General features: G+C 67.9%; 38 protein-coding genes, 1 tRNA gene and 3 pseudogenes. 21 read left to right on the top strand and 21 right to left on the bottom strand.

The features are described 5' to 3' along the window. Nucleotides 1-819 precede the first annotated feature (819 nt). Together EV644_RS32125 and EV644_RS32120 are read right to left on the bottom strand one after the other, a co-directional pair. Nucleotides 820-2205: an FAD-binding oxidoreductase gene (locus tag EV644_RS32125; RefSeq protein ID WP_132193027.1), complete on the bottom strand. Its 1386-nt coding sequence runs from the start codon at nucleotides 2203-2205 to the stop codon at nucleotides 820-822. Between the two features lie 92 nt (nucleotides 2206-2297). Next, complete coding sequence (locus tag EV644_RS32120; RefSeq protein ID WP_132193025.1) at nucleotides 2298-3662, bottom strand: FAD-binding oxidoreductase; 1365 nt, start codon at nucleotides 3660-3662, stop codon at nucleotides 2298-2300. Between the two features lie 184 nt (nucleotides 3663-3846). On the opposite strand from EV644_RS32120, the gene EV644_RS32115 reads away from it, so the two are divergent. The 4 genes from EV644_RS32115 to EV644_RS32100 all read left to right on the top strand — a co-directional run bounded on the left by EV644_RS32115 (nucleotide 3847) and on the right by EV644_RS32100 (nucleotide 7946). Further along, nucleotides 3847-4521 carry a TetR/AcrR family transcriptional regulator gene (locus EV644_RS32115; protein ID WP_158292979.1) on the top strand — a complete coding sequence of 225 codons (675 nt, stop codon included), beginning with the start codon at nucleotides 3847-3849 and terminating at the stop codon, nucleotides 4519-4521. A 71-nt stretch (nucleotides 4522-4592) separates the two neighbouring features. Then, nucleotides 4593-5195 (top strand): class I SAM-dependent methyltransferase, encoded by a 603-nt coding sequence (locus EV644_RS32110; RefSeq protein WP_132193021.1) that lies wholly within the window; start codon nucleotides 4593-4595, stop codon nucleotides 5193-5195. Between the two features lie 10 nt (nucleotides 5196-5205). Further along, nucleotides 5206-6456, top strand: a complete 1251-nt coding sequence (locus EV644_RS32105; RefSeq protein ID WP_132193019.1) for a lactate racemase domain-containing protein — start codon at nucleotides 5206-5208, stop codon at nucleotides 6454-6456. Between the two features lie 32 nt (nucleotides 6457-6488). Then, entirely contained in the window at nucleotides 6489-7946 is a 1458-nt protein-coding gene (locus EV644_RS32100) for a flavin-containing monooxygenase (RefSeq protein WP_132193017.1), read from the top strand. Between the two features lie 601 nt (nucleotides 7947-8547). Here EV644_RS32100 and EV644_RS32095 read toward each other — a convergent pair. Beyond that, nucleotides 8548-9708: a helix-turn-helix domain-containing protein gene (locus EV644_RS32095; protein WP_132193015.1), complete on the bottom strand. Its 1161-nt coding sequence runs from the start codon at nucleotides 9706-9708 to the stop codon at nucleotides 8548-8550. 115 nt (nucleotides 9709-9823) lie between these two features. Next, nucleotides 9824-11197, bottom strand: a complete 1374-nt coding sequence (locus EV644_RS32090; RefSeq protein ID WP_241999059.1) for a cystathionine beta-synthase — start codon at nucleotides 11195-11197, stop codon at nucleotides 9824-9826. 143 nt (nucleotides 11198-11340) lie between these two features. Here EV644_RS32090 and EV644_RS32085 point away from each other — a divergent pair, with 143 nt between their 5' ends. Next, nucleotides 11341-12369, top strand: coding sequence for an SGNH/GDSL hydrolase family protein (locus tag EV644_RS32085; protein ID WP_132193011.1), 1029 nt, complete (start codon nucleotides 11341-11343; stop codon nucleotides 12367-12369). 103 nt (nucleotides 12370-12472) lie between these two features. Further along, nucleotides 12473-12703, top strand: a complete 231-nt coding sequence (locus EV644_RS32080; protein WP_132193009.1) for a DUF4287 domain-containing protein — start codon at nucleotides 12473-12475, stop codon at nucleotides 12701-12703. Nucleotides 12704-12823: 120 nt separating this feature from the next. On the opposite strand, the gene EV644_RS32075 is transcribed toward EV644_RS32080, so the two are convergent. The 3 genes from EV644_RS32075 to EV644_RS32065 all read right to left on the bottom strand — a co-directional run bounded on the left by EV644_RS32075 (nucleotide 12824) and on the right by EV644_RS32065 (nucleotide 15327). Continuing rightward, entirely contained in the window at nucleotides 12824-13261 is a 438-nt protein-coding gene (locus EV644_RS32075; RefSeq protein ID WP_132193007.1) for a VOC family protein, read from the bottom strand. A 141-nt stretch (nucleotides 13262-13402) separates the two neighbouring features. Beyond that, on the bottom strand, nucleotides 13403-14242 hold the full coding sequence (locus EV644_RS32070; RefSeq protein WP_132193005.1) for a Bax inhibitor-1/YccA family protein: 840 nt from the start codon (nucleotides 14240-14242) through the stop codon (nucleotides 13403-13405). 317 nt (nucleotides 14243-14559) lie between these two features. Beyond that, nucleotides 14560-15327 (bottom strand): DUF4118 domain-containing protein, encoded by a 768-nt coding sequence (locus EV644_RS32065; RefSeq protein ID WP_241999058.1) that lies wholly within the window; start codon nucleotides 15325-15327, stop codon nucleotides 14560-14562. Nucleotides 15328-15695: 368 nt separating this feature from the next. Between EV644_RS32065 and EV644_RS32060 the strand changes: the two genes are divergently transcribed. Together EV644_RS32060 and EV644_RS32055 are read left to right on the top strand one after the other, a co-directional pair. Beyond that, nucleotides 15696-16211, top strand: a complete 516-nt coding sequence (locus tag EV644_RS32060; protein WP_132193003.1) for a DinB family protein — start codon at nucleotides 15696-15698, stop codon at nucleotides 16209-16211. A gap of 153 nt (nucleotides 16212-16364) precedes the next feature. Further along, on the top strand, nucleotides 16365-16823 hold the full coding sequence (locus EV644_RS32055) for a hypothetical protein (protein WP_132193001.1): 459 nt from the start codon (nucleotides 16365-16367) through the stop codon (nucleotides 16821-16823). Nucleotides 16824-16950: 127 nt separating this feature from the next. Here EV644_RS32055 and EV644_RS48205 read toward each other — a convergent pair. The 3 genes and pseudogenes from EV644_RS48205 to EV644_RS32035 form a co-directional block, all read right to left on the bottom strand. Beyond that, a pseudogene (locus EV644_RS48205) lies at nucleotides 16951-17469 on the bottom strand (hypothetical protein); the annotation flags it as partial. A gap of 104 nt (nucleotides 17470-17573) precedes the next feature. Then, the gene (locus tag EV644_RS32040; RefSeq protein ID WP_199240106.1) at nucleotides 17574-18164 is read right to left on the bottom strand and encodes a DUF2867 domain-containing protein; all 591 of its coding nucleotides are present in this window, start codon (nucleotides 18162-18164) and stop codon (nucleotides 17574-17576) included. 14 nt (nucleotides 18165-18178) lie between these two features. Further along, nucleotides 18179-18859: a molybdopterin-dependent oxidoreductase gene (locus EV644_RS32035; protein ID WP_132192997.1), complete on the bottom strand. Its 681-nt coding sequence runs from the start codon at nucleotides 18857-18859 to the stop codon at nucleotides 18179-18181. 65 nt (nucleotides 18860-18924) lie between these two features. Here EV644_RS32035 and EV644_RS32030 point away from each other — a divergent pair, with 65 nt between their 5' ends. From EV644_RS32030 to EV644_RS45610, 3 genes and pseudogenes are all read left to right on the top strand, one after another. Then, nucleotides 18925-19527 (top strand): TetR/AcrR family transcriptional regulator, encoded by a 603-nt coding sequence (locus EV644_RS32030; RefSeq protein ID WP_132192995.1) that lies wholly within the window; start codon nucleotides 18925-18927, stop codon nucleotides 19525-19527. Nucleotides 19528-19758: 231 nt separating this feature from the next. After that, nucleotides 19759-19938 (top strand): annotated as a pseudogene (locus tag EV644_RS46715) (hypothetical protein); the annotation flags it as partial. Further along, nucleotides 19920-20078 carry a hypothetical protein gene (locus EV644_RS45610; protein ID WP_199240115.1) on the top strand — a complete coding sequence of 53 codons (159 nt, stop codon included), beginning with the start codon at nucleotides 19920-19922 and terminating at the stop codon, nucleotides 20076-20078. The pseudogene EV644_RS46715 and the gene EV644_RS45610, both read left to right, overlap by 19 nt. A gap of 71 nt (nucleotides 20079-20149) precedes the next feature. Here the strand turns inward: EV644_RS45610 and EV644_RS32020 are convergent, their stop codons facing one another. Together EV644_RS32020 and EV644_RS32015 are read right to left on the bottom strand one after the other, a co-directional pair. Then, nucleotides 20150-20836 carry a hypothetical protein gene (locus tag EV644_RS32020; RefSeq protein WP_132192993.1) on the bottom strand — a complete coding sequence of 229 codons (687 nt, stop codon included), beginning with the start codon at nucleotides 20834-20836 and terminating at the stop codon, nucleotides 20150-20152. A 124-nt stretch (nucleotides 20837-20960) separates the two neighbouring features. After that, nucleotides 20961-23687, bottom strand: a complete 2727-nt coding sequence (locus tag EV644_RS32015; protein ID WP_132192991.1) for a winged helix-turn-helix domain-containing protein — start codon at nucleotides 23685-23687, stop codon at nucleotides 20961-20963. Between the two features lie 262 nt (nucleotides 23688-23949). On the opposite strand from EV644_RS32015, the gene EV644_RS32010 reads away from it, so the two are divergent. Further along, nucleotides 23950-24723 carry a dienelactone hydrolase family protein gene (locus EV644_RS32010; RefSeq protein WP_132192989.1) on the top strand — a complete coding sequence of 258 codons (774 nt, stop codon included), beginning with the start codon at nucleotides 23950-23952 and terminating at the stop codon, nucleotides 24721-24723. A 167-nt stretch (nucleotides 24724-24890) separates the two neighbouring features. On the opposite strand, the gene EV644_RS32005 is transcribed toward EV644_RS32010, so the two are convergent. Both EV644_RS32005 and EV644_RS32000 read right to left on the bottom strand, forming a co-directional pair. Then, nucleotides 24891-25748 (bottom strand): alpha/beta hydrolase, encoded by an 858-nt coding sequence (locus EV644_RS32005; RefSeq protein WP_132192987.1) that lies wholly within the window; start codon nucleotides 25746-25748, stop codon nucleotides 24891-24893. 128 nt (nucleotides 25749-25876) lie between these two features. Next, nucleotides 25877-26614 (bottom strand): VOC family protein, encoded by a 738-nt coding sequence (locus tag EV644_RS32000; protein ID WP_132193059.1) that lies wholly within the window; start codon nucleotides 26612-26614, stop codon nucleotides 25877-25879. 54 nt (nucleotides 26615-26668) lie between these two features. On the opposite strand from EV644_RS32000, the gene EV644_RS31995 reads away from it, so the two are divergent. Then, complete coding sequence (locus EV644_RS31995; protein WP_132192985.1) at nucleotides 26669-27019, top strand: hypothetical protein; 351 nt, start codon at nucleotides 26669-26671, stop codon at nucleotides 27017-27019. A 90-nt stretch (nucleotides 27020-27109) separates the two neighbouring features. Here the strand turns inward: EV644_RS31995 and EV644_RS31990 are convergent, their stop codons facing one another. Beyond that, nucleotides 27110-28162, bottom strand: coding sequence for a methyltransferase (locus EV644_RS31990; RefSeq protein ID WP_132192983.1), 1053 nt, complete (start codon nucleotides 28160-28162; stop codon nucleotides 27110-27112). 307 nt (nucleotides 28163-28469) lie between these two features. On the opposite strand from EV644_RS31990, the gene EV644_RS31985 reads away from it, so the two are divergent. The 3 genes from EV644_RS31985 to EV644_RS31980 all read left to right on the top strand — a co-directional run bounded on the left by EV644_RS31985 (nucleotide 28470) and on the right by EV644_RS31980 (nucleotide 29209). Beyond that, nucleotides 28470-28766 (top strand): hypothetical protein, encoded by a 297-nt coding sequence (locus EV644_RS31985; RefSeq protein WP_241999056.1) that lies wholly within the window; start codon nucleotides 28470-28472, stop codon nucleotides 28764-28766. Next, nucleotides 28729-28827 (top strand): helix-turn-helix transcriptional regulator, encoded by a 99-nt coding sequence (locus EV644_RS47925; RefSeq protein ID WP_369410563.1) that lies wholly within the window; start codon nucleotides 28729-28731, stop codon nucleotides 28825-28827. Before EV644_RS31985 ends, EV644_RS47925 begins: the two co-directional genes overlap by 38 nt. Nucleotides 28828-29011: 184 nt before the next feature. Next, nucleotides 29012-29209: a hypothetical protein gene (locus tag EV644_RS31980; RefSeq protein ID WP_132192981.1), complete on the top strand. Its 198-nt coding sequence runs from the start codon at nucleotides 29012-29014 to the stop codon at nucleotides 29207-29209. Nucleotides 29210-29568: 359 nt separating this feature from the next. Here EV644_RS31980 and EV644_RS31975 read toward each other — a convergent pair whose 3' ends face one another. Continuing rightward, the gene (locus tag EV644_RS31975) at nucleotides 29569-30207 is read right to left on the bottom strand and encodes a ribonuclease FAU-1 family protein (RefSeq protein ID WP_132192979.1); all 639 of its coding nucleotides are present in this window, start codon (nucleotides 30205-30207) and stop codon (nucleotides 29569-29571) included. A gap of 477 nt (nucleotides 30208-30684) precedes the next feature. Between EV644_RS31975 and EV644_RS31970 the strand changes: the two genes are divergently transcribed. After that, nucleotides 30685-31722: a DUF8094 domain-containing protein gene (locus EV644_RS31970; RefSeq protein WP_132192977.1), complete on the top strand. Its 1038-nt coding sequence runs from the start codon at nucleotides 30685-30687 to the stop codon at nucleotides 31720-31722. A 681-nt stretch (nucleotides 31723-32403) separates the two neighbouring features. Here EV644_RS31970 and EV644_RS31965 read toward each other — a convergent pair. Next, a complete protein-coding gene (locus tag EV644_RS31965) occupies nucleotides 32404-33159 on the bottom strand; it encodes a hypothetical protein (RefSeq protein ID WP_132192975.1) in 756 nt (251 codons plus the stop codon). Between the two features lie 488 nt (nucleotides 33160-33647). Between EV644_RS31965 and EV644_RS48290 the strand changes: the two genes are divergently transcribed. From EV644_RS48290 to EV644_RS45605, 3 genes and pseudogenes are all read left to right on the top strand, one after another. Next, entirely contained in the window at nucleotides 33648-33884 is a 237-nt protein-coding gene (locus EV644_RS48290; protein WP_132192973.1) for an ASCH domain-containing protein, read from the top strand. A 320-nt stretch (nucleotides 33885-34204) separates the two neighbouring features. Beyond that, nucleotides 34205-35179, top strand: a complete 975-nt coding sequence (locus EV644_RS31955; protein ID WP_199240104.1) for a DUF4268 domain-containing protein — start codon at nucleotides 34205-34207, stop codon at nucleotides 35177-35179. A 150-nt stretch (nucleotides 35180-35329) separates the two neighbouring features. Next, nucleotides 35330-35605 (top strand): annotated as a pseudogene (locus EV644_RS45605) (tyrosine-type recombinase/integrase); the annotation flags it as partial. Between the two features lie 99 nt (nucleotides 35606-35704). On the opposite strand, the gene EV644_RS31945 reads toward EV644_RS45605, so the two are convergent. The 3 genes from EV644_RS31945 to EV644_RS31935 all read right to left on the bottom strand — a co-directional run bounded on the left by EV644_RS31945 (nucleotide 35705) and on the right by EV644_RS31935 (nucleotide 37070). Continuing rightward, nucleotides 35705-35785, bottom strand: a tRNA-Leu gene (locus EV644_RS31945). A gap of 215 nt (nucleotides 35786-36000) precedes the next feature. Further along, on the bottom strand, nucleotides 36001-36567 hold the full coding sequence (locus EV644_RS31940; RefSeq protein ID WP_241999055.1) for a peptide deformylase: 567 nt from the start codon (nucleotides 36565-36567) through the stop codon (nucleotides 36001-36003). After that, entirely contained in the window at nucleotides 36564-37070 is a 507-nt protein-coding gene (locus EV644_RS31935) for a glycine cleavage system transcriptional repressor (RefSeq protein ID WP_132192971.1), read from the bottom strand. The genes EV644_RS31940 and EV644_RS31935 overlap by 4 nt, the downstream gene beginning before the upstream one ends. On the opposite strand from EV644_RS31935, the gene EV644_RS31930 reads away from it, so the two are divergent. Continuing rightward, nucleotides 37069-37908 carry a glycoside hydrolase domain-containing protein gene (locus EV644_RS31930; protein WP_132192969.1) on the top strand — a complete coding sequence of 280 codons (840 nt, stop codon included), beginning with the start codon at nucleotides 37069-37071 and terminating at the stop codon, nucleotides 37906-37908. The genes EV644_RS31935 and EV644_RS31930 overlap by 2 nt on opposite strands. On the opposite strand, the gene EV644_RS31925 is transcribed toward EV644_RS31930, so the two are convergent. Continuing rightward, nucleotides 37905-39212 (bottom strand): NAD(P)/FAD-dependent oxidoreductase, encoded by a 1308-nt coding sequence (locus EV644_RS31925; protein ID WP_132192967.1) that lies wholly within the window; start codon nucleotides 39210-39212, stop codon nucleotides 37905-37907. The two genes, EV644_RS31930 and EV644_RS31925, sit on opposite strands and share 4 nt — an antisense overlap. Nucleotides 39213-40407: the final 1195 nt, after the last annotated feature.

Below are 40407 nucleotides of genomic sequence, written 5' to 3'. Positions count from 1 at the left end.
CCCAGGGTGCAGGCCCCGGCCCCAGGGCCCCAACACCCACAGCCCCACCAACACCCCTGACCTCCGCCAGCCAAAACCATTCCCCAACAGGCTCTGTAAGGCGCCACCGGCCGAACAGCCCGCCATCGGGAGGCCGACCACAGGCCCGGGCCCGACGGCTTGCGGTGCTGGGGACCGCGGACACCAAATGGGCCGCGACAGCCGGTGGCGGTGCGGTTGTGGGGACCTCGGACACCAAGTGGGGACCTGGGACAGGCCGTGTCGTGTCCGAGGCCCCGACTAGGTGCCCCAAGCCCCACCTTGTGCACCAGTTGAGCGTCCGGAGCGCCGAGATCTGCTCAAGCGGTGCACAAGGTGCTGGTTTCAGAGAGGCACCACTGCCCCCTCCGGCAAAAGAGATCCCCGAAGGTCCAGGCAAGCCAACTCCCCGAACGCCTCAGCAGAAGCTCCCTGGCCCTTGTCGCCACACCCCCCAGCGGCTCCGGGATAGCTGCGTCCTTCCCCTGGTCGGGCTGGTGTGGGTCAAGAGTCGGAACTTGTTCCGATCCCGAAGGGACGCCGAAGGCGCTCTTGACGCACACCAGCACGACTAGCACCATCACGCAGCCCGGTGACGCACCCCCTCCGCCTATGCCGGACGCGACCACATCACCCCAGCCGGTGGAAACCACATCAGCCGAAGTCGGCGGAACCACCTCAACCCAAGCCGGGCGCAACCACCCGCCGCATGCGCCGACGATTGCCAAGCACAACGAATCGACGTACTTCGTCGAGCACCAACCTGGCAATCGCCCGACCCGGCTGAAGATCCCCGATTCCCTAGGCGGGCTTGATGTTCTGGTTCAGGTGGAAGACGTTGCCCGGATCGAACTCGGCCTTGACCCTGGCCAGCCTGTCGTAGTGATCGCCGAACGCCGCCTTGACCCGCTCGGGTCCTTCGTCGCCGATGAAGTTGAGGTAGACGGAGCCCGTCGAGTACGGCTTGAGGTCAGCGCAGACGTTCCGCGCCCAGGCGATACCTCTCGCATCCTCGGCCGGATCAGCCCAGACGCCGTACGACTGGACCACCCACGGCGCTCGGCGGTGCGGCAGCGGCCACCGGTCGGCGTACCGGGCGACTGCCCCGCCCCAGGGGCACACCAACTGCTGGGAGGTCTCGGGTGACGGCATCTCGGGCGCCCGAGCGCTGAAGACGTCCACTGCCTCATCCGGCCAGGACTCGAGGTGCTCAGCCGACCAGTAGTTGCGCAGTCCGGGCGGGTCGTCGAGCGCTGACTGGATCTCGGCATACGACAGCTCGGCCAGCATCATGCCCTCCGGCGCGAGGTCGATCACCGGCGCCAGGGCCGACCGGAGTTGGGCCTCCGACCCGGTGTACGTCGCTGTCACCCCGACCGCGGGTCGTCCTTGCAGCCCGGGTGGGACGTAATCCCGGATCGGTGCGGCCGAGTAGAAGACGCTCCCGCCGAGTTCCTCGGGCGCTCCGCCCTCGAAGAGATCCCTGTAAGCCCGCATCACCGCCGGCCCGGCGTCGGCCGGCCAGAACAACCTCCCGAGCGCAGTACCGGGCAGCGGCCGCACCCTGAGGGTCAGGGCGGTCGCGACGCCGAAGTTGCCTCCGCCGCCGTGCAGCGCCCAGAACAGCTCCCGGTTCCTGGTGTCGTCGGCGATCACCAACTCACCGGTGGCAGTCACGAGCTCCACCGACACCAGGCTGTCGCAGGCCAGGCCGAACTTCCGCTCCAGCCAGCCGGAGCCACCGCCCAGCGTGAGACCGGCGACCCCCGTGGTCGAGACCCGGCCGCCGGTGGTCGCCAGCGCGTAAGGCCAACAGGCGCCGTCGAGATCGCCCCAGGTCGCACCACCACCGACCCGGACGATCCGGGCGTCCGGATCGAGCTGCACACTCCGCATCTTGCGCAGATCGATGACCAGCCCGCCGTCGCTCACCCCGGTCCCGGCGACGCTGTGGCCGGCCCCGCGGACCGCGATCTCGAGCCCTTCGGCCACCCCGAACCGGACCGCGGCGGCAACATCCGCCGCGGACTCGCACTGCGCGATCACCGCCGGCCGCTTGTCGATCATGGCGTTGAAGACGACCCGCGCCGCCTCGTACGCCGGATCGCCCGGCCACAGCACCACTCCCCCGAAGCCCTCCGGTCGCGCCCCGTGCGCCCGCAAGGGTCGCCAAACCGTGTCGGACATGGAACTTCCCCCTCGTGCCGCCGCTCCCCCAGTGACAGGCCGCATGCTGCCCTGCAACCCCTGCCCGGTCAACGCTTCGGGGGAAGTTCCGCTCAGGCCGGACGGATGTTCTGGTTCAGGTGGTACACGTTCCCCGGGTCGAACTCACTCTTGACCTGTGCCATCCGGTCGTAGTTCTCCTTGCCGAACCCGGCCACCACCCGATCGTGCCCCTCGTCGCCGATGAAGTTCAGGTAGACGGCACCCGTTGCCCACGGCTTCATGTCCGTGCACAGGTCGCGAGCCCAACGGATGCCGGCGGCATCGTCTGCCGCATCGCTCCACAACCCGAACGGATGGATCACCCAGTCGGCCTGGCGGTGCGGCAGCGGCCACTTGTCGGCGTCGCGCGCCACCGCGCCGCCCCAGGGCGCCACCAGTTGCTGGGACGGGGACGGATGCCGCATGTCCGCCGCGCGGTCGCAGAAGGCCTTCACCGCTTCGTCCGGGAACTCGCTCAGGTGCTCAGCGGACCAGTAGTTGCGGAACCCTGGTGGATCGTCGAGGGCCGACTGCGCGGCGGCGTACGGCATCTCGGCGACCATCTCTCCTTCCGGCGCGAGGGCGAACATCGGCGCGAATGCCTCGCGTGTCTCCGCCTCAGTTCCCGCGTAGAAGGCCGCCGCCCCTACCAGTCGCTCGCCCTGCAGGTGTTGCGGCACGAACTCCTCGGGCGGACCGGTCAGGTAGATCACCCCGCCGCCCAACTCTTCCGGCGCACCGGCGTCCATCAGGTCGCGGTACGCACGGATGACCTCGGGTCCGGACGCGGCCGGCCAGAACAGAATCGCGAGCGTCACCGCCGGCAACGGCCGCAGCCTGAACGTGAGCGCGGTCGCCACCCCGAAGTTGCCGCCGCCACCGTGCAGCGCCCAGAACAATTCGGTGTTCTGGTTCTCGTCCGCGATCACTGTCTCGCCCGCGGCGGTGACCAGTTCCACCGACACCAGGCTGTCGCAGGCCAGTCCGAACTTCCGTTCCAGCCAGCCCGAACCGCCACCGAGCGTGAGGCCGGCGACACCCGTGGTCGACACGCGACCGCCCGTGGTGGCCAGGTTGTACGGCTGACAGGCGCCGTCGAGATCTGCCCAGGTGGCCCCGCCTTCGACCCGGGCGATCCTGGCGTCCGGATCGACCTGGGCCTTCCTCAGCTTGCGCAGGTCGACGACGATGCCGCCGTCCGTCACCCCAGCGCCGGCGACGCTGTGGCCGCCGCCGCGGACGGCGATCTCCAACCCCTCCGCGACCCCGTAGCGCACCGCCGCCGCGACGTCGGCCGCGGATTCGCACTGCGCGATCATCCCGGGCCGTTTGTCGATCATCGAGTTGAACACGGTCCTGGCCTCGTCGTACGACGGATCGCCCGGACGCAGTACTCCCCCTGTGAACTCGGCAGGCCTTTGCATCGTGTCGGACATCGGGAACTCCCCCTTGAATAGACGTTCCCCAGTGGACAAGCCCGATGCTGCCCCTGATCCGGCGGACCGGTCAATGCTTTCCGCTTACCGCACGATCACGCGAATCCCTTGCCTACCAAGGGTTTTCACCCGATCACCGTTCGTCCGCCCTGACTTCTCGTCGCCGCCCTCTAGACTGCCCGACATGACAGGGTCGGCCCCGGAACGCCCGCTGACACCCTCGACCGATCGCCGCCGGTACGACGGCACCCGTCGGCAGGAGGGGGCCCGGCAGACCCGGCTGCGGATTCTCAGCGCGGCCGAGGACCTCTTCACCACCTCCGGCTACGCCGCCACCACCATCACCGAGATCGCCGCCGCCGCCACCGTCGCACCGCAGACCGTGTACTCCGCGTTCGGCACGAAGCGGGCGATCCTCAAGGAACTGGTCGACACCAGGATCGCCGGCAACGACGAGCCGGTCCCGGTGATCGAACAGCCTTTCGTACAACGGATCCAGGCCACACCGGACGTGCTGGAGAAGTTCAGGATCTTCGCCGAACACCTGCGCGAGGTCCACGAACGCACGGTCGACGTGCTCTCGGCCCTGCGCGCCGCGGCGGGCTCCGACCCGGACATCGCCGACCTCTGGCGGACCATGCTCGAGCAGCGCCGCTTCGGCCAGGGCCAGTTCGCACAACACCTCTTCGAGACGGGCCACCTCCGCACCGACCTCGACGTACCGGCGGTCGCGGACATCATCTCGACGCTGATGGACCACGAGCTCTACCGGATGCTGGTCCGCGACCACGGCTGGTCGCCGGCCGCCTGGGAAGCCTGGTTCGCCGACCTGCTCAGCCGCGACCTGCTGAAGCCTTGACCTGCTGAGGCCTTGACGACCGGCGCAATTTAGGAGGAGTCTCACTCTATCGAATGTAGGGGGACTCGCTCATGAACATGTGGAAGGTGCTCTACCTGGTCGGATTCACCCCATGGGAGCAGACCGGGGAACTCGGCGCGGCGCAGATCGGGCGGCTGCTGGCCCGCGAGGACGACAGCGGCGGCCCGGCGAAGAAGGCGCTCGATATCGGGTGCGGCCGGGGTGGTCACTCGATCGAACTGGCCCGGCGCGGCTGGCAGGTGACGGGGATCGACTTCGTGCCGCGAGCGATCAAGCAGGCACGCAAGCGGGCCGAGGCCGCCGGAGTCGACATCCGGTTCGAGGTCGGCGACGCGACCGAGCTGTCCGCGGTGGCGGGGACCGGCTACGGGCTCCTGATGGATCTCGGCTGCTTCCACAGCCTCACCCCGGACCAGCAGGCCGCCTACGCGCGACAGTCCGCTGTGGTCGCGGAGCCCGATGCGGCACTGCTGATGTTCACCTTCACCGGCGAGACCGGACGCGGCATGCCCAACGGCATCGATCCGGACAAGGTGGAACGGCTCTTCGCGGACTGGAAGCTCACCGAAACCGAACCGGCCGTCCTGCCGGACCGGCTTTCCAAGGTCACCGGCCAGTGGATGCGATTCCAGCGGCAACCGCTTGCCAGCTAGGGTTCGCGGTATGAGTGGCGTAGAGGTGCGGCCGGTCGCGGTACTCGGTGGCCCCGGGCAGGTGCTCGGCGAGGACGAGGTCACCGGGTTCATCCACGAGTCGCTGGCGGAGGCCGGGCTCGACGGGAAGAGCGTCTGCGTGATCGTGCCCGACGCGACCCGGAGTTGCCCGTTGCCGCTGCTGCTGACAGCGGTGCACGGTGCTCTGACCGGACGGGTCAGCCGGCTCACCATACTCGTTGCCCTGGGCACCCATGCGGAGATGACGCCGGCCCAGCTGACGGCCCACCTCGGCGGTTCGTACGGCGGGGTCACGGTGCTCAACCACGAATGGTGGAAGGAAGACACCTTCGTGGACCTCGGCACGATCAGCGCGGACCGGGTCGGCGAGATCTCCGGCGGCCTGCTGCACGAGGCGGTCGCCGTGAGGCTCAACCGCGCCGTGGTCGAGCACGACGTCGCCCTCGTCGTCGGCCCGGTATTCCCGCACGAGGTGGTCGGTTTCTCCGGCGGCAACAAGTACTTCTTCCCCGGAGTCGCCGGCCAGCAGGTCATCGACCTGTCCCACTGGCTCGGCGCCCTGATCACCAGCGCGGGCATCATCGGCACGCCGGGCAACACCCCCGTGCGCACGTTGATCGATGAGGCCGCTGCACTGATCCCGGCGGAGAAACTCGCGCTCAGCGTCGTCGCCCAGAGCGGCACGAACGCCCTGCACGCGGTGGCCTTCGGCGACACCATCTCCTCCTGGCAGGCGGCTTCCGCGGTCTCCGCCGAGACCCACATCCGTTACCTCGACCAACCGGTACGCCGGGTCGTCTCGCTGATGCCGTCCCGCTACCAGGACATCTGGACCGCGGCGAAAGGCTTCTACAAGGTCGAGCCGATCGTGGCCGACGGCGGCGAGGTCATTCTCTACGCGCCGCACGTGACCCAGTTGGCCGCGATGCACCCGGAGATCGAGCAGATCGGGTACCACTGCCGCGACTACTTCCTCGGCCAGTGGGACCAGTTCCGCGACGCCCATTGGGGAGTCCTCGCGCATTCCACCCATCTCCGTGGCGCCGGCACGTGGGACCCGGTCGAGGGTGAACGCTGCCGAGTCGACGTCACCCTGGCCACGGGCATCCCGGAGGACGTAGTACGCCGGGCCAACCTCGGCTGTCTGGATCCCGCGAGCTTCGACCTCACGCAGTACGAGAACGACCCGGAGACCCTGGTGCTGCCGAACGCCGGCGAGATCCTGCACCGGCTCCGCTGACATTGACGTGACCCGCCGGTAACCTTCCCCGCATGGGACAGACCGAGGTCGCGATCGTCGGGTCCGGGTTCGCCGGACTCTGCATGGGGATCAAGCTGCGGCAGGCGGGATGCGAGGACTTCGTCATCCTGGAGAAGGCCGACGAGCTCGGTGGCACCTGGCGGGACAACACCTACCCCGGCTGCGCCTGCGACGTCCCGTCCTACCTGTACTCGTTCTCGTTCGAGCAGAACCCGCGCTGGACCCGGATGTTCGCGCCCTGGGACGAGATCCTCGCCTACCTGAAGCACTGCGCGACGAAGTACGGCATCGCCGACAAGATCCGGTACGGCGCCGAGGTCACGGAGGCCGCGTACGACGAGACGACCGGCCGGTGGACCGTCACGATCAACGGCACCGAGACCCTCGACGCGCAGGCGCTCGTGGCGGGCGTGGGCAATCTGCACCAGCCCAAGTTCCCGGACCTCCCGGGGCTCGACTCGTTCACCGGCACGGCGTTCCACTCGTCGCAGTGGGACCACGACCACGACCTCACCGGCAGGCGCGTCGCGGTGATCGGCACGGGCGCTTCGGCGATCCAGTTCGTACCGCGGGTCGCCGAGCAGGCCGCGCAGCTCGACGTCTACCAGCGCACGGCTCCCTGGATCACGCCGAAGCCGGACCGGGCGATCGGCCCACGCGAGCGCGCCCTGCACGCGCGCTTCCCGGCGGGACAACGGGCGATCCGGGACGTCATCTTCTGGGGTCTGGAGGCTCGCGGTGTGGGCTTCGCCGGCACCCCCAAGCTGATGAAGGGCCTCGAACTACAGGCCAGGTGGCATCTCCGCAGGCAGGTCACCGATCCGGAGCTCCGGGCTCGTCTCACGCCGGACTACCAGGTCGGCTGCAAGCGGCTCCTCCAATCGAATGACTACTACCCGGCATTCGCGCGCGACAACGTCGACCTGGTCACCACCCCCATCTCCCGGGTGACGCCGACAGGCGTGGTCACCGCGGAAGGCGTCGAGCGCCCGGCCGACACGATCGTGCTCGGCACCGGGTTCGAGATCTCCGGCAACCTGACCCGGATGGGCGTCCTCGGCCGCGACGGCGTCGATCTCGGCGACGCCTGGAAGCGCAACGGCATCGGCGCCCACCTCGGGATCGCCGTCGCCGGATTCCCCAACCTGTTCCTGCTGGTCGGGCCGAACACCGCGCTCGGCCATTCCTCGATGGTATTCATGATCGAGGCCCAGGTCCGGTACGTGATGCAGGCCCTGGACCTGCTCAGGCGACGCAACGCGGCATCGGTCGAGGTACGCGAAGAGGCCCAGGAACGGTTCGTCCAGACCGTCCAGTCCGACCTCGACGACACCGTCTGGCAGTCCGGCTGCAACAGCTGGTACCTCGACGCGCAGGGCCGCAACTCCACCATCTGGCCCGACTTCACCGTCTCCTACTGGCGCCGCACCCGGCGCCTGGACCCCTCGGACTACGTCGTCGTCAGCTGACCCCTGGCCCCGGCCGGGGTTCTCCCGGAGTACTACGGGAGGAGGCGGCCGGGTCGGGGTACGACTATGGGTGGAGACGAAGACTGGTCCAAAGGCCGACGATTTCCGCTGCTCGGCGACGGATCCTTGAAGCATGAGCCTCCTCCAGATCCTGAGCACAGTCGTCATCGTCGGCGGTGTCCTGATCACCGCCCTGATCGCCATCATCCCCACCGTCGTCGACCGCTGACACCACCGATCGACCGCTGATCCCACCGTCGACCGCTCGAGCGCACCACCGATCGGCTCGAGCGCGGCCGGATGATGCCGACGCCCGGCGGACCCACCCGGGTCCGCCGGGCGTGCTGCATTCTCGTGGTCCCTGCACGGCGTTGCCCCAGGCAACGGAAGTATGAGCTGCGGGCGCGCTGCTGCTACCGCGGGACGAGCGCAAGACCGGCCCGGAGACCGATGGCCGGCAGGCCTTCCCGAAGCACTCTTGAAGTATGGAAATCCTTCAGATCCTCGGAACAGCAGCGATCGTCCTCGGCATCCTCGTCACGATCCTGATCGCCATCATCCCGACCGTCGTCGACCGCTGACCTCCTGGTACTGCGCAGCGTCATAGGCCGTGCAGGGTCGCCTCGAACTCGGCCACCAGACCCTCGCCGGGGTACCGGCGACGCAGCTCCTGTTCCAGCTCCCCGCCGACCATCTGCAGATGCGGCTTGCTCTGCCGATCGCCCTCGAGCCCGCTCCTGCCCAGCTCGACGGCCTGCTCCAGATCACCCCGTCGGCCCGCGACGATGCCAAGGGTGATCCGGCATTCAGACACCCTCATCGGACTCAGCTCCACCCCATCCGGCGTGATGTTGTCCCGGATCACGGTGCGCGCGTACTGAGTCGCCTGCTCGTCGTCTCCGGCGATCCGGTGAACGTCCATCGCGTAGTAGTCCCACTTGGCCGGGTCGACCTTGAAGTGGTTGTCGGGACGGCCGGGGTACGGCAGTTGTTCGAGCATCTCTTTGCCGCTCTCGAGCAGCGAGTGGAGACCGGACTCACCGAGTCGAGCCTTCGCCTTCGCCTCCTGCGCGATCAGCTGGACGTGCACGCTGCTGGTCTGCGCGACAGCCCGACCCTTCTGAGCCGCCTCGACGGCCTGGCCGAAGCGGCCCTGCGTGAGGGCGAACCATGCCGTCATCTCATGCCCCCAGCCGGCGATCTCCGGGTGACCGGCCTCGAGCCCGAGCTGCATCGCCGCAGTCCGGGTGGACTCGGCCGCGGTGCGCATGCCCAGGTCGTACTCCACACAACCGGCAAGCAGGGCAAGCCAGCCACCAGCAACGAGCAGTTCAGAGTGTGCCCGCAGGCCAACCGGCCGACGGAGCAATCCGGCGACGTGCTGAAGCCAGCCCTGTGCCTCCTGGCGAAGCTCCAGTGCGTCACGGTGGCTGTACTGGCAGCAGAGCTCCTCGATCGTCGAGTGGAGGCTCTCCAGCGTGCTCTTGGTCGTGTCGCTGGCCTGCATCCGCTGAACCAACTCAGCCGTCTGCCAAGGAGTCCGGTCCAGCTTCGAGACTGTGTCACCGCGCGCTGCCGCGATCAGCTCACCTTTGGCCCGCAACGCCTCGTCACACGACCGCGCCAGCTCCTCAGTCGGGGCCTTCCGCCCGTTCTCCAGGTTGGACAGGTAAGACCGGCTGTAGTGGGTCTCACGCGCCAGGTCAGCAAGCGACCAACCACGGTGATCGCGATACTCCCTCAACCGGCTCCCGAAGCTCACACAACCAGTGTTACCCACGGTGCTGTACCCCTCGCATTCTGAACCAGAGGGGTAACCCGTGGACCGCGTGGGTGGATCAGCCGTACGCCGGACCACCCCGGCGGGTTGGGAACCGTCAGCCGACGGACAGATGACCGAGCAGGTCCTGACGAGTGAGAACGCCGACCGGCTTGCCATCGTCGAGGACCATCAGGGCGTCCTTGCCCTCCAGCAGTTCGACTGCCTTCGTCACGGACTCGCCCGCGCCGAGGGACGGCAGGGCCGGGTCCATGTGCAGCTCGACCATGTCGGCCAGCCGGGCCTGGCCGGAGTACAGGGCGTCCATCAGGGTCCGCTCGGACACCGAACCGGCTACCTCGGCCGCCATCACTGGCGGTTCGGCCCGGACCACCGGCATCTGGGATACGCCGTACTCGCGCAGGATCTCGATCGCCTCGGCGATCGTCTCGTGCGGGTGCGTGTGTACCAGCGGCGGCATGCTGCCGTCCTTGCCGGCCAGCACCTCGCCCAACGTCGTCCCCTGCCGAGCGTGCGCGAGGAACCCGTACTGCGCGAGCCAGTCGTCGTTGAACACCTTCGTCAGGTAGCCGCGGCCACCGTCCGGCAGCAGTACGACGATGACGGCGTCCGGGTCGTCGAGCTCATGCGCGAGCTTGATCGCGGCAGCCGCGGCCATTCCCGCGGATCCGCCGACGAGCATCGCCTCCTCGCGGGCCAGCCGCCGGGTGACCGCGAACGAGTCCGCGTCGGAGATCTCGATGATCCGGTCGCAGATGGTCTTGTCGTAGGTCTCCGGCCAGAAGTCCTCACCGACACCCTCGACGAGGTACGGCCGGCCAGTGCCCCCGGAGTACACGGAACCCTCGGGGTCCGCACCGATGATCTGCACGCGGCCGCCGGAGACCTCCTTGAGGTACTTGCCGGTACCGCTGATCGTGCCGCCGGTCCCGACACCCGCGACGAAGTGAGTGATCCTGCCCTCGGTCTGCTCCCAGAGCTCCGGGCCGGTGGTCTCGTAGTGCGACAGCGGGTTGTTCTGGTTCGCGTACTGGTTCGGCTTCCAGGCGCCGTCGATGTCGCGGACCAGCCGGTCGGAGACGTTGTAATACGAGTCCGGGTGCTCCGGCGCGACCGCCGTCGGGCAGACGACCACCTCGGCGCCGTACGCCTTGAGCACGTTGCGCTTGTCCTCGCTCACCTTGTCCGGGCAGACGAAGACGCACTTGTAGCCCTTGGCCTGGGCGACCATCGCCAGCCCGACGCCGGTGTTGCCGGAGGTCGGCTCGACGATGGTGCCGCCGGGCTTGAGCTCGCCGGAGGCCTCGGCGGCCTCGACCATCCGGACCGCGATCCGGTCCTTCACTGAGCCGCCGGGGTTCAGGTACTCGACCTTGGCGAGCACCAGCGGTTTCGCGCCGTCGGTGGTCTTCGAGAGCCGCACCAGCGGGGTGTTGCCGATCAGGTCCAGGAGTGAGTTCACGTAGCGCACGCATCTCACTGTATGGGACATGCGCCTCCACAGCGCCATCGCCGTCACCATCCCCGTCGACGCGGCGGCAGGAGTAACGAGTCACGCAGCGCGTCGGTCCCTATTTCGCTTGCGCCAGCGTCACAGCGTGTAATCCTGGTCCTATGACAAAAGCCCGGGCCGCCAAGAAGCTGGCCCAGGCCGCAGCCTTCGGTGGCGGGGGACTCGGACTGATCGGAGCGACGCTGTACGGCGTACTGACCGCGGAAGCGCGGTACGCCAGGCACGTCATCGGTCCGATGAAGGCTCACCCGGCCAAGGGCGACGGTCTGTATGGCCGGTACCCAGGTCACCCGATCACGCTCGCGATGATCGGGGACTCCAGCGCAGCCGGATACGGCACTTCCTCACCCGACGAGACTCCCGGCGTACTGCTCGCCTGCGGTCTCGCCGAGCTGGCGAAGCGCCCGGTCCGGCTGGTCGACGTGTCGCGGACGGGGGCGAAGTCCAACGATCTGGCCGGCCAGGTCGACACCGCGCTGCTCGCCGGCCCGCATGTGGCCGCGATCCTGATCGGCGTCAACGACGTCAAGTCGCAGATGCCGCCGTCGACCTCAGTCCGGCTGCTCGACGGCGCGGTCCGCCGGTTGCGGGCCGCGAACTGCGAGGTCGTGGTCGGCACCTGCCCGGACCTCGGCGTGGTCCGCCCGATCATGCCGCCGCTGCGCCAGGTGGCCAGGTCGTGGAGCCAGCGGCTCGCCGCCGCCCAGACGATCAGTGTGGTCGAGGCCGGGGGCCGCACGGTGTCGATGGGCTCGCTGCTGAGCGAGGCGTTCCGGACCAACCCGTCGATGTGGGGCCCGGACAACTTCCACCCGTCCGTGACCGGGTACGCCGCTGCCGCGGCCGCGCTGCTGCCCTCGGTCGCCGCCGCCGTCGGGGTCGGCCCGGAGTCGTTCGTGCACCCCGAGTCGTTTCGTGGCGAGGCCGTCCTGCCGATCGCCGAGGCTGCCGTCCAGGCTGCCCGAACGGCCGGTACGGAGGTGGCCGCCGCCAAGGTCGCCGGCAACGACCGCGGCCCGCGCGGACGCTGGGCCCAACTGCGGCACCGTCGCCGGCACCCGAAGGCCGACGTCGACCGGGTCGAGGAAGAGTTCGCGAGCCCGGCGGACGCAGTACCTGTTGGGAAATAGCGCGTCCGCTGAGCGAGGACTTTCATACCGAAGGTCTTGATTTGCCTCGATGTCCTGGTGCACAGTCGATAACTACGTGGTACCCCGATGACGGGAGGCGAAGATGGGCTTGAACCACTCCGAGGAGACGCACCAACGTCTGGTGCAGAAGGTGCCCGAGTGCACCGGACGCGAGATGACAGAGTGGTTCAGGTTGATGAACGACGGACCGTCGTTCCTGCGCTTCGATGAGCGGGTGAGATGGCTATTGACCGAGTACGCCCTCGCTCACGGGCACGCCACAGCCATCGTCCATGAATACGACCTGGTCAGAGCGCACAGGCGAATGGGCTGACGAGCCGAACAGGAGTCTGAATTCAGCCGAAGACCTGCCCTTTCAGGTGGAGGGGCAGGTCTTCGTTGCCGTCAGCACCTTCTTGCTCCGAACCTCGCGGCAATCTGCCTGGTGCCGGCGTCAGACCACGCAGAAGTCGTTCCCTTCCGGGTCGGCCATCCAGAAGTGGTCGAGTGAGCCGTTCTGCTCGACCTCGCCCATTACCGTCGCCCCCGCGGCGACCAGCCGCTCGACCTCTCCCCTGATCCGGCTGTCCCTCAACTCCTGGGGCTGAGCACGACCACCGCTCACCTGGAGATCCAGGTGCAGCCGATTCTTCGTCGTCCGCGGTTCGGGCACCTTCAGGAACGAGATCGACGGCAGCCTGCCGTCCGGATCGGACACGCTGGCCCCGTCGTTCCACTCCTCCTCGGGCACCCCCTGCGCCACCAGCCACGACTCCCAGGTGTCCCAGCCCTCCGGCGGATCAGCCTCCACGTAGCCCAGCGCAGTACACCAGAACCGCGCCACCAGCGCCGGGTCAGCACAGTCGATCGTCATCGTCCACCTGGTCGTCATGCGCCAACTCTGGCAAGGCCCACCGACAGTTCCCGGCCGGCGGTTCCTGGGCACTGCGGTTCCAGGGCATGCGAAAGGCCCGGCTCCTCCACCTGAAGGAACCGGGCCTCTCAAGTCAGCTAGCCGATGCTAGTCGGCCGGTCAGTCGCCACCGCGCAGGATCGCCAGGATCCGCAGCAGGTTCCAGTACAGCCAGACCAGCGTGACGGTCAGGCCGAACGCGGCCCGCCAGGCCTCGTTCTGCGGGGCTCCGGCGCGCACACCCTGCTCGACCATGTCGAAGTCGAGGATCAGGTTGAACACGGCCAGGCCGGCGCCGAGCGCGGCGAACAGCAGACCCATCGCGCCGAACCCGCCGATGCCGGTGTTGACGCCGAACAGGCTGGCGATGAAGTTGATCAGGAGCACGCCGGCGAAGCCCATCGTGCCGATGATCACCATCTTGGTGAACCGCGGTGTCACCTTGATCGCGAAGTACTTGTACGTCGCGAGCGTCAGGCCGGCGGTCACCATCGTGGCCAGGATCGCCTGGACGATGACGCCCGGGTCACCGACCCAGTTGGCGATGAACTTGCTGCCGATCCCGAGGAACACGCCCTCGGCGAGGGCGTACACCATCAGCAGCGCGGGGTTGATCTTGCGCGAGAACGACAGCACCATCGCGATCGCGAACGCCAGCAGCGCGCCGGCCAGGAACACCGGCGTCACCAGGTTGTCGGGCGTCGTGAACCACGCGACGAAGGCCGCCGCGACGACGACACCCAGCGTGATCGAGGTCTTGACGATGACGTCGTCCAACGTCATGGGACGGCTGGCTGCGGGCGCCCCCTGGTACTGCTGGGGCGGCATACCGGGCCCGCCGTACTGGCCGGGCTGACCGTAAGGACCCGGCTGACCGTACGGAGCGGCCCCGGGATAGGCCTGGCCTTGGCCAGGCGCAAATGCACTCGACCGGTTCAGGACCGGGTTACTGCTCTGCATGTCATCCTCCTGATGACCCACTGTCGACCCGCTGTGGGTCGTATCGCGATACTACGGGCCCACCCTTAACAACGCCTGAGGAACACGTACGTGTTCCCCGACCAGAACCCACAGGTTGCAAAACGCAACCAGCTCAAGCCTCTGCGCCCTCCTTGGCCGGCCAGCGCAGCCGCTCCGGGGCGTTCGGCGGTGCGCCGTGGCGCCAGGGTGCTGCACGTTGTTGCAGGACCGGACCCGGCACGGCGTCGTACCTGTATGGGCAAGTACGACGCCGGGACCGGTGGCCACCCAGGATGTGGTTCTTCCCGCAGGCCAGTTCAGGGGTGATTCAGCGGAGAGTCCTGCGACGCGAGCGCAGCGCCGACCTGGTCGGCCAGGGCGACCGCGACCAGGCGCTGCTCGAGATCCGGCCGGGCGATCCGGCTCGCCGCCGTCAGCAGGAACCGGCCGCGGACGACACCGGCATGCTGCACGACCAGCTCGATCTCCGAGTCCGTCGGCAACCCGTCGCGCTCGACCTTGTACTCGTGCTCGCCGCGGGTCACCGACCCGTCCGAGTTCAACTGCGGCTCCTGCGTCCGCTTGCCGCCGGCAACGAACTTGCACCCGTCGATACCCAGTACTGCGGTCAGGTCCGTGCGCACCTGGTTGATCACGTCATCGGTGGAACCGCCGCGCGCGACCGCCTGCGAGGTGGTCATCACGCCGGCCAGGTAGCCGGTCTGGCGGCTGGCCCGGGCTTGTTGCCGCCGGCCCCAGAGCGCGATCTCCGTGACCGCGGCACCGATCACGACCAGCAGGATGGTGGTCTCGATGTCTTCCCGGTTCGCGATGGTGAGCCGGTTGTACGGCACCGTCAGGAAGAAGTCGAACCAGACCGCGCTCGACACGGCCGCGACCACGCCCGCCGGCCGGATCCCGAAGGAGGCCACGGCAACGATCACGAGTACCAGCACCAAGGCCGCGTTCGCATTGTCAAAGCTGTGCCGCAGGGGCACCAGCGCCGCGCACACCGCCAACGGCACCAGAACCGCCGCGGTCAGCACCTGATTGCGGTAACTCTCCACTCCTCCATTGACGCTCACCCCGGCAGAACAATCAACGCTTCTCACCAGACTCTGACAGAGTTCACCTCTTGTCTCACAGCTCTTCGGCTCCCTCCTGGGAGCTCCTGAGCCGACTCTTCAGGTCCGCGCCACCGATTGAGCCGGCCGCCGCCGTCGGCGGGCCCGAAGCACCAGCACGCAAGCGACTACCGACGCCCCAGCGGGAACCAGAGTCCTGAAGTCGAGCGACTCGACCACCGACCCCGACCACCACCGACCGTCGTCGGCGACCACCAAGTTCTGTTCCGGATCCAGGGGATCGACGACCAGTTCAACCTTCTCCCCGATCAGCCAGCCTGCGCCCGATTGCGATAGCAACTGCACCAGATCGCGGCTAGCTTTTCCCCATGTCGTCCGAGCAGGTACAAGCCGTGGAGCGCGTCCGCCCGCCCGAGGCCGCCGATGAGCGGGCCACCTTGAGCGGGATGCTCGATTTTCTGCGGGACACCGTAGTGAACAAGGTGGCCGGCCTCAGCGACGCGCAGGCGTTCGGCCGTCCGGTCGCGCCGTCCGCCCTGACTCCCGCGGGGCTCGTCAAACACCTCACGGGCGTCGAGCGCTTCTGGTTCGCCATCGACTTCGCCGCCACCGATGCCGAGTGGCCCTGGACCGACGAGAACCCGCACGGCAACTTCCCCATCGCCCCCGGCGACACCCTCGCCTCCCTGGTCGCCGACTACCAGGCCGAGTGCGCCCGCTCCCGCGCCATCACCGCGGCCGCCTCCTTCGACGACCTGGCTCGCGGGGAGGACATGGCCTTCAACCTCCGCTACGCCATCACCCACCTGATCGAGGAAACCGCGCGCCACCTGGGCCACCTGGACCTCCTCCGAGAAGCCACCGACGGCACAGTCGGCGAATGAGCGACCGCAGAGACTCCACACACCCTTGATCTGGTCCGACACCATCACCCCCCAGGCTGCCTGGATCCATCAGCAGGTCCAGTCCGACCTCACCGCCGCGGGGATACCCGGCGAACCTTTTTCTCCCGCCTGACCAACACCTAGGCTCGAGGTATGAAGCTGCTGTTCGGATGGGGCGGTCGGGTCCGGTTGTGGCCGAGGTTCGGCCCGGACCAGCTGCCTTTCCTGTTCGACGGTGGACCAGGCGTCATCAAGATCGTCTCGACCGATGCCCTCGAAGCCCTCATCGCCAAGGCGACCCGGACGCCGTACGCCGGCGCGCGGGGCCGTCCCGAGTGGCTCGACTACCACCGCAACGAACTAGGCAACCACTACGTCGTCCCGATGACTCGCCAGGCCTACAACCTCTGCCGCTGCGTGGTCATCACCGAACTGCGAGACCGCCCGACCGGCTTCTACTCGCTCGACCTGAACCAGCGAGACTTCGCCGCCCTCCCCGACATCTCCCCAACCCAACTGGTCGACCTGGCCCACCGCTACCTGGCCACCGCCGAACACGTCCCAGTTGACGAGCACGAATGGAACCACCTGCCCGACCAGCCACACCCCTGAGTCCGTCGGAGCGGCTGAGTACCGTAGGCGGTCCTGGGGTGGGTCTGACGGGGAGGGCCGATGCAGCAGGTGTCCGACGACGAGCGGCGGGCTCGGCTGGCCGTCCGGCACGCGCTGGCCCCGGGTTTCAGTGTTGACTCCCCGGAGGCGGCGACGCGGGCGATGACCGTGCTGCGCGCGACCGAGCCGGCGACGGGTGGGAGGGGTCTTCGGCGGTGGGGATCTGCTGGCCGGCGCGGATCTCGACGGTGCGGTAGCGATGGGCAGTGCGGACGAACTTGTTGATCGACCAGCCGGTGCGATCTTCGGTCAAACGGTTGACCGCGAGCGCCGCGAAACCGATGCTCAGGCTGGCCTCGATCGAGTCGTGTTCGCCGTGGTAAATCGGCCGGGCATGGAGGTCGTGCTTGGACATGCGGAAATCAACGGGAACCCAGTCGCGTCGGTGAGCAACCCGATCGTGATCTGCGGCTTGGCCGGCATTCCTTGGAGAACCCGGGCTCGCGGAAACCATCACCGGTGTCGGGCTCGAGGTACAGCGTGCTCACGTCGTACCGCACCATTGATGCCCGCTCCAGCGCCGCGTGCTTGGCGCACACGCCGCCGCGAGGCCTCGCCGCCACGACTGTTCGGCATACGGCGGCATCACGGTGGTCCGTGACGCGGTCAAACAAGTCTCGTCGTACCGGCCGGGGACCCGGCCCCGGGCGCAAGGTGCTGATCCGCGCTGACGGGGTACAGACTCGCTCGTCAGTGCTGTTGCGACCAGGTTCGTTCGAAGTGTCGCATGAGTGCCGGATAGACGATCGCGTAGCGGAACGGCTTGATGAACGCCATGTACGCCTTGCCGAAGGTGCCGCGGGGTTTGACGTAGACGGTCATCTGCGCACGGTATCGGCCGCTTCCCTGGTCCGCCCAGGCCAGGTGCATCACTCCGTACATGGTTCGGTTGGAGATTTCCTGGGCGAGTTCGGTGCGGGTGCGGTACAGGGGCCGGAACGGCTTGTCGGTGACCTGCGATGCTGGGGACTTGTCGCGGAGGTCGTCTGGGAGCCGCGCGAGCAGCGACGGTTCGCCGGTGCCGGGAACGGGTGGCCAGGCGCCGGCGGCGTCTGCGGATGTCGAAATGCGCCCGAGTCCGAACGCGCGTCCGAGCAGGTCGCGAATGCCCCACAGCAAGCGCACCGGCAGCGGCGCGGACGCCGGAAAGTCGAGGGTTTGCTGCGTCTTGATGACGGCTGGAAAATCGTGCGCGCCGCCCTCGATGGGAAGGGCCCAGACGTCCTCGACGTCGAAGTCGGGCACGATGTCGTCGATGATCCAGTCCTGGGTCTTCAGCACGTCGTTGGGGAGTCTCATCGGTCTTGCGTTCCTTTCGCGCAGAGGGCGCGGATGGGGCGGATCAGCGGGCGGTAGAACGGCCGGATCAGCCGTCCCGGGATGTGGCCGTGGCGCTCCTCGTGCCAGACCCGAGCCCGGGGATGGCCCTCGATCAGCCGGCCGATGATGCCTCGATCGAGGCGATGTGCCGGGAGCATGGAACACACCTCGACCAGGCACAAGTGCTTGATGCTCATGTAGCCGTACTGGGCCGGGCTGACCAACCGGATCGGCGCGCCGTGATCGCCGCCGAGTGGGCGCCCGTTCACCCGGTCCGCGAGCAGGACGTCGTCCGCCAGCGCGTCCTGCGGCTCGACCACGGAGTTGATCCCGTCCAGACCCACGAACGTCAGGTGGCTGACGGAGACCTCGGAGTCGAGCGCCGGCTCGACGAAGGCGCGAAAGAAGTCGGCGAACCGCACCCCTTCCCATCGCAGGTCGGTCGCCGTCCAGCCGGAGACGCAGTGGAAGTCGGCGACGATCTCGCGCCGCGGCAGCGTGGCGAGCTCCGGCAGCCGCACCTCCAACGGCTTGCGCACGACGCCGCTGATCGCGATCACCGGAGCGTCTGGAACCGCGGGCGGCGGCCGGTGCAGGTGCGTGCCAAACCGCGGGAATCCCTCGACGCGGCGTTGTCCGGGCGGAAGTGGCAACATCACGGACCTCCTTCACCGACCGACGGTCGGTCACCGACTTGCAGTCAGTCTTTTATGCTTGCCGGGTGACTGTCAAGAGGCTGCGGGAACGGCAGGCGGAGGCGACCCGGGAGCTGCTGGTCGGGATCGCGCGCGAGCGGTTCGTCAAGCAGGGCTACGCGGCAACCGCGATGGACGACATCGTCCAGCGCGCGGGTCTCGCGAAGGGCGCTCTTTACCACCACTTCAGCGGCAAGGACGCGCTGTTCAAGGCGGTCTACGACGTGGTGCTGGACGAGACCGCTGGGGCGGTGATGGCCGCGGCCCTGGCCGAGGAGGATCCGTGGGCCGCGGTACGAGCGGGCCTGTCCGCGTTCCTCGACGCCTGCCTGCGCCCGGCGTTCCGGCGGATCGTGATCATCGACAGTGTGACCGTGCTGGCCGCCCGCGCGTGGGAAAGCGGCACGGAAGGCGTCGAGCTGCCAATGCTGCGGACCGTGCTGACGCCGCTGGTGGACAGCGGCGCGTTGCCCGGTGTCACACTCGACGCGCTGGCGCACCTCGCACTGGGTGGTCTCTACGGCTCAGCCCTCTACATTGCCCGTGCCGCCGACCCCGAGGCCGCCCGTGTCGAGGCTGACGTGGTGCTGGACGTCGTCCTGCGCGGCGTGCGGGCGGCGACCACCTAATCAGTGCGCAAATCGAGACAGCCGAGCCACCAAACCCCCAGGTCACAGGGCTACGCCCGCGCCAACCCCGCCTCGGTGATAAAAGTCAGGTTTCAGTGTTGACTCCCCGGAGGCGGCGACGCGGGCGATGACCGTGCTGCACGCGACCGAGCCGGCGACGGTCCACCTGTCTACTGGGCGCGCGTCGAGTCACTCGAGGTCGAGGACCTCGACCGGGCGCTCTACGACCATCGCAGCCTCGTGAAGCAACTCGCCATGCGCCGCACTCTCTTCGCGTTCCCACGCGACCTGCTGCCGGCGGTCTGGCCCAGCGCGTCCGCCCGGGTCGCTGGCATCGAGCAGGCGACCTCGACGAGGTACCCGACCCTGGCCCGTGGGCCGCCCTCCTCCCAGTGCTCGACCCCACGGTGATGGGCTGGCAGAAACGCGACTTCTACCTAGGCCCGCACGCCACCCAACTCTTCGACACCCGCGGCAACGCCGGCACAACAGCCTGGCTGAACGGCACCCGCATCACCGGCTACCCATCCCCAGCCATGAAGTCCGGCTGACCGCTCAACCGCGACCAGCAATGTGCATCTCCAACAGCTTCAGCGCGCTGGCCGGCTCCGCTCCCGGGTGCTCATCGGGTGGTTGGCTCCGCGACCCGTGCCGTGGCCGGCGCGTCGACGGTTTGGGCCTGCCGGCGCTGGTCGCGCCACAGCGAGATGCCGAGGCCGATCAGCGCGACGCCGGTGGGCACCGCGAACGGGCGGCTGAAGGACTCCGGCAGCACGGCCAGCGCGAGGGCGGAGGTGGTGGCGTAGGCAAGCAGCAGGGAGGCCCAACGGGCCAGTACGCCGGCGCGGAACAGCGCGATGCCGAACAGCAGACCACCGAGGGAGTAACCGATGCCGGAGACGAGGAACAGCTCGTGCAGGTGGCCGATGTCGCCGAGCGGGCTGCCACCGACGCCCGCGTCGAGGACGTCCTGGACGTAGCCCGGGTTCGACTGCGCCAGTGCCGGGAGGACGCAGGCGACGATGACCTGGACGGCGAAGATCGCGAGGTAGCCGACGGTCAGCAGCAGGTAGCCGGCGAGCCCGAGGACGCCGAACCGGCGGCGGTTGCGGAGGAACATGCCGGTGAAGCCGACCAGCGCCAGGATGGTCATCAGGATCTTCGCGGCCTCGCGGACCGCTATCTCGGTGGTGGCGATGTGTGCGACGTCGGCCGGCGGATGGTTGATCTGGACACCGATGAAGATGGCGCCGGCGGCTGCGGCGCAGAGGCCGGAGGCCGCTGTGAGGCGGTTGGCGGTGATGTTCATGTCGGATTCCTTGGTGTTCGGTGCCAGGCGGGTGTCCGGCGATGTTCGTGACGTTAGGAATCGACGTGGTGAGGCCACATCACCATCTGATGTGACCGGGTTGGTGATTCGGCCGCGGTGACGCTCAGAGCAGGCCGAGGTCCGCGGCTCGACGTACCGCGGCGTGGCGGGTGTTCACGTCGAGCTTGGTGAAGATGTGCTTGGTGTGCGTGCGCAGCGTGTTCACCGAGACGAAGAGTTGTCGCGCGATCTCCGGCCCGCTGAGCTCGGTCGCCAGCAGGCGCAGCACCGCGAGCTCGCGGTCGCTGAGTACTTCCTCGGATGCGGGTCTAGCGATGGCGGGTGCCGACGGTCTCTGGGCGGCGGCCAGCAGGTGCTCGGCATGCGTCCGTACGTCGTGCGCCGCGGCGCGGGCGACCTGCCCGAGCAGCTCGGCCATCGGCTGTCCCTCGTCGAGGAAGAGCCGGCAGTAGCCGGCCGGCACCCCGTCGGTGAGGGCGGCAGCGAGGTCGGCCGCCGCCGAGTCCGCGTCGCCGTTCGCGTGGTGGGCGAGCGCCCGCACCAGGCTCGCCTCGACCAGGCTGCCGTCGCGGCCCGCCGCCCGCGCTGCGTCCAGCACGCGGTCGAGCAGGTCGATCGCCTCGCGCGCGACACCCTCGGCGACCAGCAGCCGGGCGAGGGTGAGCTGGTCGTACTCGGCCAGGTAGGTCGGCGGATCCGTCGCCGCGACCCCGCGCTCGCGCGCCCACGCCCGCGCGTCATCGAGGCGGCCCTGGTGGATCCGCACCCGCGCCCTGGTAGCGGCGATCGGCCGCACGTCCGGGAAGTAGCCGGGCAGGAAGAGCGGCTCGGCCTGGTCGAGCATCGCGATCGCGCCGTCGAGGTCGCCTTTCGCCTGCAGCAGGGCGGCCTTCGCGGCGTACCAGCGGTGCCGGTTCTCCAGCAGCGACGCCCGGTCGCCGAGCTCGCGAGCGGCCTCCAGGTGCCCAGCGGCCGCTTCGAGGTGGCCTTGCTCGCGGAGGACGTCGGCGAGGCCGACGTGCAGGTCGCCGGTGGTGGAGAGGACCGGTCCGGGGCGGCTCTCGGCTGCGGCCAGCGCGCGTTCGTAGAGCCGGCACGCCTCGACCGGACGTCCGCGCGCCAGCCACATGTTCGCCAGCACGACGGTCGCGCCCAGCTCGTCCGCGACCATGCCGGCCGCGTGCAGGCCGGCGACAGCCTTGGTGAACGTGTCCACCGCGGTGCCGAGGTCGCCGGCGGCCCATGCTGCCAGGCCGACGAAGCCGGCGGCGGCACCGCGCGGGAAATGGTCCTCCGGCCCGGCCAGCGCGAGTGCCCGGCGAGCGTGCGAGACCGTACCGTCGACGTCGCCCCGGGCCTGGGCTACCGAGGCGCGGTAGACCGCGATCATGGCCGGGAGGGAGCGGACATCGCCCTCCCGGTCCCTGACCGCCTCGGCCAGCGAACCCGCCGTGGGGATGGTCGATGGCGGCGTCGTGTCGAGACCAGCCTCGGCGGCGTCGAGCCACGCCTCCACTCCGTCGAAATCGCCCTCGGAGAGCCGGCTCCACCCCACGTGGGTCGCGAGCAGCGGTCGGCGCCGTACGACGTCGTCGGGCAGCGCGACCAGCCAGTCGCGAAGGGTGCGGTCCTGGCGTCGTCGGCGCAGGTCGGCCACGGTGAGCTCGACGAGGTCGGCGGTGTGCTCGTGGTCGCCGCTCGCGATGGCGTGCTGTACGGCATCGGCAAGCAGCCCGTTCTCGGCGAGCCACCGGCTGGCCGCGGCGTGCAGCTCACCGACTCGGTCGGTATGCCGGGCACCCAGACGGGCACGCAATGCGTCGGCGAAGAGGTGGTGGTAGCGATACCACCGGCGCTCGTCGTCGAGCGGGACGACGAACAGGTTCTCGCGCTCGAGGGTCTCCAGCATCGGCTGGCCGTCGGAGCGACCGGTCAGGGCGTCGCAGAGGCCGCCGGTCAGCTGGTCGAGCACGGAGGTGTCGAGCAGGAAGGCGCGTACCTCGTCCCGCTGCCGGTCCAGAACCTCCTCGACGAGGTAGTCGAGGACGAACCGATGGCTTCCAGAGAAGGCATCGACGAACCCAGCGACGTCTCCAGACCCGTCGGCGCCGGCATGGGTCCGGGCCGACAGCGCGGCCAGCTGCAACCCGGCCGCCCACCCCTCGGTGCGCGCCTCGAGCGCGGCCACAAGTGCGGGCTCCAGCTGCAGCCCCATTACCTCGTTGAGGAACACCTCCGCCTCGTCGGTGGTGAACCTGAGGTCCGCGGCTCGCACCTCCAGGAGTTCACCACGCGCACGAAGCCGGGACAGCGGGAGCGGCGGGTCGGCCCGAGTGGCCATCGCCAACGTGACCTGCGGAGGCAGATTGTCCAGGAGGAAGGTCACCGCCTCGTGGACAGCGGCCCCGTCGATGACGTGGTAGTCGTCGAGCGCCACCACCGTGGGACCGGCGAGGACGTCGAGATCGTTGATCAGGCTGACCAGTACGGCGTCGGTCGGCGTGGTGCCGCCGGCTTCCAGCAGGGCGAGCGCCTCGATACCAGCCTCGGGTTCGGCGGTCTGAATCGCGGCCACGAGGTGCGTCAGGAACCGTCGGAGGTCGGCGTCGCCCAAGTCCAGGGCCAGCCACGCCACTCTGCGCTGCGACGGCTCGGCCGCCGCCAGCCACTGCGCCAGGAGTGTGGTCTTGCCGAACCCGGCCGGCGCCACGACGAGGACCAGCCGCGGCCCTTCCCCTCCGTCCGCGCGCAGCTGGTCGGTCAGGCGGGCGCGCTGCACCAGCCGCCGACGCGGCGAGGGCAGATGCAGTTTGGTGCCCAACACAGGCATCCGGTCAGCGTAGGCCCACCGTCCGCTCAGCGGCAGGTCGCCAGCGATCGCCCCGCTAACCATTGGTTGGTCGACAGGAAATGGGTGGGCGGGGCCGCGTTCGGGTTGATAACGTGCCGGAGGCCGTGGCATCGCGCGAGGAGGTGAGACCCATGAACGCTGTACGCACGTGGGTGCTCCCTGCTTCGTCGCGGTCAGGCGATTGACGTAAGTGTCGCCGGGAGCGCCTCACCAACAAGGCACTCCCGAAAGGCAACGACTTATGCATTCTGTACGTTTCACCGCGGAGACATCGTCGAACGGTGTCCTCGAACGCGACTTCATCGTGGGCGAAGTCCCCGGCGTCCTCTGGTCGCCCGTATCCGGCTCCGATCACGCCCCGCTGGTGCTGATGGGTCACGGTGGCGGCCTGCACAAGAAAGCGCCGGAACTCATGGCCCGCGCACACGAAAACGTGACCACCTGGGGTTTCACCGTGGCCGCCATCGATGCGCCCGGACACGGCGACCGCCCGCGCACGGCGGAGGACGAGCAGGTCCGCGCCGACCTCCGGCAGGCCATGCTGGCGGGCGAGACCGAGCGCGTCGAATCGATCAGCGTCCACTACGGCATCTCACTGGCGGAGCGTGCCGTGCCGGAATGGCAGGCGACCCTGGACGCCCTTCAGAAACTGCCCGAGATCGGCACCGAAGCGCCGATCGGCTACGGCGGTGGCATCACCTTGGGCACCGCGATCGGGATACCGCTGACGGCGATCGAACCCAGGATCACCGCCGCCATCTTCGGTGGCGGGTTCTTCGTGCACGAGGCGCTGATCGAGGCGGCGAGACGGATCACCGTCCCGATCCAGTTCCTGCTCCCGTGGGACGACGAGCACGTCGACCGCCAATCCACTCTCGCGTTGTTCGACGCCTTCGCCTCGACGGAAAAGACGTTGCACGCCAACCCGGGCGACCACCGCAACATCCGCTGGTACGGGCTCGACCACGGGTTCTTGGCCCGCCACCTCGGCCGGGTCGGCACGTCACCGGCCTGATCTGACCGGTATCGGCGTCCGCCTCCGCACCGGACGCCGATACCGCTGCCGCGACCTGCACATCAACGTGGAGCTGATCGCGGAGCGCTTCGGCCGCGGCTAGTCCGCGTTCCAACTGACCCTGACCTCACGGAGAGCGTCCACCTGCTCGAGCAGATCGAGGCCGGCTAGCTCGGCTTGGCCGGGGCGAACCGGTTGACGAAGTCGAGCGCTGTCTGCGCGACGTCCTGCCAGCCGTGGTCGATGGTCAGCGAGTGGCCGCGGTGGGGCATCTTCTTGATCTCGGTGACGCTGGGGTTGCGCTTTTGCCGCTTGTAGGAGGCGTTGGCGATCGCCCAGGGAACCGTGTGGTCGTTCTCCCCGTCGAGGATCAGCAGCGGGCCTCGATCGGGGTTCGTCGTGTCGACCTTCGATTCGGTCCGGGGGTTGAGGTTGGCGCTGGCCATCTGGGCCAGGGCGATCCCCGACCCGGCCACGTGGTAGGTGTCGTACAGGCGCTTCGCCTCGTCATCATCGAGGGCGTTCGTCCAGCCGTATTTGAACTGATCGAAGGTGAGCGTGATGGCTCGGCCTCGGTACCGCGGGTTCAACAGGAAAGGTCCGCTCGCCTTGAGCGTGGAGAGGGGCAGCGGCAGGACGCCACGAAATACGCCCGGGTCGATGGCAACCGTGGCTGCCGAGAGCCCACGGCCGGCGAGCATCTGGGCGAACAATCCGCCGGTCGAGTGGCCCATCACGGCGGGCTTCTTCTCGAGCTTGCCGATCACATCGGCGGTGTGGTCGGCAACCTGCTTCAGTGTCTTGTTGGCGAGGACGTCCGGGGTCGCCCGCGCCTCTTCAACCGTTTCGGGATCGTCTGGCCAGTCCGGCGTCAGCGGCGCGTAACCGGCCTGCTTGAAGAAGTCCGCCCAGTTCGCCCAGCTGCTCGGCAGCAGCCAGAGGCCGTGGATGAAGACAACCGGAGTGGTACCGGAGGCGTTCGCCGCCTCGATCTCCCTAGTCTCCCGCTCCGAAATGGACACCATGCCGAACTCCTCTCGGTCGCAGCGGACGATCATCCGACTTAGCGAACCGACGACGAGCTCATCCTACGCATCCCGTGCCAGCTCCGGCGATCCCCGACGGGGCCGCTTGTGCCCCGCTGATTCCTGCGTCAGCCCGGGCCGAGGACGCAGAAGTTGTTGCCTTCCGGGTCGGCCAGAACCTTCCACGGGACGTCCCCCTGGCCTACGTCGGCGGGCGTCGCGCCGAGGGCCTCGAGCCGGGCCACCTCCGTCGCTTGACCATCAACGGGGTAGGGCAGCAGGTCGAGATGGACGCGGTTCCACCTGTCCTTCAGATGAGGCGTGCGGAGGAATTCCAGATACGGGCCGACGCCAATGGCCGAACGCAGCAGCGCACGATCGTCGGTCACCTCGTGCGGGGTCCAGTCCATCGCCTCGCCCCAGAACCGGGCCATGGCCCGAGGGTCCGCGCAGTCGACGACCACCGCGGCGATCGGACCGGTATCCCGGTAGATGTCCCGAGGCTCCAGGACGCAGAACACGTTGCCCTCCGGGTCGGCCAGAACTGTCCACGGCAGGTCGGCTTGGCCCGCATCGGCGGGCGTCGCGCCGAGCTCCTTCAGGCGCGCGACCAACTCCGCGTGATGGGCCGCAGAGGTGGTGGCGAGTTCGATGTGCGCGCGGTCTTTCACTGTTTCGGGGTCCGGGACGGCGATGACATCGATGGAAGCGCCGGCGGGGACCGGCCAGGCGGAACCCACGGGCATGACGCTGCTCGCACCGGGTTCCTCGCTGGAAACACCCCAGCCGAGCGCCTCCGCCCAGAACCGGCCCAGCGCTGAGTCATCCCGAGCCTTGAAATTCACCTGAACAAGTCGCAGCGCCATGCCGCCCAACCCTATGCCCAGGTGGATGAGTGTCATGAACCAGCCAGTGGGCCATTGGCTGAGTACGGTACGCCCGAGGAGCTCCCGAACATCCACCACCGCAAGCAGTACGAGGAGACCGCAGCCGCCACGCCGGAGTACCGGATCACCTGCATCTACGTCGACAAGCGGCACAGGCGATCCGGGCTGGCCGCCCTCGCGTTGCGCGGTGCGCTCGACCTGATCGCCCGAGCGGGAGGTGGCCGGGTCGAGGGCTACCCACAGGACACGCCGGGCAGGAAAGTCAACCCGTCGTTCTTGTACAACGGCACCCGGCACATATACGAGGAGGCCGGCTTCGCCTACGACCGCCCGAAGGGCAAGAACCACTGCGTGATGACGATGACAGTCGAGGCGACCAACTGATACGGCTCACCCTCGCGGTGCCTTGAGATGCGGCGCCACCGAGCATTTGGCGTGTGCCGACGATGGGAATCCGGAACGCGCGAACGACACCTACTGAGCTGGCGCCGCCTCGAGCACGAACACATCGCTCCCGGTCGGCACAGTACGAGTGAGGTCGAAGCCGGCCGCGGCAAGCAACGAGCGGTACTCGTCCGTCGTACGTTCCTGACCGCCTGCCACCACCAGCATGGTGAGGTCGGACAACGCCGTCCGGACGGGGTCTGGAGACTCGTCAAGCAGCTGCTCCACCAACAGCAGGCGACCGTGCGCCGGCATCGAGCGCCGGCAGGTGCGCAGGATCTCGACGGACTCGGCGTCCGGCCAGTCGTGGATCACCGCCTTGAGCAGGTAGACGTCCCCGCCGTCGGGGACAGAGTCGAAAAAGCTGCCCCCGACCACACGGCAGCGCTGCGACACACCGGTCGCCGACAGCAGCTCGTGCGCGCCGGCCACGACATCGGGCTGGTCGAACAGCACGCCGTTGACCGCGGGGTAGCGCGACAGGATGGCCCCCAACAGCATCCCCCGACCGCCGCCGACGTCGACGACCGTGCCGAACCGACCGAAGTCGTAGGCATTGACGACCTCATCAGCCACCGCCTGGGACAAGGCCGTCATAGCTTCGTCGAAGACCTTCTGCTCGGCAGGATGCTCGGCAAGGTAGTCCCAGACCGACTCCCCGTGGACAGCTGCGAACGCGTTCTCACCCGTACGGATGCTGTGCTCCAGCGAGGCATACGTCTGCCAGTGGAACGGCCGACCGACCAAGCGCGCCCAGCCGGCGACCGAACGCGGCGCATCAGTCCGGAAGGCGTCACCGAGCTCGGTGTTCGCGAACCTCTTGTCGCCGTCGGGATCGCCGACATAGAGCCCGACCGCGGCCAGCGCGCGCATCAGGCGGGTCAACGAACGTGCGTCCGCTCCCGTGGTCTCGGCGAGTTCGGCCACGCTTCTCGGACCTTCGGCGAGCAGGTCGGACAGCCCCAAGGTGGCGGCGACGTGCACCGCCTGCGATACCTGGTAGCCGGTGACCAGGCGGTGCAGCTCTCGGGCCCGGTCGCCGCCACTTTCGCGGTCTGTGTTCTGTCCACCTGGGTTGCTCATGGTGATGACCTCCAAGGGGGAACCTTCAAGCACCGACGCTAGGCCGCGCGAAGCCGCCAGCGCATCCGAAGGACTGCCCATCTTGAGAAGACCGGCATGGTCAGGTCTGTGTAGAACCTCTTGCTACGGCTCTTCTGAGAGTTGGCCGATGCACACCTGTCGCGATTGCCGGTGTTCGGTGGTCTAGGCTGCTGTATCGGCGGGACTTGCCAGTTGGGTGGCAGGACGCTTGACCATGGGTGTCTCCAGCGGTGATCTCGGAGTGGGGCTGCTAGACCGACGAGGCGAGCGCGGGACAGTGGACCGGGTGCTCGACCGGGCGCGGGCGGGAAGCAGCGCCGCACTGGTCGTTGACTGGGCGCTCGGGGTCGAAGCGCGCTCACGGGCACTGCTGAGCGAAGGCGAGGCCGCCGACCGGCTGTACCGTGAGGCGATCGAGCGGCTCGGCCGCACCCGCATGCGTGTGGAGCTGGCCCGCTCGCATCTGGTCTACGGCGAATGGCCACGCGAGAACCGCCGTACCGACGCGCGCGAGCAGCTTCGCGTCGCCCACGAGATGCTCACAGATCGGCAGCCAGCTGTTCATCAGCCCTCGCACCGTTGACTGGCACCTAGGGAACGTCTTCACCAAGCTCGGCATCACCTCACGCAAGGACCTCCGCTGACCCCAGTCGCCGCCATCCGCCGGTGACCTCTCGAGCAATGGTCAGCTCGCCGCAGCACTGGCCGGGCCGCCGGGAACAGCCCACCGGCGGGCTCCGCCAGTACCCCGGGCCCGGGCACAACCCCGGGACTCGACCCGGGTCAGCACCGGGGACGACACGCGCCGATCCGCGCGACCATGACTGTATGAACGAGACATGTGACCGGTGCGGACCAGCGGTCCGCGCGGCGGTCCGCACGATGCACCGCGCCGAGCGCGCCGAGCGCGCCGGCGAGCTCTACCTGTGCCGACACTGCGGCAGCCGGCTCTGGCCGGCGCTGAACGCGCGAGGCTGGACCATGTGGCCCGTCAGCGAGCACGCGTTCGCCCCTCAGGCGACCTAGCCGACACCAAGCCCGAATGCCCAGCACGGCGGCGATCACAGATTTGTTGTCGGACCTCAGTCAGAGCGGTGTGCCCGGGATGGGATTCGAACCCGTATGCCTTTCGGCTGCGAGGTTTAAGTTCGACTGACCCCATCCCGCACCGTCCGCAGTCGTCCACCGGAGTCGCCGCACGCCCGACCGATACCTCCTCGATCAGGCGCGAACCGGGGATGAACTGCAATCGCAACTACAACCATTCCGCCCTCTCGTTGCGAACACGGAGCACCCCGGTCAGGACAGGCCATCGAGGATCTGGTCGAGACCGGCACGGCGCGCCGGCGCCGGACGACGTCCGGATCAGCGACTGGCACTGACGATCAGCGGGACGCCACCTCGGCGTCCCAGTACGGGGGCAGGTCGGCCGGTTCCCACGACGGATCGGGACGGAAATCCGTGTACCGGCCGTCGAACGGGATCCGGCCGGCCTCGATGTCGCCGATGATGCGCTCGCCAGCGGCGCGGATGCGGTCCGCCTCGACCGCCGTCCAGTACGCCGGATGATCGACACGCTCGGCCAACTCGTCCTCGTCCTTCCAGGACCAGCTGCGATCGGGCGCGACCACGATGTCGAGCGCGTGATCGAGGATGTCGGTCCCGGCCGACCAGCGGCGCACCGTGGACTCCAGGTTCACGTACCAGCCTTCGAACCGCATCTCCAGGTCGAAGAACCACCACACCGAATGGTCGGCCTCGGGTTCGGTGCGGATCAGCACGTGCCGGCCTTCCCAGCGCCGCGGCCAGAGCATGGACGGCGTACGGTCCCGCTCCGCCAGCGACAGCTTCCGGATCGACGCGCCGTCCCGAGTGCCGCGCAGCATGCAGTCCGATCCGGACGCAGTCCAGGTGAGCAGCGCCTCCGCGTCGTCGCGCACGACCCGCGCGGTCTCCACCGCGGCGATCATCCCGTTGCGGTGGACGTCGCGGCGAGCGATCGATCGACCTGGAGCGAAGATCATCGGGCCATGGTACGGCCGTCTCTGGGCCACGCCGCAGCCCGGCCATGAGGTTCAGGAACAGGCACTAAGGAGGCTCTTGACGGTTACGTGTCAAGCGCGCGGGCCCGTCCTTGCGGTCTGGCTAATATTCCTTGAGAGGAATGTGCGCAGGTTAGCCCGCATTGTGCCCGGAACGGGATTCGAACCCGTATGCCTTTCGGCTGCGAGGTTTAAGTTCGACCAGCCCCTGTTCGGGTGCGTTCAAGGACGTTCGCCTCAGGCTCACGGTGATGACTACTGGTCGACCCGAACCGGCGTGGACCGAGCCGAACTGCAACCACTACTGCAACCAGGCCGCTTCATTGCCGGCCGCTCGAAGTCGCTGGTCCTTGGGGGGACGCGACGTGCGGTTCATCGGCTACTGAGGGCACGATTTGGCCCGTTTGCCCGGATGCGAGATCATCGGTCGGCTCGAACTCCGACGAAAGCGAGAGATGAATGCGCTGGACCCCGGCGACCGCCCTGGTCGTTGCTCTCATCTTTGCGACGGCAGGCTGCGGCGGTGATGACGAGGGCGCCGAAGACCGGGCCGCCACCATCTCGTCGAAGCCGTCCGCGTCCCCGTCGCCCCGGCCGAAGCCGAGCCCAGCGATCAGCACGCGTGGAGCGGAGGACGTGCTGAAGCGGTACCTGTCGGCTGTCAGCCAGGCGAACGCAAAACTGGACCCGGCACGGGCTGCGAAGATCGAGACGGGATCGGCTCTGAAGATCCACACTGCGCAGTACCGCGTTTACCGGAAGAACGACTTGCGCTACCCGCCGGTCAAGTACGTCGGAGCGCTGGGTGCGGCGCCGATGGTCACGGGCTATCCCAAGTGGTTCTTCACGGCCGCGACGGACCGCGGTTCGGAGCCCGCGACGCGGGACTTCCTGCTTTTCGTCCAGGAGCGTAGCGGTGCGCCGTGGCGCGTGACCTACGCGCCGTTCTCGAGCAGGGCGACCGGTGCGCTCGCGCCCGGAGTGGACGTTGCGGACTTCCCGGCGGTCGTGGCCGCAGGCGACAACACCCTGGCGACCCCACCGGGCAAGGTCGCCGCCGTCTTGGCCGGCGCCGTGACCCAGGGCAGCGCGAACCCGTACGCGAAACGGTTCGCGCAGGATGACATCTTCCAGACAGTGCGGGGCAAGATCGTCGACAACCGGAGTGCCTACACGAGCAACGACTGGGCCGGGACCAGCCGGGCCGTGGCCGGCCAGACCCCGGTATTTGCCGTGCGGACGAAGTCCGGCGGTGCGCTCGTCTGGTTCGGGCTCGACCTGCTGCACTCCTATCGCAACAAGGGTGACACCAACATGGTGTGGGATACCGAGACCGCAGGCGACATGCAGCAGGGATTCGGGCTGCCGTCAGAGGTCACGTCGTCGATCACACGGCAGGAGCGCTACGAACTGGTCGCCTACATCCCCCCGAAGGGCAAGGGCACGATGCGCCTCCTCGCGAGTCGCTGGTTTCCGCTCTCGGTCCGCGGAAGCTGAAAGCCTCGCACCCCCGGGCGGGATTCGCTCGGCGATGACTGGTTGCCTTCACAACCGCTGACACTTACGTGTCAAGGTGCGCGGGCAGTCTCTCCGCATCGCCCCGATAGCTGCCGCCGTTTGGGGCGGGTCGGTACGGGTCAAGGGGCGAGCTTGCTCGATCGCGGAGCGACGCCGGAGGCGCCCTTGAGGCGTGCCGGGCCGGACCGCACTTCCCATGATTGCTAGCGGGGCGATGCGGAGCCCAGCTCCACGGCTCAGACGGCAGACTGCACTGGTCCTGAAGCCGCGGGTAGCCGGCCCCTTGCGTGAGTGGTGCATCGGCAGGGTGTCGATCGTTGATGGCGAGTTCTGCTGTCTTCGACCGGGTTGGCGCCTGCGCGCCAAGCCAACGGGGGACGGGGCCGACGAGCCCTCAGGCGAGGAGCCGAAGGTTGCCCCGTTCCCCCGGTCCTACGGTGGCGGCGCGCTTTCGGGCCCCCAGGGCCCGTCTTGAAGACGTAGAGAAAGTTGTCAGGCTCGTCGGCTGGCGTCGATGTCCTCCGTAGGACGATGTGCGACAGTCGTCCGCCAGCTGATCTGCGGCAGATGAGTAGGTTGTGTCAGAGTCCGGCCGGCCAGGATCGGCAGCCGCGTCAATCCAGGCGGTATGACGCGGCCCTCGAGTTACAACTCGAGGCTTCACGCATCACGGCCAGATGGCTCAGGATCGAGGTCGGTCAGACTCGCTGATCCGCCACCAGCGACAAAGAAGATCATGTCGATCACTTTCGCTCGTGGGTACCTCCGGTTCGTGGACAGTCCGGTGTCGAACGAGATCGTCGGTACCCGATTCGACTCGATGGCGGCCGCATGCTGTTCATAGAACGCGCCTATCTTCTGGAGGGATCGAGTGGACAATGTGGAGACCGCGAAGCCCTTCTTGAAGTACTGATCGAAGGCGGGCATGCAACCGAATACCCCGAGCAGAGTCTTGGTCACCAGGATGTCGGATGCGGAGTCGGGGAAGGAGTCCCTGATTCGGGTGGCGGCGTCGATCAACGCCTGACAGTTGGCATGTGAGTAGTTGTCGGCATCGATTGCCCAGATGTCGCTGGGCGTTTGGGAGATGGCTTGGATGACGGGGATGAAGTTGCGCATGCTCCGCTGTAGGAGCACTGACGAGCCACGGAGCATCCCCCAACTCGCGAGGTAGAACCCGAGCTGCAGGCACGAGGCTTGCAAGTGGCGGCTGTCCGCCAGGGCGCCAGCATCGTCTTGCTCGTGGAACGACTGGAAGTAGTTGTAGCAGTAGTCGAAGGATGCGTACCTCGCCGTGGGGGTGAGGAGGGTTCGGTACGCAGCGATGCTGGCATTGATGTCCAGGTTCGCGACGTGACTACGCCCCAGGTCCGACGCTCGGCGGGAGGGCGTGTCGCCCTGCCGCGGATAGGCCATTGACCCTGCTTGGGGCTCGCCGTCCCCGCGCCACCCTGGTGCCATTCGGATTCGTGCCGGTGGGGAACGGTCAATTTCGATGACGCCTGCGCGCTCCAGGACGACGGCGACCCAGCCGTCAGTGGCTCTGGCGATGAACCTCTTGAGATGCGCATCGAGTGTTCCAGGGACCGAATCCGTGGCGTACGCACTGCCGATGGGTACCGACGATCGACCACGCAGGAGGTCGGGTACCTCTTCTAACGCGCGCCACGGCAACGGTGTCCGTGCCTTCATCAGCCCTAGAAGTAGGACGAGTCCGTCACCGGTGTACTGCGCAACGGAGAAGGTCCCCCGACCTGTGGGCGTTTTCAGTGGTATGCCCAGCTCGACTGATTGGCGTACAGCGGTCTCGACTCGTCCTGCCATTACTGCATGATCATGTATTAACCCATGCCTGTCGATCGCCAGGGCCATCGTCGCTGCTCTCGTGCGGCGCATACTTGACCATGGCGACCGATGAAGCGCGTGTGCTGACGGTCCGTCAGCCCTGGGCGTGGGCGATCATCCATGGCGGCAAGGACATCGAGAACCGCAGTTGGCCTACGAGACATCGCGGCCCACTGCTGATCCATGCTGGCAGCGCGTTCGAACCCGATTGGGTATCAGACGGTAAAGCAGCTCGCCACCCAACAACCTCCGCCGGTCCGCGAACTCGTGCACAGGGCGATCATCGGTGTGGTTGAACTCGTGGACTGCGTGCAGGATTTCGACTCAGAGTGGGCGGTCATTGACCAATGGCTTTGGTGCTTGCGCAACCCACAGCCCTTCGATCAAGTCGTTCCATGCCGTGGGAAGCTGGGCCTGTGGAGGGCCCCGTCGGGGCTCTGTTGGTGAGGCCGCGACAACTCCAAGACCGCGGCGGACGCTGCAGAAAGACGCACCACCAGCGCGAGTGCTCGCGGATCGCGGCACGTCCGGAAGTCTTGGTCGGCTCCCCCCAACCTTCGCCGGCATTGGGCCCGGATGTCCCCACCTGAGCGCACTGACATGGCAAGGTGGAGCCATGTCTGAAGGCTCCATGCCTGTCCTTGGCCGGCTTACTCGTCTATCGCCCCGCGATGTCTGGCCGCATGAGGCCCACAGCTTCACGCCGTGGCTGCTGAACAATGTCGATGTACTCAGCGACTTGCTTGGGATGGATCTGGCACTCGAGGTGGCAGAGCATCCGGTAGGTGGATTCAGTTTGGACCTCATGGGTCGCGATGAGACCACCGGCGAAGTCGTGATCGTGGAGAATCAGCTTGAGACCTCCGACCACGGCCACCTCGGCCAGATCCTCACCTACGCGGCCGGGACTGACCCCACTACGATCGTCTGGGTTGCCGCATCGTTTCGAGCCGAGCATCGAGCAGCTATCGACTGGCTGAATGCTCGCACTGATGAGAACACGAGATTCTTCGGTGTGGAGCTCGGCGTCGTGCGGATCGGGCAGTCTGACCCGGCGCCGTCGTTCCGACTAGTCGCCCAGCCCAACGATTGGGAGAAGACGGTGCGGGCCGCCACCAGCCAGGCTGAGGCAACCGGCATACAGGTCCTGTACCGCTCCTTCTGGAGTCGGTGGTTGGATCTTTTGCAGGCCGATCGACCGGGCTGGTCTCGGTCGAGGGGCGCACCACGAGCCTCGTGGTTCAACATGACCGCCGGGATCGCCGGCGCCACTTACTGCACGGCATTTACCAAGCGTGGTCTCTCGAGCCAACTGATCCTTGAGTCACCCGAGGCTGATGTCAACCTCGCCCGATTCCAGGCGCTCAAGGCCAATCAATCGGAGATGGAGCAGGTCTACGGGCTGCCCCTGGCCTGGGAGGAGTTGCCTGGTCGCAAGTCGTCTCGGGTCGCGGACTACCTGTCCGACGCCGACGTGAGCGCCGAGGAGAACTGGGACCAGTACCTCGACTGGCTGCTTGATCGACAGACCGCCTCCGGGAGGCCCTGGCGGCAGTCGGGGGCGTGCCACCATCCTGATCGCAGCTTTTGACCGGGCGGCGGTGGGGTGAGCTGATCGTGGAGACATTCGACAAGTGCAAGGATGTCTTGACTGCCCAGGGGTGCAAGGACACCCTGACGGCATGGCGAGATATAGCGGAGGCCCAGTCACTCATCTGGGGACCAGTGGGAGGACTGGGATCTCGTCTTCGCCGGGCCTACCGGTAGGCCCATCAACCCACGGAGCGACTGGGCTGAGTTCAAGGAGATGTTGCAGGTGGCCGGCCTTCGGAATGCTCGGCCTCACGACGCGCGCCATACCGCCGCTACGTTGCTCCTCGAGCAGGGCGTTGACATCCGCGTGGTGCAGGAGATCCTCGGCCACGCCAGCCTGGCAGTGACCAAACGCTATACGCACGTCACAAGCAAGCTGGCCGAAGATGCCGCTACCAGAATGGGACAGGCGCTGTGGGCATGACGCTGATCGCAACTGCAACCGCTACTGCAACCACAGCGGCCATCCTTGCAGCGTGGCTAATATTCCTTGAGAGGAATGTGCGCAGGTCAGCCTGCATTGTGCCCGGGACGGGATTCGAACCCGTATGCCTTTCGGCTGCGAGGTTTAAGCTCGCTGCGTCTGCCATTCCGCCACCCGGGCAGGAGCCAGAGGAGCACCTTACAAGTAGAACCTGGCCACGGACACAGGGTAAGGATGGGTGGGGTGAGTCTGGGCTCGCCGCGCTGGACCTGCACCCGGAAGGCGCCTGTACGCCGCTCGCGCCACGGGGGGTCGGCGGATCAACTTCGGCCCGGCAGGTCGATCGAGTTACCCGTGGGGCTGGGTGGGTGGCTGGAACCATCCGCTGGAACCGCCTACAGGTAGACCTTGCGCGGGTAGATGGCGTGCGCCCCCGCTACCCGGTCGAGGAAGAGCTGCCCGCTGCAGTGGTCAATCTCGTGTTGGACAGCTCGGGCTTCAAAGGCGTCAGTGGTGAGGGTTACTTCGTCCTTGGTTCCTGGGAGTACTCCGGTGACGGTCAGGCGGGTGGCTCGTTTGACGTCGCCGGTGAGGTCGGGGACGGACATGCAGCCCTCGCGGGCTTTCTCCTGGCGGGAGGCCTCGACTACGACCGCGTTGCAGAGGACGAAGACGCCGTGGCAGGTGCGGGTCTTGGGATGGCCCGTCACGTCTAGGGCAAACATCCGGGCCGCCACACCTACCTGGGGTGCAGCCAGACCGACGCAGCCGGGTGAGACGCGCATGGTGGCGACCAGGTCGGCGGCGAGGGTGACCATCACCGGGTCGAGTGGGTCGATCTCGGCGCCGTCGGTGGCGAGTACTGGGTGCGGGGCGCGGATCACCTCCAGGACATCTCCGGTGATGCCGAGCTGGGCCGGACTCCAGGTGGCCAGGGTCTGGTTGAGGTGTCCGAGAGTCACAGTTCGTCGCTCTCGGCCGGGCGCAGGGTGACGCCCACGCCGAGTTCCTCGGCCGTGATCTCCAGGGCGCGTTGCAGCATGCCGAGCTCGGCGGTGGGCGGGATCTCGACCTCGGCCGTGAGGACGTACAGGGAACCGCTGAGGCGAGTGGTCAGGTCGGTGATGGTGCCGCCGACGGACGCGATCATCCGGGTGATCGCGGAAACGATGCCGGGGCGGTCGGCTCCGTGGACGCTGAGGATGTACGGCGCTCCGATCGGCGCGTGGAGGTGTTCCGGACCGATCTGGCGCACCGTGATGACGAGTTCCCCGCGGAGCGGCTCGATCGCCTCCTTCACCTCGGGCAGGGACCCCGAGCAGACGATCATCATCGCGAAGTGACCGCGCAGCAGCGTCATGGTCGAGTCTTCGAGGTTGACCCCGGTCTGCGCGAGGGCTTCGGTGACGTCGGCGATGATGCCCGGGCGGTCCGGGCCGATGACGGTGACGGCGAGCTGACTCATGGGCGGAAACCTACCCGGACCAAAGTCTCGACTCCTCCCGACTTCGGTATCCGGACGGGCCGACTTCTCCCTGGCGCAATGGGCAAAGCGGCTCGGCCGGCCGGCTGGCGACCTGGCAGAGCGTGGGACTTGGTGGAAGAACACGTTCGACCCGGCCGTGGGATACCAGCGGACCCGGAAGGCGGACGGGACCTGGCAGCCCGGGTTCACCCCGTCGACGGATGTCGGCTTCGCGCAGGGATCGAGCGCGACCTACACGTGGATGGTCCCGCAGGGACGTCTCCGGACTGGCAGCGGCGATGAACGGCAGCGCAGTACAGCTGGGCGGTTCTTCCACGACGACGCCGGGAACTGGGCGGTCAAGGGCGGAAGCGCGCTCAGGTATGACCCGACCAACGAACCCGGTCTGCACACCCCGTGGCTCTACAACGGACTGGGTGTGGCGTGGAAGACGCAGGCGACTACACGGGAGATCGTCGACACGGTCTACGGCATTGGACCGTCAGGGCTGCCTGGGAACGCCGACCTGGGCTCCTTGTCGGCCTGCGTGTTCGCCGCATCGGGTTGTTCCCGCAGACGCCGGGCCGGGCGGAGGTGCTGGTCGGGAGTCCCCTGTTGCCGAAAGTTCGAGCTGCGCCGGAGCAACGGAGTACGGCTGACTGTCGAGGCTCCGGGGACGTCGTACGCCAACCAGTACGTGCAGTCGCTGACGCTGAACGGCAAACCGCGCGCCGAGCCCTGGCTGCCCGAGTCGTTCATCACTCGCGGCGGCCGGATCAGCGCGCGGATGGGAGCGGCGCCCTCGAACTGGGGCACCGCTCCCGTGGACCACTACTAGGAGCCGGTGGCCCGGCGGAACTCCTCGTTGGGGGTCTGGAGGCTGCCGAGGCTGATGACCTCGCGGCGGAAGAACAGCGCCAGCGTCCAGTCCAGGATGACCCGGGCCTTGCGGTTGAATGTGGGGACCCGGGAGACGTGGTACGTCCGGTGCAGGAACCAGGCCGGCCAGCCCTTCACCTTCACGCCGTACAGCTGGGCGACGCCCTTGTGCAGGCCAAGGCTCGCGACCGAGCCGACGTACTTGTGCTTGTAGTCCTGCGGCTGCTGCCCGTCGACCACCCGGAGGATGTTCTCCGCGAGGCGGCGCGCCTGGCGGACGGCGTGCTGGGCGTTCGGGGCGCAGTACGCGCCGGTCTCGGAGGTGAGGTCGGGCACGGCCGCGTTGTCACCGGCGGACCAGGCGTCCTCGACGCCCTCGATCCGCAGGTTCGGCAGGCACTTGACGCGGCCCTTCTCGTCCAGCGGGAAGCCGGTGCTGGCCAGCGCCGGGTTCGCCTTCACGCCGGCGGTCCAGACGATCGTGTCGGTGTCGAACTCGTCGCCGTCGCTGAGGATCACGTGACCCTTCTCGCAGGACTCCAGCCGGGTCTCCAGCTTGATGTCCATGTTGCGCTTGCGGAGCTGCTCGACCGTGTACTGACCGAGCTCCGGGCCGACCTCGGGCAGGATCCGGTTGGTCGCCTCGACGAGCACCCAGCGCATGTCCTCGGGCTGGATGTTGTCGTAGTACCGGGTGGCGTAGCGGGCCATGTCCTCGAGCTCCGCGAATGCCTCGACCCCGGCGTACCCACCGCCGACGAAGACGAAGGTCAGCGCGGACTTGCGCAGCGCCGGGTCGGGCTGGGACGACGCGACGTCCAGCCGGTCGAGCACCTTGTTGCGCAGGGCAATGGCTTCCTCGACGTTCTTGAACCCGGTTGCCTCCTCGGCCAGTCCCGGGATCGGCAGCGTGCGGGCGATCGAGCCGAGCGCGACGACCACCTGGTCGTAGGCGAGGTCGTAGTCCGGCCCCTCCTCGGGCATCACCTTCGCGACCTTGTTGGCGTGGTCGATCCCGGTCACCCGGCCGGTGACCACCCGGCAGCCCTTGAGGGTCTTGCGCAGCGGCACCACCACGTGCCGCGGTTCGACCGAGCCGGCCGCCGCTTCGGGCAGGAACGGCTGGTACGTCATCACCGAGCGAGGGTCGACCACGGTGACCCGGATCTTGCCCCGGCGAGCGGCCTTGCGCAGGCCGTACGCGGTGTACATCCCGACGTAACCGCCCCCGACGACGAGGATGTGCGGTACCTGGGCTGCCATGCTCTTCACTCTCCCTGAGTGCAGTCCTAACTTCATGTCCACTTCAGGATAGCGGGCTCGTGAAAACTTTCACAATCCCTCTTCCGGGTGATCTCACCTACCGGGAGAGCCCTCTTTCGAGGGTCTCCATGCCCTATCGTGCGGCCTCTCGCCGCCCACACCTACAACCCGGAACCACCGTCTCGCCACCCGATACACAACCGCAAGACCGGTACGAGAAACCCACGTACGTGGGCCAGGTGATCCCGCCCAACGGATAGCCAGTTCATCCCGACAGAGTGCGCTGTTCCCATCCGGGTAGAGCGCGCCGTTGTACCCATGGCATAGGCGGGGGTGGTTCGCGGTCTCCGCTGCGTGATGGTGCTAGTCGGGCTGGGGTGCGTCAAGAGCGCTTCGCGTCCCTTCGGGATCGAAACAAGTTTCGACTCTTGACCCACCCCATCCCGACCAGGGAAGGACGCAGCTACGCGGATCCCGCGGAGGGGTCTGAGCCGGGTCCGGGGTGGTGTTTTCGGGGGTGGGGTGTGCCGGGCGACGGAGGTGTGAGCCGGTCCGGGGTGGTGTTTCGGGGTGGGTGTACCGACCGACAGGTAGTGCTGGGGTGGTCGCGGAGGTTCCAGGCGTGGGACGCCTGCCGGGGTGGGGTGGGCGGCGACTACTTCCTGTCCGTCGGTACGGCGGCGGGTCCCGGGGGTGGGTTTCGCCGTGGTGGGTGGTGGTTGTGCCGATTCGGGGGCTGGTGCTGAGAGGTTGTTCGACCACTGGCGGGTTGTTCGTCCACTGGCAGGTTTGTGGCCGGTTGGCCGGTTGGGCGGGGTTGGTCGGCGGCGTGCGGCTCGTTTCGGGGTCCACTGGCGGGCTGTTCGCCGGCTGGCGGCTTGTAAGGCGCCAGCGGCCGAACAGCCCGTCATCGGGAGGCCGACCGCCGGTCTGGGGCCGACGGGGTGCGGTGGTGGGGACCGCGGACACCTTGTCGGGGGGGTGACGGCCGGTGGCGGTGCGGGTTGTGGGGACCTCGGACACCGTGTGGGGACCTGGGACAGGTCAGGTCGTGTTTGAGGTCGCGACTTGGTGTCCGAGCCCGCACTTTGTGCACCGGTTGAGCGTCCGGATCGCCGGGATCTGCTCAGGTGGTGCACAAGGTGCCGGTTTCGGGAGTCCCGCAGGCCCGGGCAGTGGAAGACCCCGAACTTCC

This window comes from Kribbella orskensis (assembly GCF_004342085.1).
GTDB classification, from domain to species: Bacteria; Actinomycetota; Actinomycetes; order Propionibacteriales; family Kribbellaceae; genus Kribbella; species Kribbella orskensis.
The sequence above is the reverse complement of the archived record's forward strand: the minus strand, read 5'-3'. Positions and strand labels throughout refer to the sequence as shown.

Coding starts and splice junctions, on each gene's coding strand:
- EV644_RS32125 (WP_132193027.1), bottom strand. CDS start 2,205: ATGTCCGACACGGTTTGGCGACCCTTGCGGGCGCACGGGGCGCGACCG.
- EV644_RS32120 (WP_132193025.1), bottom strand. CDS start 3,662: ATGTCCGACACGATGCAAAGGCCTGCCGAGTTCACAGGGGGAGTACTG.
- EV644_RS32115 (WP_158292979.1), top strand. CDS start 3,847: ATGACAGGGTCGGCCCCGGAACGCCCGCTGACACCCTCGACCGATCGC.
- EV644_RS32110 (WP_132193021.1), top strand. CDS start 4,593: ATGAACATGTGGAAGGTGCTCTACCTGGTCGGATTCACCCCATGGGAG.
- EV644_RS32105 (WP_132193019.1), top strand. CDS start 5,206: ATGAGTGGCGTAGAGGTGCGGCCGGTCGCGGTACTCGGTGGCCCCGGG.
- EV644_RS32100 (WP_132193017.1), top strand. CDS start 6,489: ATGGGACAGACCGAGGTCGCGATCGTCGGGTCCGGGTTCGCCGGACTC.
- EV644_RS32085 (WP_132193011.1), top strand. CDS start 11,341: ATGACAAAAGCCCGGGCCGCCAAGAAGCTGGCCCAGGCCGCAGCCTTC.
- EV644_RS32080 (WP_132193009.1), top strand. CDS start 12,473: ATGGGCTTGAACCACTCCGAGGAGACGCACCAACGTCTGGTGCAGAAG.
- EV644_RS32075 (WP_132193007.1), bottom strand. CDS start 13,261: ATGACGACCAGGTGGACGATGACGATCGACTGTGCTGACCCGGCGCTG.
- EV644_RS32070 (WP_132193005.1), bottom strand. CDS start 14,242: ATGCAGAGCAGTAACCCGGTCCTGAACCGGTCGAGTGCATTTGCGCCT.
- EV644_RS32060 (WP_132193003.1), top strand. CDS start 15,696: ATGTCGTCCGAGCAGGTACAAGCCGTGGAGCGCGTCCGCCCGCCCGAG.
- EV644_RS32055 (WP_132193001.1), top strand. CDS start 16,365: ATGAAGCTGCTGTTCGGATGGGGCGGTCGGGTCCGGTTGTGGCCGAGG.
- EV644_RS32035 (WP_132192997.1), bottom strand. CDS start 18,859: ATGTTGCCACTTCCGCCCGGACAACGCCGCGTCGAGGGATTCCCGCGG.
- EV644_RS32020 (WP_132192993.1), bottom strand. CDS start 20,836: ATGAACATCACCGCCAACCGCCTCACAGCGGCCTCCGGCCTCTGCGCC.
- EV644_RS32015 (WP_132192991.1), bottom strand. CDS start 23,687: ATGCCTGTGTTGGGCACCAAACTGCATCTGCCCTCGCCGCGTCGGCGG.
- EV644_RS32010 (WP_132192989.1), top strand. CDS start 23,950: ATGCATTCTGTACGTTTCACCGCGGAGACATCGTCGAACGGTGTCCTC.
- EV644_RS32005 (WP_132192987.1), bottom strand. CDS start 25,748: ATGGTGTCCATTTCGGAGCGGGAGACTAGGGAGATCGAGGCGGCGAAC.
- EV644_RS32000 (WP_132193059.1), bottom strand. CDS start 26,614: ATGGCGCTGCGACTTGTTCAGGTGAATTTCAAGGCTCGGGATGACTCA.
- EV644_RS31990 (WP_132192983.1), bottom strand. CDS start 28,162: ATGAGCAACCCAGGTGGACAGAACACAGACCGCGAAAGTGGCGGCGAC.
- EV644_RS31980 (WP_132192981.1), top strand. CDS start 29,012: ATGAACGAGACATGTGACCGGTGCGGACCAGCGGTCCGCGCGGCGGTC.
- EV644_RS31975 (WP_132192979.1), bottom strand. CDS start 30,207: ATGATCTTCGCTCCAGGTCGATCGATCGCTCGCCGCGACGTCCACCGC.
- EV644_RS31970 (WP_132192977.1), top strand. CDS start 30,685: ATGCGCTGGACCCCGGCGACCGCCCTGGTCGTTGCTCTCATCTTTGCG.
- EV644_RS31965 (WP_132192975.1), bottom strand. CDS start 33,159: ATGGCCTATCCGCGGCAGGGCGACACGCCCTCCCGCCGAGCGTCGGAC.
- EV644_RS48290 (WP_132192973.1), top strand. CDS start 33,648: ATGGCGACCGATGAAGCGCGTGTGCTGACGGTCCGTCAGCCCTGGGCG.
- EV644_RS31955 (WP_199240104.1), top strand. CDS start 34,205: ATGTCTGAAGGCTCCATGCCTGTCCTTGGCCGGCTTACTCGTCTATCG.
- EV644_RS31930 (WP_132192969.1), top strand. CDS start 37,069: ATGGGCGGAAACCTACCCGGACCAAAGTCTCGACTCCTCCCGACTTCG.
- EV644_RS31935 (WP_132192971.1), bottom strand. CDS start 37,070: ATGAGTCAGCTCGCCGTCACCGTCATCGGCCCGGACCGCCCGGGCATC.
- EV644_RS31925 (WP_132192967.1), bottom strand. CDS start 39,212: ATGGCAGCCCAGGTACCGCACATCCTCGTCGTCGGGGGCGGTTACGTC.